48 protein-coding genes (1 of these 48 running past the window's edge) are annotated in these 57071 nt (G+C 68.8%); 13 read left to right on the top strand and 35 right to left on the bottom strand.

The genetic code is table 11. The features are described from left to right. Positions 1–911, top strand: the 3' portion of a protein-coding gene (locus DID99_RS27135; RefSeq protein ID WP_124488965.1) for an MFS transporter. 325 nt of this gene lie to the left of the window's left edge; 911 of the gene's 1236 nt are visible here — the last part of the coding sequence; its start codon lies beyond the left edge, outside the window; the stop codon is at positions 909–911. Positions 912–1295: 384 nt separating this feature from the next. On the opposite strand, the gene DID99_RS27125 is transcribed toward DID99_RS27135, so the two are convergent. After that, the gene (locus tag DID99_RS27125) at positions 1296–2105 is read right to left on the bottom strand and encodes a 5'-methylthioadenosine/adenosylhomocysteine nucleosidase (protein ID WP_124523048.1); all 810 of its coding nucleotides are present in this window, start codon (positions 2103–2105) and stop codon (positions 1296–1298) included. Beyond that, on the bottom strand, positions 2102–4465 hold the full coding sequence (locus DID99_RS27120; RefSeq protein ID WP_124523046.1) for a UvrD-helicase domain-containing protein: 2364 nt from the start codon (positions 4463–4465) through the stop codon (positions 2102–2104). Before DID99_RS27120 ends, DID99_RS27125 begins: the two co-directional genes overlap by 4 nt. Positions 4466–4679: 214 nt before the next feature. On the opposite strand from DID99_RS27120, the gene DID99_RS27115 reads away from it, so the two are divergent. Together DID99_RS27115 and galU are read left to right on the top strand one after the other, a co-directional pair. Beyond that, positions 4680–7547 carry a valine--tRNA ligase gene (locus DID99_RS27115; RefSeq protein WP_124667853.1) on the top strand — a complete coding sequence of 956 codons (2868 nt, stop codon included), beginning with the start codon at positions 4680–4682 and terminating at the stop codon, positions 7545–7547. Between the two features lie 87 nt (positions 7548–7634). Beyond that, entirely contained in the window at positions 7635–8519 is an 885-nt protein-coding gene (galU, locus tag DID99_RS27110; protein WP_044846083.1) for a UTP--glucose-1-phosphate uridylyltransferase GalU, read from the top strand. 59 nt (positions 8520–8578) lie between these two features. On the opposite strand, the gene DID99_RS27105 is transcribed toward galU, so the two are convergent. From DID99_RS27105 to DID99_RS27075, 7 genes are all read right to left on the bottom strand, one after another. Then, complete coding sequence (locus DID99_RS27105; protein WP_044846084.1) at positions 8579–9193, bottom strand: DUF4136 domain-containing protein; 615 nt, start codon at positions 9191–9193, stop codon at positions 8579–8581. A gap of 37 nt (positions 9194–9230) precedes the next feature. Beyond that, positions 9231–11618 carry a CHASE2 domain-containing protein gene (locus DID99_RS27100; RefSeq protein WP_124667852.1) on the bottom strand — a complete coding sequence of 796 codons (2388 nt, stop codon included), beginning with the start codon at positions 11616–11618 and terminating at the stop codon, positions 9231–9233. A gap of 10 nt (positions 11619–11628) precedes the next feature. After that, positions 11629–12990, bottom strand: coding sequence for a FecR domain-containing protein (locus DID99_RS27095; RefSeq protein ID WP_124667851.1), 1362 nt, complete (start codon positions 12988–12990; stop codon positions 11629–11631). After that, positions 12987–13691 carry a response regulator transcription factor gene (locus tag DID99_RS27090; RefSeq protein WP_006402120.1) on the bottom strand — a complete coding sequence of 235 codons (705 nt, stop codon included), beginning with the start codon at positions 13689–13691 and terminating at the stop codon, positions 12987–12989. Before DID99_RS27090 ends, DID99_RS27095 begins: the two co-directional genes overlap by 4 nt. A gap of 229 nt (positions 13692–13920) precedes the next feature. Continuing rightward, on the bottom strand, positions 13921–14346 hold the full coding sequence (locus tag DID99_RS27085) for a peptidase (protein WP_124667850.1): 426 nt from the start codon (positions 14344–14346) through the stop codon (positions 13921–13923). Positions 14347–14626: 280 nt separating this feature from the next. Then, positions 14627–14854 (bottom strand): sulfurtransferase TusA family protein, encoded by a 228-nt coding sequence (locus tag DID99_RS27080; protein WP_006753156.1) that lies wholly within the window; start codon positions 14852–14854, stop codon positions 14627–14629. Positions 14855–15016: 162 nt separating this feature from the next. Further along, positions 15017–15952: a LysR family transcriptional regulator gene (locus DID99_RS27075; protein WP_124667849.1), complete on the bottom strand. Its 936-nt coding sequence runs from the start codon at positions 15950–15952 to the stop codon at positions 15017–15019. Positions 15953–16068: 116 nt separating this feature from the next. Between DID99_RS27075 and DID99_RS27070 the strand changes: the two genes are divergently transcribed. Continuing rightward, entirely contained in the window at positions 16069–17589 is a 1521-nt protein-coding gene (locus DID99_RS27070) for a CoA-acylating methylmalonate-semialdehyde dehydrogenase (protein WP_124571867.1), read from the top strand. 62 nt (positions 17590–17651) lie between these two features. Here DID99_RS27070 and DID99_RS27065 read toward each other — a convergent pair whose 3' ends face one another. From DID99_RS27065 to DID99_RS27030, 8 genes are all read right to left on the bottom strand, one after another. Next, positions 17652–18536: a MurR/RpiR family transcriptional regulator gene (locus DID99_RS27065; protein ID WP_124488956.1), complete on the bottom strand. Its 885-nt coding sequence runs from the start codon at positions 18534–18536 to the stop codon at positions 17652–17654. Positions 18537–18843: 307 nt separating this feature from the next. Continuing rightward, positions 18844–20016, bottom strand: coding sequence for a Gfo/Idh/MocA family protein (locus DID99_RS27060; RefSeq protein ID WP_124571868.1), 1173 nt, complete (start codon positions 20014–20016; stop codon positions 18844–18846). 66 nt (positions 20017–20082) lie between these two features. After that, entirely contained in the window at positions 20083–21009 is a 927-nt protein-coding gene (locus tag DID99_RS27055; RefSeq protein WP_124488954.1) for a TIM barrel protein, read from the bottom strand. 85 nt (positions 21010–21094) lie between these two features. Further along, positions 21095–22108: a Gfo/Idh/MocA family protein gene (locus DID99_RS27050; RefSeq protein WP_124571870.1), complete on the bottom strand. Its 1014-nt coding sequence runs from the start codon at positions 22106–22108 to the stop codon at positions 21095–21097. 74 nt (positions 22109–22182) lie between these two features. Then, positions 22183–23097, bottom strand: a complete 915-nt coding sequence (locus DID99_RS27045) for a sugar phosphate isomerase/epimerase family protein (RefSeq protein ID WP_124667848.1) — start codon at positions 23095–23097, stop codon at positions 22183–22185. Between the two features lie 37 nt (positions 23098–23134). Beyond that, positions 23135–24160, bottom strand: a complete 1026-nt coding sequence (locus DID99_RS27040) for an ABC transporter permease (protein WP_014722872.1) — start codon at positions 24158–24160, stop codon at positions 23135–23137. 27 nt (positions 24161–24187) lie between these two features. Beyond that, entirely contained in the window at positions 24188–25762 is a 1575-nt protein-coding gene (locus tag DID99_RS27035; RefSeq protein ID WP_044846094.1) for a sugar ABC transporter ATP-binding protein, read from the bottom strand. Positions 25763–25830: 68 nt separating this feature from the next. Continuing rightward, on the bottom strand, positions 25831–26757 hold the full coding sequence (locus DID99_RS27030) for a sugar ABC transporter substrate-binding protein (protein ID WP_044846095.1): 927 nt from the start codon (positions 26755–26757) through the stop codon (positions 25831–25833). Between the two features lie 317 nt (positions 26758–27074). On the opposite strand from DID99_RS27030, the gene iolC reads away from it, so the two are divergent. The 5 genes from iolC (at position 27075) to DID99_RS27005 (ending at position 33383) form a co-directional block, all read left to right on the top strand. Next, positions 27075–29033: a bifunctional 5-dehydro-2-deoxygluconokinase/5-dehydro-2-deoxyphosphogluconate aldolase gene (iolC, locus tag DID99_RS27025; protein ID WP_124571872.1), complete on the top strand. Its 1959-nt coding sequence runs from the start codon at positions 27075–27077 to the stop codon at positions 29031–29033. Positions 29034–29079: 46 nt separating this feature from the next. Beyond that, a complete protein-coding gene (iolD, locus tag DID99_RS27020) occupies positions 29080–30963 on the top strand; it encodes a 3D-(3,5/4)-trihydroxycyclohexane-1,2-dione acylhydrolase (decyclizing) (protein ID WP_124488951.1) in 1884 nt (627 codons plus the stop codon). A 61-nt stretch (positions 30964–31024) separates the two neighbouring features. Beyond that, complete coding sequence (iolE, locus tag DID99_RS27015; RefSeq protein ID WP_124667847.1) at positions 31025–31954, top strand: myo-inosose-2 dehydratase; 930 nt, start codon at positions 31025–31027, stop codon at positions 31952–31954. A 31-nt stretch (positions 31955–31985) separates the two neighbouring features. Then, entirely contained in the window at positions 31986–32804 is an 819-nt protein-coding gene (gene iolB / locus DID99_RS27010; RefSeq protein ID WP_124571873.1) for a 5-deoxy-glucuronate isomerase, read from the top strand. A gap of 84 nt (positions 32805–32888) precedes the next feature. Continuing rightward, entirely contained in the window at positions 32889–33383 is a 495-nt protein-coding gene (locus DID99_RS27005) for a heme-degrading domain-containing protein (RefSeq protein WP_124488948.1), read from the top strand. A 23-nt stretch (positions 33384–33406) separates the two neighbouring features. Here DID99_RS27005 and DID99_RS27000 read toward each other — a convergent pair whose 3' ends face one another. The 8 genes from DID99_RS27000 to DID99_RS26965 form a co-directional block, all read right to left on the bottom strand. Next, positions 33407–34153 carry a glucose 1-dehydrogenase gene (locus tag DID99_RS27000; protein ID WP_124488947.1) on the bottom strand — a complete coding sequence of 249 codons (747 nt, stop codon included), beginning with the start codon at positions 34151–34153 and terminating at the stop codon, positions 33407–33409. A 172-nt stretch (positions 34154–34325) separates the two neighbouring features. Continuing rightward, complete coding sequence (locus tag DID99_RS26995; protein WP_124667846.1) at positions 34326–35030, bottom strand: ABC transporter ATP-binding protein; 705 nt, start codon at positions 35028–35030, stop codon at positions 34326–34328. Then, positions 35027–35776, bottom strand: coding sequence for an ABC transporter ATP-binding protein (locus DID99_RS26990; protein ID WP_124667845.1), 750 nt, complete (start codon positions 35774–35776; stop codon positions 35027–35029). Before DID99_RS26990 ends, DID99_RS26995 begins: the two co-directional genes overlap by 4 nt. Beyond that, positions 35773–36999: a branched-chain amino acid ABC transporter permease gene (locus tag DID99_RS26985; protein WP_124667844.1), complete on the bottom strand. Its 1227-nt coding sequence runs from the start codon at positions 36997–36999 to the stop codon at positions 35773–35775. The genes DID99_RS26990 and DID99_RS26985 overlap by 4 nt, the downstream gene beginning before the upstream one ends. Continuing rightward, positions 36992–37927 carry a branched-chain amino acid ABC transporter permease gene (locus DID99_RS26980; protein WP_044846105.1) on the bottom strand — a complete coding sequence of 312 codons (936 nt, stop codon included), beginning with the start codon at positions 37925–37927 and terminating at the stop codon, positions 36992–36994. The genes DID99_RS26985 and DID99_RS26980 overlap by 8 nt, the downstream gene beginning before the upstream one ends. Positions 37928–37940: 13 nt before the next feature. Then, positions 37941–38378 carry a thioesterase family protein gene (locus DID99_RS26975; RefSeq protein WP_124488943.1) on the bottom strand — a complete coding sequence of 146 codons (438 nt, stop codon included), beginning with the start codon at positions 38376–38378 and terminating at the stop codon, positions 37941–37943. 149 nt (positions 38379–38527) lie between these two features. Continuing rightward, positions 38528–39064 carry an NUDIX domain-containing protein gene (locus DID99_RS26970; RefSeq protein ID WP_124488942.1) on the bottom strand — a complete coding sequence of 179 codons (537 nt, stop codon included), beginning with the start codon at positions 39062–39064 and terminating at the stop codon, positions 38528–38530. 122 nt (positions 39065–39186) lie between these two features. Then, positions 39187–40464, bottom strand: a complete 1278-nt coding sequence (locus DID99_RS26965) for a YbfB/YjiJ family MFS transporter (protein WP_124667843.1) — start codon at positions 40462–40464, stop codon at positions 39187–39189. A gap of 124 nt (positions 40465–40588) precedes the next feature. Here DID99_RS26965 and DID99_RS26960 point away from each other — a divergent pair, with 124 nt between their 5' ends. Continuing rightward, entirely contained in the window at positions 40589–41509 is a 921-nt protein-coding gene (locus DID99_RS26960; RefSeq protein WP_124667842.1) for a LysR family transcriptional regulator, read from the top strand. Between the two features lie 259 nt (positions 41510–41768). Here the strand turns inward: DID99_RS26960 and alaS are convergent, their stop codons facing one another. Beyond that, positions 41769–44393, bottom strand: a complete 2625-nt coding sequence (alaS, locus tag DID99_RS26955) for an alanine--tRNA ligase (RefSeq protein ID WP_044846110.1) — start codon at positions 44391–44393, stop codon at positions 41769–41771. Positions 44394–44633: 240 nt separating this feature from the next. On the opposite strand from alaS, the gene DID99_RS26950 reads away from it, so the two are divergent. Beyond that, a complete protein-coding gene (locus DID99_RS26950; RefSeq protein ID WP_124667841.1) occupies positions 44634–45854 on the top strand; it encodes a CaiB/BaiF CoA-transferase family protein in 1221 nt (406 codons plus the stop codon). Between the two features lie 120 nt (positions 45855–45974). On the opposite strand, the gene DID99_RS26945 is transcribed toward DID99_RS26950, so the two are convergent. Beyond that, positions 45975–46523: an alpha/beta hydrolase gene (locus DID99_RS26945; RefSeq protein ID WP_124667840.1), complete on the bottom strand. Its 549-nt coding sequence runs from the start codon at positions 46521–46523 to the stop codon at positions 45975–45977. Positions 46524–46686: 163 nt separating this feature from the next. Continuing rightward, entirely contained in the window at positions 46687–46896 is a 210-nt protein-coding gene (locus tag DID99_RS26940) for an ornithine acetyltransferase (RefSeq protein WP_006497729.1), read from the bottom strand. A 252-nt stretch (positions 46897–47148) separates the two neighbouring features. Between DID99_RS26940 and DID99_RS26935 the strand changes: the two genes are divergently transcribed. Then, positions 47149–48858: a glutamine--tRNA ligase/YqeY domain fusion protein gene (locus DID99_RS26935; protein WP_044846114.1), complete on the top strand. Its 1710-nt coding sequence runs from the start codon at positions 47149–47151 to the stop codon at positions 48856–48858. 118 nt (positions 48859–48976) lie between these two features. Here the strand turns inward: DID99_RS26935 and DID99_RS26930 are convergent, their stop codons facing one another. The 3 genes from DID99_RS26930 to DID99_RS26920 all read right to left on the bottom strand — a co-directional run bounded on the left by DID99_RS26930 (position 48977) and on the right by DID99_RS26920 (position 51322). Then, entirely contained in the window at positions 48977–49447 is a 471-nt protein-coding gene (locus DID99_RS26930; RefSeq protein ID WP_124667839.1) for an NUDIX hydrolase, read from the bottom strand. 11 nt (positions 49448–49458) lie between these two features. After that, positions 49459–49845 carry a hypothetical protein gene (locus DID99_RS26925; protein WP_044846115.1) on the bottom strand — a complete coding sequence of 129 codons (387 nt, stop codon included), beginning with the start codon at positions 49843–49845 and terminating at the stop codon, positions 49459–49461. 127 nt (positions 49846–49972) lie between these two features. Then, complete coding sequence (locus DID99_RS26920; protein ID WP_124667838.1) at positions 49973–51322, bottom strand: cytochrome-c peroxidase; 1350 nt, start codon at positions 51320–51322, stop codon at positions 49973–49975. Between the two features lie 221 nt (positions 51323–51543). On the opposite strand from DID99_RS26920, the gene DID99_RS26915 reads away from it, so the two are divergent. After that, positions 51544–53130 (top strand): acid phosphatase, encoded by a 1587-nt coding sequence (locus DID99_RS26915; RefSeq protein WP_185500317.1) that lies wholly within the window; start codon positions 51544–51546, stop codon positions 53128–53130. Positions 53131–53270: 140 nt separating this feature from the next. On the opposite strand, the gene DID99_RS26910 is transcribed toward DID99_RS26915, so the two are convergent. Genes DID99_RS26910 through DID99_RS26895 form a run of 4 tightly spaced genes read right to left on the bottom strand, consistent with a single transcriptional unit; the run spans position 53271 to position 56927 of the window. Next, positions 53271–54818, bottom strand: a complete 1548-nt coding sequence (locus tag DID99_RS26910) for an alginate export family protein (RefSeq protein WP_124571882.1) — start codon at positions 54816–54818, stop codon at positions 53271–53273. Continuing rightward, complete coding sequence (locus DID99_RS26905) at positions 54815–55513, bottom strand: YoaK family protein (RefSeq protein WP_044846118.1); 699 nt, start codon at positions 55511–55513, stop codon at positions 54815–54817. Before DID99_RS26905 ends, DID99_RS26910 begins: the two co-directional genes overlap by 4 nt. Next, entirely contained in the window at positions 55510–56427 is a 918-nt protein-coding gene (locus DID99_RS26900) for a glyoxalase (protein WP_124571883.1), read from the bottom strand. Before DID99_RS26900 ends, DID99_RS26905 begins: the two co-directional genes overlap by 4 nt. 53 nt (positions 56428–56480) lie before the next feature. Beyond that, complete coding sequence (locus tag DID99_RS26895) at positions 56481–56927, bottom strand: DoxX family protein (RefSeq protein WP_124667837.1); 447 nt, start codon at positions 56925–56927, stop codon at positions 56481–56483. Positions 56928–57071: the final 144 nt, after the last annotated feature.

Below are 57071 nucleotides of genomic sequence, written 5' to 3'. Positions count from 1 at the left end.
TGTCGGCCGCGCCGAACTTCGCGACGCTGCTGGCGGCTGCGGCGCTGGTCGGCTGCGGCTCGTCGGTGTTCCATCCGGAATCGTCGCGCGTCGCGCGGATGGCGTCGGGCGGCCAGCACGGGCTCGCGCAGTCGCTGTTCCAGGTCGGCGGCAACGCCGGTTCGGCACTCGGGCCGCTGCTCGCCGCGCTCGTGATCATCCCGCACGGCCAGCACAGCATCGCGTGGTTCTCGGCGGCCGCGCTCGTCGCGATGGTCGTGCTCACGCAGATCGGCCACTGGTACAAGAAGCATCCGTCGATGAAGAAGAAGGCGGCGCCGGCCGGCCATCCGACGCTGTCGCCGGGCCGCGTGCTCGCCGCGATCGGCGTGCTGGTGCTGCTGGTGTTCTCGAAGTACTTCTATCTCGCGAGCATCAACAGCTATTTCACGTTCTACCTGATCGACAAGTTCCACCTGTCGGTGCAGGCCGCGCAGATCCACCTGTTCGTGTTCCTCGCGGCGGTCGCGGCCGGCACGCTGATCGGCGGGCCGGTCGGCGACCGGATCGGCCGCAAGTACGTGATCTGGGTGTCGATCCTCGGCGTCGCGCCGTTCACGCTGCTGCTGCCGTACGCGAACCTGTTCTGGACGAGCGTGCTGAGCGTGATCATCGGCGTCGTGCTGGCGTCGGCGTTCGCCGCGATCCTCGTCTATGCGACGGAGCTGATGCCCGGCAAGGTCGGGATGGTCGCGGGCCTGTTCTTCGGCTTCGCGTTCGGCCTGGGCGGCGTGGGCGCCGCCGTGCTCGGCCAGCTCGCCGACGCGACGAGCATCACGTTCGTCTACAAGGTGTGCTCGTTCCTGCCGCTGATCGGCGTGCTGACGGTGTTCCTGCCGAACCTCGAAAGCAGCCGGCGCAAGAAGGCGTGACGAAACGGCCGCGGCTTGGGTGCCGCGGCCGTTGGCTCAACAACCTTGCGAAACGTTTCGTCGAGCGGTTATCAGTGCCGGGGTTCTCGTGTGCCGCGACCGAACATTCGCGCACCCAGCCAGACCAGCGCGATCGCGATCACGAAGCTGACGCCGAACTTCATCCCGGTGCCCGGAATCGTGCCGCCGCTCTGCGACTTCAGGAACCTGCGAAGCGCATTGAATTGGGTCGACAGGCATTCGGGCCCTCTCATTTTCGTTATTTTTTGATACGACTGCGTGCAGCACGCTGTCGTCCCCGCTGCTACGACACCCCGGCAGCCGCGAAAGCTCAAGCCATCACGGCCTCGTCGTCATCGCAGTGCCCGTGCCCGACGTACTTGGCTATACGATGGCTGCACCATTCTCCGTCGCATGCAACGTCAGGAACCGCTTGAGGATGCCGGACGAATAGCTGCTCGCGATCGCCGACAGGAAGTGCGAGAACGACTGCGTCGCGTGATCGTCGGCCGTATCGGAGATCGTGCGCACGATGGCGAACGGCACGTCGTGTTCGGCGCATACCTGCGCGATCGCCGCGCCTTCCATCTCGACCGCGAGCGCGTCCGGCAGCGCGTCGCGCAGCGCGACGACTTCCCGCTCGCTCGACACGAAGCGGTCGCCGCTGATGATCAGCCCGCCATGCAGCGTCCCGCCGGCGAGCCCGAAACGCGCGGCGAACTGCGCGCCCTCCTCGGCGACGAACAGCGTGCACGCGGCCTTCAGGCGGGCCGTCAGCGCCGCGTCGGTCGTGAACCGCGTGATGCCGAGCAGCGGCACCTCGTAGCGCGGAAACAGCGGCGACGCATCGAGATCGTGCTGCAGCAGCGTATCGGCGACGACGACGTCGCCGATACGCACCGTGCGCGACACGCCGCCGGCGACACCGGTGAACACGACGCCGGACACGCCGAACACATGGATCAGCGCACTGACGGTGGCGGAAGCCGCAACCTTGCCGACCCGCGCGAGCGTAACGACGCAGGCCGCGCCGTGCACGGTGCCGACGTGGTAATCGCGGCGGCCGAGCGTGATCGTCTTCATCACGCCGTCGGCGCGCATCGCAGCGATCAGGTCGCCGAGTTCCTCGGGCAGCGCGGCCAGAATGCCGAGCGGGCGCGTCGATACCGTTTCAACCATGTCGATGCTCATCATTCCACCGCCTGCAGTTTCGCGACCGCCAGCGCGAGCCACTTCTCGCCGTGCCGCTTGAACTTCACCTGCGCCTTCGCATCGGCGCCGTTGCCTTCGAGCGCGGTGACCGTGCCCTCGCCGAACTTGGTATGGAAGACCTGCTGGCCGACGCGGAACCCGGTGTCGGCCGCGCGCTGCTTGTTCGCGAAGGCCGGCAGCGGCGCGGTGACCGCCGCGTCGACCACCTGCTCGCGGCTGCCGCCGCCCGGCCGCGCGAACCAGTCGCGCCCCCAGCCGGCATTGTCCGAGCGGCCGCCCCAGCGCGAGCCGGCCTCGACCTTCGGCGTGAGCCACTTCAGCACGTGCTCCGGCAGTTCGTCGAAGAAGCGCGAGCGCACGTTGTAGCGCGTCTGGCCGTGCAGCATCCGGCTCTGCGCGAACGACAGGTAGAGCCGCTCCTTCGCGCGCGTGATCGCGACGTACATCAGCCGGCGCTCTTCCTCGAGGCCGTCCGATTCGAGCACGCTGTTCTCGTGCGGGAACAACCCTTCCTCGAGGCCGGTGATGAACACCGCCGAGAATTCGAGGCCCTTCGCCGCGTGCACCGTCATCAGTTGCACCGCGTCCTGGCCGGCCTGCGCCTGGTTGTCGCCGGCTTCGAGCGATGCGTGCGACAGGAAGCCCGCGAGCGGCGTCATCGTGTCGGGATTCTGCGCGGGGTCGCCGAGCGGCGCCGGGTCGAGCACGTCGACCGACGGATCGCCTGCGTCCACGCCGAGCTCCGGCGCCGCGATCGCGCCCGCGCGCAGCGGAATCGAGCGGGCCGGTGCGTCGAGCCCGTAGCCTTCCTCGCTGACGAACGCGGTGGCCGCGTTCACGAGTTCCTGCAGGTTCTCGAGGCGGTCCTGGCCTTCGCGCTCGCCCTGGTAGAAATCGGCGAGGCCGCTCGCGCGCACGACGTATTCGACCGTCTCAGGCAGGCTCATCTGCTGCGTCTCGGCGCGCATCTTCGCGATCAGCGTTGCGAACGCGCCGAGGCTCGTGCCGGCCTTGCCGGTCACGTACGGAATCGCGGCGGCCATCGAGCAGTCGTACAGGCGCGCGGCGTCCGCGAGCTGCTCGATCGAGCGCGCGCCGATCCCGCGCGTCGGGAAATTCACGACGCGCACGAACGCGGTGTCGTCGTTCGGATTGTCGATCAGCCGCAGGTACGCGAGCGCGTGCTTCACTTCCTGGCGCTCGAAGAAGCGCAGGCCGCCGTACACGCGATACGGAATGCCCGACGTCATCAGCGTGTGCTCGATCGCGCGCGACTGCGCGTTGCTGCGATACAGGACGGCCACCTCGCTGCGCGACATCCCGGTGTTGATCAGCGAGCGGATCTCCTCGACGATCCAGCCGGCTTCCTGCGCATCGGTGCTCGCCTCGTACACGCGCACGGGCTCGCCATGGCCGGCGTCGGTGCGCAGGTTCTTGCCGAGGCGATGCGCGTTGTTCGAGATCAGCTGGTTCGCCGCATCGAGGATGTTGCCGTGCGACCGGTAGTTCTGCTCGAGCTTGATCAGGTTGCGCACGCGGAATTCGTCTTCGAAGTCGCGCATGTTGCCGACGTTCGCGCCGCGGAACGCGTAGATCGACTGGTCGTCGTCGCCGACCGCGAAGATCGCGTTCTCGCCGCCCGCGAGCATCTTGAGCCACGCGTACTGCAGCTTGTTGGTGTCCTGGAACTCGTCGACGAGGATGTGCCTGAAACGCGCCTGGTAGTGCGCGCGCAGCGGCGCGTTGTACGCGAGCAGCTCGTAGCAGCGCAGCAGCAGCTCGGGGAAATCGACGACGCCCTCGCGCTGGCACTGCTGGTCGTACGCCTGGTACAGCTCGACGAACTTGCGGTTGAAGTTGTCGGACGCGTCGACCTTGTCGGGCCGCAGCCCCTGCTCCTTCGCGTTGTTGATGAAGTACTGGACGTTCTTCGGCGGGTATTTCTCGTCGTCGACGTTCGCCGCCTTCATCAGCCGCTTGATCGCCGACAGCTGGTCAGCCGTGTCGAGGATCTGGAAGGTCTGCGGCAGGCCGGCGTCGCGCCAGTGCGTGCGCAGCATCCGGTTGCACAGCCCGTGGAACGTGCCGATCCACATCCCGCGCGTGTCGATCGGCATCATCGCCGACAGCCGCGCCATCATCTCGCGCGCGGCCTTGTTCGTGAAGGTGACGGCGAGCACGGTGGCCGGCGATGCGTAGCCCTGCTGGATCAGCCACGCGATACGCGTGATCAGCACGCGGGTCTTGCCGCTGCCCGCCCCCGCGAGGATCAGCGCCGGTTCGTTCGGCAGCGTGACGGCGGCGTATTGTTCAGGGTTCAGATTGGCGAGCAGATCGGGCATGGAGCGGCAGCGGACGTGCGAGAAAAATGCGGACCCGCCATTATAAGTCGGCCGCGCGGTGCCGTTTCCGATCCGTTGTGCCGCGGGCCGTCGCCCGCGCTGCACGCCCCTTGCGACCCGCCCGCGCGGGCAAGCGATGGCTGGCCGATGTGCATCCATTTATAATTGTCAGATTCGGCATCCAATTCACGCATTTTTCGGCAGATTTCCAACCATGAGCGACAGCACGCTTGCGAAGAGTTTCGAGCCCCACACCATCGAGTCCCAATGGGGGCCGGAGTGGGAAAAACGCGGCTATGCCGCCCCGGCATTCGACCCGGCGCGCCCCGATTTCGCGATCCAGCTGCCGCCGCCGAACGTCACCGGCACGCTGCACATGGGCCACGCGTTCAACCAGACGATCATGGACGGCCTCGCCCGCTACCACCGGATGCTCGGCGAGAACACGCTGTGGGTGCCCGGCACCGACCACGCGGGGATCGCGACCCAGATCGTCGTCGAGCGCCAGCTCGACGCGCAGGGCGTATCGCGCCATGACCTCGGCCGCGAAAAGTTCGTCGAGCGTGTGTGGGAGTGGAAGCAGCAGTCCGGCTCGACGATCACGGGCCAGGTGCGCCGCCTCGGCGCGTCGACCGACTGGTCGCGCGAATATTTCACGATGGACGACAAGATGTCGGCCGCCGTGCGCGACGTGTTCGTCACGCTCTACGAACAGGGCCTGATCTACCGCGGCAAGCGCCTCGTGAACTGGGATCCGGTGCTGCTCACCGCGGTGTCGGATCTCGAAGTCGCGAGCGAGGAGGAAAACGGCCACCTGTGGCACATCCGCTACCCGCTCGTCGACGGTTCGGGCTCGCTGACCGTCGCGACCACGCGTCCGGAAACGATGCTCGGCGACGTCGCGCTGATGGTCCACCCGGAAGACGAGCGCTACGCGCACCTGATCGGCAAGCTCGTCACGCTGCCGCTGACGGGCCGCGAGATCCCGGTGATCGCCGACGACTACGTCGATCGCGAGTTCGGCACGGGCGTCGTGAAGGTCACGCCCGCGCACGACTTCAACGACTACCAGGTCGGCCTGCGCCACAACCTCGCGCCGATCGAGATCCTGACGCTCGACGCGAAGATCAACGACAACGGCCCCGCGCAGTATCGCGGCCTCGACCGCTTCGACGCGCGCAAGGCGATCGTCGCCGACCTCGATGCGGAGGGCTTCCTCGACTCCGTGAAGCCGCACAAGCTGATGGTGCCGCGCGGCGACCGCACGGGGGTCGTTATCGAGCCGATGCTGACCGACCAGTGGTTCGTCGCGATGACGAAGCCGGCGCCGGAAGGCACGTTCAACCCGGGCAAGTCGATCACCGAAACGTCGCTCGACGTCGTGCGCAGCGGCCAGATCAAGTTCGTGCCGGAAAACTGGACGACCACCTACTACCAGTGGCTCGAGAACATCCAGGACTGGTGCATCTCGCGCCAGCTGTGGTGGGGCCACCAGATTCCCGCCTGGTACGGCGAGAACGGCGAGGTGTTCGTCGCGCGCAACGAGGAAGAGGCGCGCGCGCAGGCCACCGCGAAGGGCTACACCGGTGCGCTGAAGCGCGACGAGGACGTGCTCGACACGTGGTTCTCGTCGGCGCTCGTGCCGTTCTCGTCGCTCGGCTGGCCGAACGAAACGCCTGAACTGCAGCACTTCCTGCCGTCGTCGGTGCTCGTCACCGGCTTCGACATCATCTTCTTCTGGGTCGCCCGGATGGTGATGATGACGACGCACTTCACCGGCAAGGTGCCGTTCCACACCGTCTACGTGCACGGTCTCGTGCGCGACGCGGAAGGCCAGAAGATGTCGAAGAGCAAGGGCAACACGCTCGACCCGATCGACATCGTCGACGGCATCGACCTCGAGACGCTGGTCGCGAAGCGCACGACCGGCCTGATGAACCCGAAGCAGGCCGCGACCATCGAGAAGAAGACGCGCAAGGAATTCCCGGACGGCATCGCCGCGTTCGGCACCGACGCACTGCGCTTCACGATGGCGTCGATGGCGACGCTCGGCCGCAACGTGAACTTCGACCTCGCGCGCTGCGAAGGCTATCGCAACTTCTGCAACAAGCTGTGGAACGCGACGCGCTTCGTGCTGATGAACTGCGAAGGCCACGACTGCGGCGCCGACAAGCCGGAAGTGTGCGGCGCGGGCGACTGCGGCCCCGGCGGCTACCTCGACTTCTCGGCGGCCGACCGCTGGATCGTGTCGCTCCTGCAGCGCACCGAGGCCGACATCGCGAAGGGCTTCGCCGATTACCGCTTCGACAACATCGCGACCAGCATCTACAAGTTCGTGTGGGACGAGTACTGCGACTGGTACCTCGAACTCGCGAAGGTGCAGATCCAGAACGGCACGCCGGAACAGCAGCGCGCGACGCGCCGCACGCTGCTGCGCGTGCTGGAAACGGTGCTGCGCCTCGCGCACCCGATCATCCCGTTCATCACCGAAGCGCTCTGGCAGAAGGTCGCGCCGCTCGCCGGCCGTTATCCGCAAGGCCAGGCCGAGGGCGAAGCGTCGCTGATGACGCAGGCGTATCCGGTCGCGAACCTGCAGAAGATCGACGAGGTGTCCGAACAATGGGCGGCCGACCTGAAGGCGATCGTCGACGCGTGCCGCAACCTGCGCGGCGAGATGAACCTGTCGCCGGCGACCAAGGTGCCGCTGCTCGCGGCCGGCGATGCCGAGCGCCTGCGCTCGTTCGCGCCGTACGTGCAAGCCCTCGCGCGCCTGTCGGAAGTGCAGATCCTGGCCGACGAAGCGACCCTCGACAAGGAAGCGCACGGCGCGCCGATCGCGATCGTGGGCCCGAACAAGCTGGTGCTGAAGGTGGAAATCGACGTCGCGGCCGAACGCGAGCGCCTGTCGAAGGAAATCGCGCGCCTGACGGGCGAGATCGCGAAGTGCAATGCGAAGCTCGGCAACGAGGCGTTCGTCGCGAAAGCCCCGCCGGCCGTGGTCGAGCAGGAGCAGAAGCGCGTCGCCGAATTCCAGAGCACGCTGGAAAAACTGCGCGCTCAGCTCGATCGGTTGCCTGCGTAACAAACGGTAAGGTCGTTTGCGTTCACTATAATCGGAACGTGAACATAGGCTGTCTGACAAGTCGATTACAGGAATAAAGGTTCGATCATGTTGAAAGTCACCAAGGCGGTATTCCCCGTTGCCGGTCTCGGCACGCGGTTCCTCCCGGCAACGAAGGCGAGCCCGAAGGAAATGCTGCCCGTCGTCGACAAGCCGCTGATCCAGTACGCAGTCGAGGAAGCGATCGCCGCGGGCATCACCGAGATGATCTTCGTGACCGGGCGCAGCAAGCGCGCGATCGAGGATCACTTCGACAAGTCGTACGAGGTCGAGGCCGAACTCGAGGCGCGCGGCAAGGAGAAGCTGCTCGAGCTCGTGCGCAGCATCAAGCCGAGCCATGTCGACTGCTTCTACGTGCGCCAGCCGGAAGCGCTCGGCCTCGGCCATGCGGTGCTGTGCGCGGAGAAGCTCGTCGCCGACAATCCGTTCGCCGTGATCCTCGCCGACGACCTGCTCGACGGCAACCCGCCCGTGATGAAGCAGATGGTCGACGTGTTCGACCACTATCACAGCTCGGTGATCGGCGTGGAAGAGATCCCGCCGTCGGAGACGAAGTCGTACGGCATCGTCGACGGCAAGGAGTGGGAAGAGTCGATCGTCAAGATGTCGGCGATCGTCGAGAAACCGGAGCCGGAAGTCGCGCCGTCGAACCTCGGCGTGGTCGGCCGCTACATCCTGAAGCCGCGGATCTTCGAACACCTGCGTGCGCTGAAGCCGGGCGCGGGCGGCGAGCTGCAGCTCACCGACGCGATCCAGGCGCTGCTCGCCGACGAACAGGTGCTGGCCTACAAGTACCAGGGCACGCGCTATGACTGCGGCAGCAAGCTCGGCTACCTGAAGGCGACGGTCGAGTTCGCGCTGCGCCACCCGGAAGTCGGCACCGACTTCGACGCGTACCTGCGCGCGCGCGGCAACGGGCAACCGGCTGCCTGAACGCGGCACGGGCCGGCCTCGCCTCCCCGGCGGGCCGCCCTCGCCTCACGGCCGGCGCGTCAGCGCGTGACGGCCGGCTTCACCGAGACGACGCCCGGCATTGCGCCCGCGTCGTCTTTTTTCGTCTTCACGAGCCAGCCGTCACCCTGCTCGAACGGCAGCTTCGCGAGCGCGCTCTTCACGAGTGTCGGCGCGGCCTGCTGCGTGAGCGCATCGCGATCGCGCAGCGACGCCGACACGCGATAGACGTCGACGCCCGTCTTCGCATCGACGAAACGCAGCGTCAGCACGTGGCGGTACACCTTGCCCGCGAACGGCAGCGCGAACGGCGCCGGTCCGTCGACGGTCACGCACGCGCTGCTTGCCGCGCCGCACTGGTCGGCCGTCGCCGCGACCGACGCCGGCTGCGTCGCATACGCGATCGACAGCCGGTAGCGCGCGGCCTGGCCAGGCTGCGCGTCGAAGCCGCGCTGCGCGAGCTCGTCGTGCACGAGCGTCTCGATCTGCCGGTATTCGGCATCGTCGGCCTGAGCGGCCGTGCGAACGAAATCGTAGCCGTGCGCACCGGATGCGAACGCATTCGGCTGCCCGAGCGCGCTCACGCCGGTCGTGACGCCGGCGCAACCCGTCAACAGCGACGCCGCCAGCGCGGCCGCTGCCCATTCCTTTCTCATGACTTCCCCCAAATGCCTGCCGTCGTGCCCGGCCCTGTCAGGCGGACGGCTCGTCGATCGCGGGCAGCGACACCGTCACCGCGGTGCCGACACCCACTTCGCTGTCGACCGTCACGCTGCCGCCGTGGCGCGTGACGACCGTCTTCACGAATGCCATGCCGAGCCCGGAGCCCGAGATTTCGGGCCGCTCGCCGGCATGGAACCGCTTGAAACGCTCGAACAGATGCTGCAGATCTTCCGGCGCGATGCCGTACCCCTGATCGCGAATCGTACAGAAGATCCGCTTCGATTCATGCTCGACCGACAGCGTACACGCGATCACCGTGTCGGACGGACTGTATTTGACTGCGTTGTTCAGCAGGTTGACGAACGCGCGCGTGATCAGCGAGCGGTCGGCGCGCGTCCAGCACATGTCGGCCCCGACGTCGGTCTCGATGCGGATGCGCTTTGCCTGCGCCTGCGGCCAGACTTCGTCGCTCGCGTCGATCAGCACGTCGACCAGGCTCGTCGGTTCGAGCTGGTACGCCTGCGACTCCGCGCGCGCCAGCTGCACGAACTCGTCGGCGAGCGACAGCGCACGGTGCGCATAGCGCTCGATCCGCGCGAGCAGCCCGCGCATCGCGTCGGTTTCGACGCGATCGCGCTCGATCTCGACGAGCGCGAGGATCGACGACTGCGGCGAGCGCATGTCATGCGACAGCAGGTGCAGCGCCTCCTCGCGCTGCCGCTCGGCCGCGTGCAGCTCGGTCACGTCGACCAGACCGGCGATCCAGCCCGTCACGCGGCCCTGCGCGTTCGTACACGGGGCGTAGCGTAACAGATGGTCGAGCCCGTCGCGATCGCGCACCTCGATGCCGCGCGCCATCGCGTCGTCTTCGGCCCCGAGCGTCGGGTCGAGCGCGTCCGGCCAGTGTGCGCGGATCGTGACGTCGTGTTCGGCGTTGCCGTCGACGGTCTTCATGAAGGTCAGCTCGCCGAGCGCGGCGCGCAGCGGCCGCCCTTCCGGCACCGGCAGCGCGAGCCGCGAACCGTAGCGCTTCGCCGCATGGTTCGCGATCAGCACGGTGCCGGCCAGGTCGGTGACGAAGATCGGCTCCGGCATGCTGTCGAGGCTGTCCCACACGAAGCGCTTCATGTCCTGCACGCGCTGCGCGGCCTGCGCCATCAGCGCCATCTGCCGTTCGAGCACGTCGCCGCCGACGCTGCGCGTGCGCGGCGCCTCGGGCAGCAGGTGCGGCTCATCGGCGAGCCGCTGCAGCTCGCGGCGCAGGTACGACATCGTCATTTCCAGGCGCCGCCAGTTCCAGATCGGGTAGACGGCGACCAGCCCGAAGATGGCCGGCGCGGGCGACAGCCACACGCGCGCCTCGAACAGCAGGACCAGGCTCGCGACGACGGCCAGCGCGGCCAGGCTCAGCGTCAGCAGCAGCGCGCGCCACGGCGACAGCATCAGGAAGCCGCCCAGCAGCACGGCGAGCGGCAGCACCGAGGCGGCGAAGAGTCCGGCACGCGATGCAGGCAGGATCGCGCTGCCGGTCGTCAGCATGTCGAGCACGTTCGCGTGGATATACACGCCGGCGAGCGGACCGAAGTCGCCCGACACCGGCGTCGCGAAGCGGTCGTAGAGGCCCGACGCCGTCACGCCGACGACGACGATCTTGCCGCGCAGTGCGTCGGGTTTCACGCGCCCTTCGAGCACGTCGTCGAACGACAGCGTCGGATACGCGGGCGTGTTGCGGCTGAACGGGATCAGGTAACGGCCGTCGCCGGTCGCGTCGCGCGACAGGTCGTGCGCTTGCGCGCCGGGCGTGCCGCCGACCGGATGCAGCCGGCCGGCCTGGATCGCACGATAGACGGGCACCATCAGCTGCGGCCAGCGCACGCGGCCGTCGCTTTCGAACAGCGCGACGCTACGCACGATGCCGTCGGGATCGACTTCGAGATTGATGTGGCCAAGTCCCATCGTGCGTGCCGACAGCTCCGCCACCGGCGGATCGACGGTGCGCGTACCGTCCGCCTGTTCGGGGCTCAGCAAGACGGGCAGGAAAGTCGGCACACGGGCCATGGCGTCGGCGAACGCGCGATCCTCCGGCGACTGCTCGGTAAACAGCACGTCGTAGACGACCGCGGCCGGCTGCGCGCGCGCCAGCGTGTCGAGCAGCCGCGCATGCACGCTGCGCGGCCACGGCCACCGGCCGAGTGCGGACACGCTCTGGTTGTCGATGTCGACGACGACGACGTCGGGCGACAGCGGCAGGCTGCGCAGCATCAGCAGCCGGTCGTAGATCAGCCCGTCGACGCTCGACGACAGCCGGCCGAGCGCGCACGCGAGAATCACCGCGATCCCGAGGCAGCCGATCGCGATCCACTCGATCAGGAAGCGGCGGCCGAGGCGCCGCCGCGGGGAAACGGAGTCGGTTTTCATGCGCCGCGGGTCAGCGCGACAACGTGAACGCGCTGACCGGACTCGTCTTCTGATAGAACTTGCCGCCCTCGAACTCCTCGACCGTCACCGCCCAGTAGTAGTCGCCGGGCGGAAGGTGGGAGACCGTGATCCGGCGCGCCTTCAGGCCCATCTGGTCGACGACCGGCGCGCTCAGGTCCTTCGAGTGCGACAGCACGAACCGATAACGCGCGTCCTTGGCCGCGTCGTTCGGCGCCCAGCGGAACTCGTAGCCGTCCGGGCCGGGCGACGCGCTCGCATCGAGCCCCATCAGGCGCCGCTCGAACGCGTAAATGTGCGGCATGCCTTCGAGGCCGTTGTCGTCGATCGCGGAAATCCGGACGAAGTACGTGCCGTTCGGCACCTCGCGGAACACCGCACGCGACGAGACCGTGCGCGTTTCGCTGAACAGTTCGAGCATGCCCGCGTCGCGCGCGAGTTGCAGGTGATAGGCATGCGCATGCTCGAGCGGCGCGACGTCGAACGTGAGGTCGGGCTCGTCCTGCACCTTGTCCGGATGCGTGAGCGCGGGCGCCGGCAGCAGCTGCACGGGTGCGCCGACCGCGCCGGACGACGTCGTGACGCTGCCGAAGTTCGCATGCACGAGCGTCGGGTCGGTCGGCTGCTGCTTGCCCGCGACGCCGACGGTGCCGTCGAGCACCTCGACACGCGTCGCCGCGTTGCCGGCGGCGTCGTAGTTCACGCGGAACCGCGTGCCGCGCACGCCGGCCACGACCGACGGCGAGCGGATCTGGAAGCGGTCGTCGCGCTTCTTCAGATGCGTGACCTCGCTGTCGACCGAGCCGCGCGTGAGCTCGAACTCGCGATCGAGCGTGCCGGTCAGCACGGTGCGGCGCAAGGTCTTCAGGTCGAGCTGGCTGTCGGGCGGCAGGCTCATGTGCGTGCCGTCGGCCAGTTCGAGCGTCACGAAGCCGTTCGCGCCCGTGCGCACGCGGTCGCCCTCGGTCAGCGTCGCATCGTTCGCGAGCGGCGCGTACGCGCCGCCGGACGCGCGCTCGGCCGTGCCCTGCACCGCGACGACGCGCGCGGTCAGCTTTTCCTTGCGCAGCCGCGCGACCGGCAGCTTCAGCGCGATGTCGGGCTGCAGGTGTTTCGGCGCTGGCACGCCGTTGATCCGTTGCAGCAGCTGCCAGTCGTCCGGGCCCTGCAGGTAGCGCGCGGCGACGTCGTACAGCGTGTCGCCGGCATGCGTGCGGTAGACGACCATCTTGCCCGCGGCAGCGCTCGGCTGCGCGACGGCCTGCTGCGCCGCGAACGCAAACGCGACCGCGCACGCCGCATGCAGTGCCGCCGTGCGCAGGCTCGCCGTGCGCTGCGTGATGCGCCGGGTCACTCCGGCTCTCCCTGGCCGACCCGCTCGAGCCGGTAGCCGTAGCCGTAGATCGGCGCGAGGCGATAGCCGTTTTCCGGCCGCAGGCCGAGCTTCGTGCGCAGCATCGAGATGTGCGTGTCCATCGTGCGCGACGGGATGTCGGTCGCCTGCTTCCACACGAGATCGAGAATGTGCGCGCGCGACAGCGGCCGGTCGAGGTGCTGGAACAGCAGCAGCGCGAGCTCGAATTCCTTCTGCGTGAGGCTCACGGCCTTGTCGCCGACATACGCCTGCTTCAGGTTCACGTCGAAGCGGAACTGGTCGAACTCGCGAACGGTCGCCTCCGCGTTGACCGGATACGCGCGGCGCAGCAGCGAGCCGATGCGCGCGCGCAGGATCGGGCCCGACACGGGCTTGACCACGTAATCGTCCGCGCCGGCGTTGAGGATCTGCGTGATCCCCGCCTCGTCGTCGCGGCTCGTCATGAAGATGATCGGCAGGCTGTGCTCGGTCTGGTTCGCACGCACCCACTTGAGCACTTCCTCGCCGGACATGTCGGGCACGTTCCAGTCGAGCACGAGCAGATCGAACGTCTCGCGCTGCAGACGCTTCTTCAGGGCCTTGCCTTCCTTGAACGCATAGCACGTGTGGCCGGCGGCCGTCAGCGTTTGACTGACGAAATCCGTCTGGGCCGGATCATCATCCAGTACAGCAATTCTCATAGCACCCCGCAAATCGAAATCGATTCGTCCAGTTCAGCTCCCCGCACTCATCCCGCCGCGCAACATGCGCGCGGCGTCCGACACCGGCCGGCGAGCCGTCGTTTGCCGAGCGCGCAACCTGCGCGATACGGCGCCCCGGCAACCCATCTCAAAAACAGGGCACGGACGAACCGGCGATTTCATCATAGTAGTATGAAATTCGCCAAGAAATTGCGCGGACTACGGTCCTTTATTCGAATAATCCTTCCCGTCGCGCAACTGGCGGCGCCTCCGGTTGCCCCGGCATGGGCTGGCCCAGCATGGGCTGCCCCAGCATCCGCTCCAGCTGGCTGCGCACGCGCTCCCACGCCGGCGCCGCATAGTCGGGCTGGCTCGCCGCCCACGCCTGCGCGAGATCGAACACGCGCCCGATCGTCGCGCCGCAATACGTGAAGCCCGCGCCGTCGTCCCGCGCGGCGCCGCGCAGCCGTTCGTCGAGCGATTCGGCCAGCCACGGCATCTCGGCCGCCGCCGAATCGGCATACGCCTCGAGCGCGGCACGCGCGTGGCGATCCCGTTGCGGGTCGAGCTCGATCCGGCTCAACCCCGCCGCACGTGCGGGCGCGATGCATTCCGCTGCGGACGGACTTCGAATGGTCCCTGGTCTGAAGGACATGTCCTCTCCCCGTTTGTACGACGGCAGCGTCAGGCATGGCCCCCGTGCCCGCCTCGTATGACGTACCGTGGCCGGTGCATTCATCCGAGACGGACGACCGGCCGGGTCAGTATACGCAGCCGGTCGTGCGGCGAGGTTTAAGAATTGTCAGAGGCGTCAGACGAGCGCTTTCCCATGGAACAGGCGCCTGGGCGAGGGTCTGTGCTGGCGCTCGTGTCGCGCCGTTGGCGCGGCGGACGGTGCGCGAGCGGGCGCCGCAAGGGGCGCGTGATGCGGGCCGTCAGCGGCGGCGCATCAGGAACACGAAGGTCTTGTCCTGCGTCGTCACTTCGACGATCTCGTTGCCCGTCTGCTTCGCGAACGCGGCGAAATCGCGCTGCGAACCCGGATCGGTCGCGAGCACCTTGAGGATCTGCCCGCTCTCCATATCGGCGAGCGCTTTCTTGGCGCGCAGGATCGGCAACGGGCAATTGAGCCCGCGCGCGTCCACTTCCTTGTGAATCTGCATCGGCTGTCGACCTTCGAATGACGCGCCACACGGGCGCGGGAGGAAGCGGCGATTTTACCGCAGCGCGGCCGCCCCTGCCCGCGCGGCCCGGGCCCGGCCGCGCGACGCGGCGCGCCCGCGCTCGGCACGCGCTCGTCATGCCAAGCGCCCGCCGAGCGCCCGTCAGGCGCCCGAGAACCCGCCCGCGAGCCGCTCGCGCAGGTGCCGCACGAGCGCGCGCACCGCGCTCGGCACGACCGGGCTGTACGGCCGCAGCGCGAAGATGTGGTCGCCGAACGCGCCCGACGGCCGCCAGCCGTCCAGCAGCGCGACGAGCCGGCCGGCGTCGAGATCGCGCTGCGCGCTGAAATCCGGCAGCAGCGCGATGCCGAGCCCGCCGAGCGCGGCCTCGCGCATCGCCTCGCTGTTGTTGGCCGCGAAGCTGCCGCGCACCGGCACGCTCACGCGCTGGCGCCGCCGGCCGTCCGGCTCGAAGCTCCAGGCGGCCGGTTCGTTGTCGCGCAGGTAGCACAGGCAGCTGTGGTCGACGAGTTCGCTCGGGTGGCGCGGCGCACCGCGCGCGTCGAGGTAGTCGCGGCTCGCGACCAGCAGCGAACGCGTGTCGCACAGCTTCCACGCGACGTGGGTTTGCGGCGCGGTCGTCGTATGGCGGATCGCGAGGTCGAAGCCCTCCTGCGTCAGCGAATGCAGCCGGTCGGACAGGTCGAGTTCGATGTGCACGCCCGGGTGCTGCCGCAGGAAATCGGGCAGGTGCGGCACGACCTGCTGGCGCCCGAGCGCGACCGGCGCCGTCACCCGCAGCGGCCCGCGCGGCTCGCCGGCGAGGTCCTTCACGCGCGCGAAGTGCTGGCCGATCGATTCGAACGCGTCGCGCGTGCTGTCGACCAGCGTCTGCCCGGCGTCGGTGAGCCTCACGCTGCGCGTCGTGCGCCGCACGAGCGGCACGCCGGCCGCCTTCTCGAGATCGGCGATGCGCTGGCTCATCGCGGCCTTGCTGATGCCGAGCCGCTGCGCGGCGGCCGTGAAACTGCCGGCCGCGGCGAGGACCGTCAGCGAGTGGATATGCGGCCAGAGCGCCTGGACATTTTGCTGATTCATCCGCCAATTATTCAGAATTCTGAACAGTGAATCAAGTTGCGCGGCCTTCTCCCGCCCCGCCGCTTTGCCTAGACTAGGTTCCGTCCACTCCCCATTCCCATGCCCAGGAGACACGCATGACCACGGTTCCCGCCTATACGTCCGACGCCGACGTCGGCCACTACATCGACGGCGCACCCGTCGCCGGCCGCAGCGGCCGCTTCCAGGACGTCTTCAATCCGGCGCTCGGCCGCGCGGTGCGCCGCGTCGCGCTCGCCGGCGACGACGAAGTGCAGCGCGCCGTCGCGTCCGCCCGTGCGGCGTTCCCGGCCTGGGCCGACACGCCGCCGATCCGCCGCGCCCGCGTGCTGCACCGCTTCCTGCAGTTGATGAACGAACACCGCGACACGCTGGCCGCCATCATCACGGCCGAGCACGGCAAGGTGTTCTCGGATGCGCAGGGCGAAGTCGCGCGCGGCATCGACATCATCGAATTCGCATGCGGCGTGCCGCAACTGCTGAAGGGCGACTTCACCGACCAGGTCAGCACCGGCATCGACAACTGGACGATGCGCCAGCCGCTCGGCGTCGTCGCGGGTATCACGCCGTTCAACTTCCCGTGCATGGTGCCGTGCTGGATGTTCCCGGTCGCGCTCGCGACGGGCAACACGTTCGTGCTGAAGCCGAGCGAACGCGACCCGTCGGCGGCGCTGTTCATCGCCGACCTGCTCACGCAGGCGGGCCTGCCCGCCGGCGTGTTCAACGTCGTGCAAGGCGACAAGGGCGCGGTCGACGCGCTCCTCGACCACCCGGACGTGCAGGCCGTCAGCTTCGTCGGCTCGACGCCGATCGCGGCCTACGTGCAGCAGCGCGCGGTGCAGTCGGGCAAGCGCGTGCAGGCGCTCGGCGGCGCGAAGAACCATCTCGTCGTGATGCCGGACGCGAACATCGAGCAGGCGGTCGACGCGTTGATCGGCGCCGCGTACGGCTCGGCCGGCGAGCGCTGCATGGCGATCAGCATCGCGGTGCTGGTCGGCGACGTGGCCGACAAGATCGTGCCGTTGGTGGCCGAGCGCGCGCGCAAGCTGGTGATCGGCGACGGGATGTCGCCGGAAGTCGAGATGGGACCGATCGTCACCGGCGACGCGCTCAAGCGCATCGAAGGCTATATCGGGCAAGGCGTCAGCGAAGGCGCGCAACTGGTGGTCGACGGCCGCGGGCTGCGCGTGCCGGGCCGCGAGGAAGGCTTCTTCACCGGCGGCACGCTGTTCGATCACGTGAGCCCCGACATGCGCATCTACAAGGAAGAGATCTTCGGGCCGGTGCTCGGCTGCGTGCGCGTGAAGGACTTCGGCGCAGCGGTCGACCTGATCAACGCACACGAATTCGGCAACGGCGTCGCATGCTTCACGAGCGACGGCGGCATCGCGCGCGAATTCGCGCGGCGCGTCCAGGTCGGCATGGTCGGCATCAACGTGCCGATCCCGGTGCCGATGGCCTGGCACGGCTTCGGCGGCTGGAAGAAGAGCCTGTTCGGCGACATGCACGCGTACGGCGAGGAAGGCGTGCGCTTCTACACGCGCCAGAAGTCGGTGATGCAGCGCTGGGCGTCGAGCATCGGCAAGGGCGCCGAATTCGCGATGCCGACCGCGAAGTAAGCGGGGTCGACGCGCCGCCCGGCGATGGAATGCGCGGGCGGCCGGCGAATCGAAGGCCGGCGTCAGCCGGCCTGCGTGCCGTGTACGCCGTCGGCGGTCGGCAGGTACGACAGCTCGAGCCGGTACGCGAGCGCAACGAACAGGCTCTGCGCGAGGCCCATCGTCGCGGTCAGCGCACGGAACCCGAACGTCTCGCTGTCCTGCACCATCAGCGTCACCTCGGCCTCGCGCGCGAGCGGGCTCATCCGGCTGTCGGTGATCGCGATCAGGCGCGCGCCGCGCTGCACGGCCTGCTGCGCGACCTGCACCGTCTCTTCCGCGTACGGCATGAACGAGATCACGATCATCACGTCGCCCTCGCGCACCGAGCGGATCTGGCCGAGATGCATGCTGCCGAGCGCGCTGAACAGGCCGATGCGCTTGTCGGTGTGCTGCAGCGCATAGTCGAGATACACGGCGATCGGAAACGCGCGGCGCGAGCCGGCGATCCAGATCGCCTGCGTGTCGGCGAGCAGGTCGACGGCCCGTGCGAGTGCGTGCGGGTCGAGCGTCTGCCGCAGCTGCTGCATGCCAGCAATGCTGCCCTTGATGAATTCGTCGGCGATCTGCTCGGGCTGCAGGCTCGACTCGCCCGATTCGATCACGTCGCGCAGCCGCAGGTTGTACGCGCGGCCCGGCGCGATCTGCTGGGCCAGCCCCTCGCGGAACAGCCGCTGCATCTCGGAGAAGCCCGAAAAGCCGAAATGCTTCGCGAACCGGACGACGGCCGACGGCTGCACGCCGCACGCCTCCGCGAGCGACTGGATGCCTTCCAGGCCCAGCTGGTCCCGATGCGTTTCCACGTGACGCGCAATCACCTTCAGGCGATTGCTGAGGCCGTCGTACTCCTGCGTCAGATGCTGCAGGAACGCCTCGACGGTGGCGGGTGGTTTCTCGGATGAACTCATCGGATAGCGCGAAGTTGACGGCCCCGATCCGCGCGCCGCCTGCGCGTGCGCCCGGGACTCACCTATGGACATGCATGAAGGGCGAATTTAATCACGTTTGCGGCACGGCCCGCGCCGCACGCTCGCTCCCACGCGCTCGATCATCACCTGCACACGCTCCACGGCCGGAATGGAAACGATTTTCCAACGCCGTCGCCGAGCCGTAAAGATTAGGGCGTCTACCGACGCCGATGCGAACGGCGACGCCGAGGGTCGCCGGCAACCGCCCTGGGCCGCCGGCCGACGCCGCGCATCGGTCGCCGCTTGCTTACCGATAGTCGACCCATACGCCGCCCGCATCGGCGGACCGCACGCAGTTCTCGACCCACCGCACGCCTTCGACGCCCGCATGGACATCCGGAAAGCGGATGTTCTTCAACGCCTGCGCGTCGCCGCGATCGGCCGCATCCATCGCGAGCGCGAAGCGCGCGTACAGATTCGACCACGCTTCGAACAGCCCTTCCGGATGCCCGGCGCCGATGCGGTCCTCGCGCAATGCGTGCGGATGCAGATAGCCCATTCCGCGATCGAGCACCTGCGCGGGCTGCCCCTGGATCTCGTAGCGCAACTGGTTCGGATGTTCGTCCCACCATTCGACGCTCGCCTTCGAGCCGATCACGCGCACCTTCTGCCCGTGCATCGAGCCCGCGTTCACCGCGCTCGACCACACGTAGCCGATCGCGCCCGTGTCGTATTCCATGATCGTAAACGCGTTGTCCTCGAGCGGCGCGCGACTCTTCACGAAGCTCTGCCGCGAGCACATCAGCCGTTTGATCCGCAGTTCCGGCGCCATCACTTCGGAGATGTACAGCGGATGCGTGCCGATGTCGCCGAGCACGTAGCTCGGCCCCGCGAACTTCGGGTCGACGCGCCAGCGCGCGGCGGCGCTCGCCGCTTCGACGCCCTCGCTGTGAAAGCCGTGCGCGAACTGCATCTGCACGATGCGGATCTCGCCGAGATCGCCGCGCGCGATCATTTCGCGCGCCTGCTCGATCATCTGGTGTCCGGAATAGCCGTACGCGACGCCGACGATGCGGTTCTTCTCGACCGACAGCCGCTGCAGCGCCTCGGCCTCCTCGGTCGTGAAGCACAGCGGCTTTTCGCAGACGACGTGCAGCCCCGCGTTCAGCGCCGCGCGACAAATTTCGAAGTGCGTGTTGTTCGGCGTCGCGATCGACACCGCGCGGATGCCGTCGGCACGCTTCGCCTCGGAGTCGAACATCGTCCGGTAGTCGGGATAGCAGCGCCCGGCGTCGACACCGAGCTTCACGCCGAATTGCCGCCCGCGTTCGGCATCGATGTCGAATGCGCCGGCAACGAGCTGGAAGCTGCCGTCTCGCAATGCGGCCGACCGGTGGCTGTAGCCGATCTGGCTGCCGAGCCCGCCGCCGACCATGCCCCAGGGAATCGAATGTCCGAGCAGAATCTGTCCGTCGATCATGATTGTCGTGTTCCTGTCCGTGTTCAGGTGTTCAAAGTGTGTGCAGAGGGTCGGGCCGACGGCCGATTACGCGAACCCGGCCGATGCGAGAAACTCGCGGCTCGCCGCGACGTCGCGCAGGCTCGTGCCGGCATTGCGCGGATCGCGCTCCTGTTCGATCGTGATGTATCCCGCATAGCCGATATCGTCGAGCGCGCGACGGATCGCGCGGTAGTCGAGCACGCCGGTGCCGATCGGGCACATCACGCCACGCGCGCACGCCGCGAAGAAGGCGATGTGTTCGCCCATCACCGCGTCGTACACGGCCGCGTCGATATCCTTGAAATGCACGTAGTCGAGCCGCGCCGCGTGACGGCGCAGCCACGTCTCGGGATCCATCCCCGAGTAGTAAAGGTGGCCGGTGTCGAGACAGAGGCCCGCCGTATCGGCCGCGACGTCGGCGACGATCCGGTCGATCTCGTCCGCGAACTCGATGTAGCCGCCCGCATGCGGATGGATCACCGCGCGCACGCCGAATTCGTCGCGCGCGATCGTCGCGATTTCGCGAATGTGGTCGACCATGCGCGCCCAGCGTTCGGCGGACAGGCGCGGCGCGCGATCGGCGTGGCCGGCCGCGTAGTCGCGTTCGTCGTGCCCCCAGTCCATCACGACCAGATACGGCGCCGCATGGCGCTGGCCCGGCTGCGTCGGCAGCTTCGGCAAGCGCGTGATCAGCGCGCAGATCTCGCGCGTCTGGCGCAGCAGGTTCGGGAGATTCTCCGGCGACACCAGGTCGTCGAAGATCGTGCCGGCGGTGATGCTCAAACGCTGCCGCTCGAGCTCGGCGCTCACCACGTCGAGCTCGAGCGGGATGTAGCCGTACGGGCCGAGCTCGATGCCCGAATAGCCCGCCTGTGCGGCCTCGGCGAGCACCTGCCGCCACGGCGGCAGGTGCGGGTTCTTCACGTCGTCGACGCCCCAGCAGCAGGGCGCGCAGCCAATCTTCATCGTCATGTCGGTCAGTCCCGCAGGAAAGCGGCGCGCGGCCGCGAGCATGGCCGCGTGGACACGCGGCCCGGTGTCGGCGTGTTCAGCCGGTTCAGCCGCCATAGAACGCCGGGCGTTCGGCCATCGCGATCGGCTCGACCGCCCCGCTCTGCTGCGCGCGCACGCACGCATCGGCCGCGACCGCCGCCGCATAGCCGTCCCACGCGGACGGCCCGGTCAGCGCACCCTGCCGCACGCCGTCGATGAACGCCTGCAGCTCGACGTCGTACGACGCGATGAAGCGCTCCTTCCAGTCGGTCATGATCTCGACCGACTGCCGCGCCGCGTGCTTGAGCCCGACCGCGGGCGGATCGGGCAGCTTCGCGATGCCGTTCTCGCCGACCACCTCGCACTGGATGTCGTAGCCGTATTGGCAGTTCACGAAGATCTCGACGTCGATGCGCACGCCGCTCGCGGTTTCGAGCAGCACGATCTGCGGATCGGCGAGATGCGCGGACGCATGGCGCGTCTTCTTCGGATAGACGACCTGCGCGCTCGCATAGTCCTCGCCGAGCAGCCAGCGCAGCACGTCGAGCTCGTGGATCAGCGTGTCGGTGATCGCCATGTCGGTCGTATAGCGCTCGCCGACCGACTGGTTGCGGTGCGCGCAATGCAGCATCAGCGGCGCGCCGATCTCGCCGCCGTCGATCACGCGCTTGAGCGCGCGATAGCCTTCGTCGTACGGACGCATGAAGCCGACCTGCACGAGCCGGCGGCCGTGCGCGACCTCGGCTTCGACGATCCGCATGCAGCCGTCGGCCGTGACGGCCAAAGGCTTCTCGCAGAACACCGGCTTGCCGTGCGCGATCGCGTCGAGCACGAACGCCTCGTGCGTCGGCCCCCACGACGTGACGAGCACGGCCTCTACGTCGGCTGCCGCGACCACTTCGTGGCCGTCGCCGTAGATTTCCGCGTCGAGCCCGTACTTCGTCACCGCGTCGCGCGCCTGCTGCGGATCGATGTCGTTGACGGCCACCACGCGCGCGCCGGACAGCGTTCGCGTGAGCCTGCGGATATGGTCCTGGCCGATCGCGCCGCAGCCGATCACGCCGATTTGCAAGGTCATCCGGATATCTCCAGTCTCTGGTTCAACGACGGCGCGGCCCGTGCCGCGCCGGTCGGCAATGGTTCCAAAACGGGTCAGCGCGCGGCCGCCCGTTCGAAATGGCGTTCGACGTAGCGCTGGATCGTGTCGCGCATATAGCGCGACGACGCTTCCGCGCGGTCCTCCCACGCGAACACGCACGACGACATCACGCCGTCGAAGCCGGCGCTGCAGAGTGCGCGGAAAAACACGTCCCAGTCGATCTCGCCCTGCCCGATGTCGAGATGCTGGTGCACGCGGATCTGGTTCGAGCCCGGCGGGTTCACGATGTAGCGCAGCTGGCTGCTCTTGCGGTGATCGAACGTGTCGGCCACGCGCACGTGCGCGAGGATCGGCGCGGCGGCCGCGATCATCGCGGCCATGTCGTCGCCGTAATAGAACGTGTGCGGCGCGATGTACGACAGCTTCAGCGACGGCGAGCCGATGTTCGTGACGATGTCGATCGCCGGCTGCAGCTGCTCGATCCAGTCTTCCGGATGCGGCTCGACCGACAGCACGATGCGTTCGCGCTCGAGGATCGGCAGCAGCTCGTCCATCGAACGGAACCACGCGGCTTCGCACAGCTCCTTCGGGTTCGCGCCCGGCCGTTCGCCGACCGAGCGCTCCGGCGACGCGCCGCGCCCGAATTCGGACACCATCAGCGGGCATTCCATCTCGAGCGCGACCTCGATCGCCTTCTTCCAGCAGCGCACCGCCCACTGCCGCTCGTCATCGAACGGGCTGGCCCAGCGGTACATCGGCTGCAGCGACGCAAGGCCCACGCCGCTTGCGCGCAACGCTTGCCGGAACGCGGCCATGCGCTCGCGCGTCGCGCGCGGCATCACCCACCAGTCGAGAAAGTCGCTGCGCGGCGACAGCTCGATCTGGTCGTAGCCGAGCTCGGCCACCGCGTGCGGCAGCCGGTCGAGCGGAAGGTGGCGAATCATGTAGGGATCCAAAGCGATCTTCATTTTCTTCCCGATCGGTTGTGTGTTCGATCTCGGCCGGTCAGCGGCGCGACTTCTTGTTGCGATACTGGTCGGCGATCACGGCCGCGACGATGATCGCGCCCTTGACCATCTCCTGGTAGTACGCGTCGATCCGGATGAACGTGAAGCCCGACGTCATCACGCCGAGGATCAGCACGCCGATCACGGTGCCCGTCACGCGCCCGAGGCCGCCCGACAGCGACGTGCCGCCGATCACGACGGCCGCGATCGCGTCGAGCTCGTACATCACGCCCATGCCCGACTGGCCGGAGATCGCGCGCGCGGCCGTCACGGTGCCGGCGATCCCGCTCAGCAGGCCCGCGATCGCGTAGACGAACACCAGATGGCGCGTCACGTTGATGCCCGACACCACGGCCGCGTGGCGATTCGCGCCGATCGCATACGTGTACTTGCCGAAGCGCGTGTAGCGCAGCACGACGTGGAAGATCGCGGCCACCACGACGAAGATGATCACCGGATTCGCGCCCGCGCCGATCGCCGCGAACTGGTCGGTCAGCATCGATACCGGCATCCCGTTGGTGAACCACTTCGCGAAGCCGCGCGCGGCCACCATCGTGCCGAGCGTCGCGATGAACGGCGGGATGCCCGTCAGCGCGATCAGCGAGCCGTTCAGCAGGCCGACCAGCAGCCCGACGCACACGCCGGCCAGCACCGGCCAGATGATCGGCAGGTCGGTCAGGTGCGGGAACACCGCGCGCGGAAAATCGGACACCTGCGCGAGGCTGGCCGACACGACCGCCGCCGCCGCGACGACGGACCCCGACGACAGGTCGATCCCGCTCGTGATGATCACGAGGTTCACGCCGACCGCGATGATGCCGATCACGGCCATCTGCAGCACGATGATCTCGAGCCGCTCCGCGTTGAACAGGAAGCTCTGCCCGACGACGAGCCAGCCGATCACCTCGAAGAACAGGCTGATGCCCACCAGCACCAGGAAGATGCTCAGTTCGGGCGGCCACTTCGCGTGCCGCGTCTTGATCGTCATGGACTGCGCGTCCGCGACCGGATTCAGGTTGCCCATTTCAGTTGTCTCCATGCTTGTTGCGGCTCAGCGCGAGGCCAGGTCCATGATGCGGACCTGGTCGGCGTCCTTGCGTTCGACGATGCCGGTCATCCGGCCTTCGTGCATCACCATCACGCGATCGCTCATGCCGAGCACCTCCGGCATCTCCGACGAGATCATCAGCACCGCGACGCCCTTGCCGGCGAGCGCGCTGACGAGCCGGTGGATCTCGGCCTTCGCGCCGACGTCGATCCCGCGGGTCGGCTCGTCGAGGATCAGGATGCGCGGTTGCGTGAGCAACCATCTGCCGATCAGCACCTTCTGCTGGTTGCCGCCCGACAGGTTCTGGATTTCCTCGTGCAGCCCGGGCGTCTTCACGCGCAGCATCCGGCTCATTTCCTCGCAGTCGCGTTTCAACTGCGCCTGCCGCACGAAATTGAACTTCACGTAGCGGTTGCTGAGCACCGCCGCTTCCATGTTCGCGAGCAGGTCGAGATTCAGGAAGCAGCCGGTGTCCTTGCGGTCCTCGGTGAGGAACGCCATCCCGTGCTTCATCGCCTGCGCGGGCGTGGCGATGCGCACCGGCTTGCCGTCGATCAGGATCTCGCCAGAGGTGGCCGGCACGACGCCGAACAGCGCCTCCGCGACATTCGAGCGCCCCGAGCCGACGAGGCCCGCGACGCCGAGGATCTCGCCCGCGCGCAGCTCGAAGCTGACGTCGCGGAACACCCCGTCGACGCCGAGGTTCTTCACGGCCAGCACGACGTCGCCGATCGGCACCTCCTCCTTCGGGAACATCTGCGTGATCTCGCGGCCGACCATCATCCGGATGATGTCGTCGCGCGTGACGTCGCTCGACGCGTGCGTGCCGATGTACTTGCCGTCGCGGAACACCGAGAACTCGTCGGCGATCTCGAACAGCTCGTTCATCTTGTGCGTGATGTAGACGATGCCCTTGCCCTGCTCGCGCAGCTGGCGAATGATGCGGAACAGGTGCGTGACCTCCTTGTCGGTCAGCGCGGAAGTCGGCTCGTCCATGATCAGCACGTCGGAGTCGAACGACACGGCCTTCGCGATCTCGACCATCTGGCGGCTCGCGACCGTCAGCGTGCGCACGTCGGCTTCCGGGTCGATGTCGATCGACAGCCGCTCGAACAGCGCGGCGGTGCGGCGGCGCAGCTCGGCGTGATCGATCAGGCCGAAGCGGTTCTTCGGTTCGCGGCGGATCCAGATGTTCTCCGCGACCGTCATGTACGGCATCAGGTTGAGTTCCTGGTGGATCATCGCGATCCCGCGATCGAGCGCGTCGAGCGGGCCGTTCAGCACGACGGGCTCGCCGTTGATCAGGATCTCGCCCTGGTCGGGCGTGTAGACGCCGGCGATGATCTTCATCAGCGTCGACTTGCCGGCGCCGTTCTCGCCCATCAGCGCATGCACGGTGCCGCGCCGCACGCGGAACTGCACGCCGTCGAGCGCGACGACGCCGGGAAACGACTTGCCGACGCCGCGCACCTCGAGCACGCAGTCGGCGGCGGGCACACCGGACGAACCCGGTGCGGCGGACGAGGCGGCCGGCGCGCTTTCGCTCGCCATCGAGCGCGCCATCCTGGCTGTAAACATGGACGTTCCTCGAAAGTCACACGCGAACCCGGACACGCCGGGCCCGCGCAGTTCAGCGGACAAACCGGTCAGTGCTTCGCGTACTGGTTCATGTTCTCCGGCGTGACGAGTTCGAACGGCACGTTCACGAAGCGCTCGACGGGCTGCTTCTTCGCCAGCTTGAGCGCGGCCGCGACAGCCTGCGCGCCCTGCCCGGCCGCGTTCTGGTACACCGACACCTTCAGCTCGCCGCTCTTCATCGCCGCGAGCCCGTCCGGCGTCGCGTCGATGCCCGCGACGACCGTCTTCGGCGTCAGCTTGCGCGCGGCCTTCAGCGCGTTGATCGCGCCGATCGCCATTTCGTCGTTGTTCGACACGATCGCGTCGAACTTCGTCCCGGAGCTCAGCCAGTTCATCGTGATGTCCTGGCCCTGCGTGCGACTCCACTTGCCTTCGCGCTTGTCGACGATCTTCATGCCGGCACAGTCCTTGGTCGCGATCACGTCCTCGATGTCCTTGGTGCGCGCGCGCGCCGACTCGTTGGACAGCTCGCCCATCAGCACCAGGATGTCGCCCTTGCCGCCGAGCAGCTTGCACACCTGGCGCGCCTGCAGCGTGCCCGACTGTTTCTCGTCGGAGGCGACCACGGCGACGCCGGCCGGCAGCTTGTCGAAATCGACCGGCTTGCGGTTCACGTAGACGAGCGGGATCTTCGCGGCGGTCACCATCTTGGTGATCTTCGGCGTCGCGTCGGTGTCGACCGCATTCACGATGATCGCGTCGACCTTCTGCGCGATCATGTTCTGGACCTGGCTCAACTGCTTGCCGACGTCGTTGCCGCCGTCCTCGATCTGCACGGTCGCGCCGTCCTTCTTCGCCGCATCGCCGATGCTGTTGCGCAGGATCGTCAGGAACGTGTCGTCGAACGATGCCATCGTCACGCCGATCTTCTCGGCATGCGCGAGCGGCATGGCCAGGATTGCGGCGGCCGCGGCGGCCATCAGCTTGGTCTTCATGATCACTCTGTCTCCTCATCTCCGGGGGCGGAAAAACGGCGCGTTGCGCGCCGCCGGGCCGAGTCCGATCGGATCCGATTCGGACTGAAGCATCCGGATGAAACTGTAGATCACTTCTTCGAAAATTTGGAAATTTATTTCTACGTGATTTCACCTAGGGAACTGGATTTCCAAAAAGTCTAGACTCCGTTCCGTAGCCCGATTCCTTGCGGCAGGCGTTCCCGTGTCGTGCCGCGCACGTGACGGACCACCGTCGCAGGATCGGTCCCTCAATCCGCCGGCAGGGTCGAACGCCGGCCGCGAGCGTGATACGTGATATGAGCCCGTTGAACTTTCCGACTGACCGCCCCATCGATCTCGCCTGCCTCGGCCGCGTCGCCGTGGACCTTTACGCGCAACAGTACGGCAGCCGCCTGGAGGATGCGCGCAGCTTCCAGATGTATCTCGGCGGCTCGTCGGGCAACGTCGCGTTCGGCGTCGCCCGGCTCGGGCTGAAGACCGCGATGATCTCGCGCGTCGGCGACGAGCAGATGGGCCGCTTCGTGCGCGAGACGCTCGAGCGCGAAGGCTGCGACACGAGCCAGCTGCAGACCGATCCGGAACGCCTGACCGCGCTCGTGCTGCTCGGGCTGAAGGATCGCGACACGTTCCCGCTGCTGTTCGTGCGCGAGAACTGCGCGGACATGGCCGTGCGCGCCGACGAGATCCGCGAGGATTTCATCGCCGGCTGCCGCGCGCTCGCGATCACCGGCACCCATCTTTCGACGCCGGGCACCCGCGAGGCGTCGCTGACCGCGCTCGGCTACGCGCGCCGCCACGGCGTCGTGCGGATCCTCGACATCGACTACCGGCCGGTGCTGTGGGGGCTGACCGCGCGCGGCGCGGGCGAGAACCGCTACGTGCCCGACGCGCAGGTCACGCGGCAACTGCAGCAGGTGCTCGGCGAGTTCGACCTGCTGGTCGGCACCGAGGAGGAATTCCTGATCGCGGGCGGCGTGCCGCACGACCTGATCGCGTCGCTTCAGGCCGTGCGCCGCGCGAGCGGCGCGGTGCTGGTGGTCAAGCGCGGCGCGCTCGGCTGCTGCGTGATCGAGGGCGACATCCCCGCGCGCATCGACGATGCGCCGACCTTCCACGGCGAACGCGTCGAAGTCCTGAACGTGCTGGGCGCGGGCGACGCGTTCCTGTCGGGCCTGCTGTCCGGGCTGCTGCGCGGGCACGGCTGGGCGCAAGCGACGCGCATCGCGAACGCGTGCGGCGCGATCGTCGTGTCGCGCCACGCGTGCTCGGCCGCGATGCCGACGCCGGCCGAGCTCGCGCACTGGTTCGGCGGCAGCCGCAATCCGCAGGTGGACGCCGATCGCGCGCTCGCGCACCTGCATCGCGTGACGGTGCCGCGCCGCGCATGGGACGACCTGTGCGTGATGGCGTTCGACCATCGCAGCCAGTTCTACGAGCTCGCGGTGCAGGCCGGCGCGGACGAAGCACGGATCAAGACGCTCAAGCGCCTGCTCGTGCGCGCGGCCGAACAGGTCGAGCGCGATCGCCGGATCGAAGGCCACGTCGGCGTGCTGATCGACGGCGGCGCATATGGCCGCGACGCGCTCGCGTCGGCCACCGGCCGCGGCTGGTGGGTCGGCCGCCCGGTCGAGCTGCCCGGCTCGCGGCCGCTGTGCTTCGACGACACGCGCTCGGTCGGCTCGTCGCTCACGCACTGGCCGACCGAACAGGTCGTGAAGTGCCTCGTCCACTACCACCCCGACGACGACGTCGACCTGCGCGTCGCGCAGGAGCAGCGCGTGCTGGAGCTGTGGGAAGCCACGCGCGCGAGCGGCAACGAGCTGCTGCTGGAAATCATTCCGCCGCGCGCGGTCACGCCGCCCGGCACCGAGGACGACGCGGTGCTGCGCACGGTCGCGCGCTTCTACAACCTCGGCGTGATGCCGGAGTGGTGGAAGCTCGCGCCGATGAGCGCCGACGGCTGGGCGCGGCTCGAGACGCTGGTGGCCGAGCGCGACCCGCACTGCCGCGGCGCGGTGATCCTCGGGCTGAACCAGCCGTTGCAATATCTGGTCGACAGCTTCCGCTCGGCGACCAACCCGATCGTCAAGGGCTTCATGGTCGGCCGCACGCTGTGGGCCGACGCGTCGCTGCACTGGCTCGCCGGCCGGATCGACGACCAGGCGCTGATCGACGAAGTGGCCGGCAATTTCGCGCAGCTGGTCGACGCGTGGCTCGGCCGCCGTACCGCCGCGCGCGCCGCCGCAGCCGCCTGATGCAGATATCCGTGATGACCACCCGATTCCTCCTGATCGACAGACGATGACCACCACCGTGAGACTGACCGTCAGCCAGGCGCTCGTGCGCTACCTGGCCGCCCTGCGCGCCGAAGTCGTCCAGCCGGACGGCCGCACCGAGATCCTGCCGTATTGCGGCGGCGTGTTCGCGATCTTCGGCCACGGCAACGTGGCCGGGCTCGGCGAAGCGCTGCATGCCGAAAAAGAACGGCTGCCGACGTTCCGCGCGCACAACGAGCAAGGAATGGCGAATGCGGCCGTCGCGTTCGCGAAAGCGAACTTCCGCCAGCGAATGATGGCCGCGACGTCGAGCATCGGCCCCGGCGCGACCAACATGCTGACCTCCGCGGCGCTCGCGCACGTCGGCCGGCTGCCGCTGTTGCTGCTGCCCGGCGACGTGTTCGTGTCGCGGCTGCCCGACCCGGTGCTGCAGCAGGTCGAAGACTTCGAACAGGGCGACGTCAGCGCGAACGACTGCTTCCGGCCGGTGACGCGCTACTTCGACCGGATCACGTCGCCCGAGCAGCTGCTGGTCGCACTGCCGCGCGCGATCCAGGTGATGACCGACCCCGCGCAATGCGGCCCCGTATGCCTCGCGCTGCCGCAGGACGTGCAGACCTTCGCTTACGACTGGCCGGAGGATTTCTTCGCGCCGCCGGTGATCCGGATGCGCCGCCCGCCTGCCGACACGCTCGAACTCGCGGATGCGCTCGACGTGTTGAAAGCGGCGAAGAAACCGCTGATCGTCGCCGGCGGCGGGGTGCTGTACAGCCAGGCGTGGGACGCGCTGCGCACGTTCGCCGACACGCACGGCGTGCCGGTCGCCGAATCGCAGGCCGGCAAGGGCAGCCTCGCGTGGGACCACCCGCTGAACCTCGGCTCGATCGGCGTGACGGGCTCGCCCGCCGCGAACCGCGCGGCCGCGCAGGCCGACGTGGTGTTCGCGGTCGGCACGCGCCTGCAGGATTTCACGACCGGCTCGCACGCGCTGTTCGGCAATGCGACGCTGCTGAGCCTGAACGTGCAGCCGTTCGACGCGGGCAAGAAGCGCGGCCGGCAATTGATCGCCGATGCGCGCACGGGCCTCGGCCAGCTGTCGGCCGCGCTCGCGGGCTGGCGCGCGGATGCGGCCTGGACGGCCGCGAACCAGGATCAGGCCGCCGCGTGGAACGCGCGCGTGACCGAGCTGACCACGCGCGTGCCGAAGGACACGCTGCCGTACGACGCGGAAGTGATCGGCGCGGTGCGCGACTCGGCGGCCGACGCGGGGCGCGACAGCGCGCGCGACGATCTCGTCGTGTGCGCGGCCGGCACGCTGCCGGCCGAACTGCACAAGCTGTGGCGCAGCGGCGTGCCGGGCAACTACCACATGGACTACGCGTACTCGTGCATGGGCTACGAGGTCGCGGGCGGCCTCGGCGCGAAGCTCGCGCGGCCCGAGCGCGAAGTGATCGTGATCGTCGGCGACGGCTCGTACATGATGCTCAACGCCGAACTCGCGACGTCCGTGATGCTCGGCCGCAAGCTCATCGTCGTGATCCTCGACAACCGCGGCTACGGCTGCATCGAGCGGCTGCAGATCAATTGCGGCGGCGCGAGCTTCAACAACATGCTCGACGACTGCGTGCCGGAAGGCGGCGAACGCTCGACGATCGACTTCGCGATGCATGCACGCTCGATGGGCGCCGAAGCCGTGCACGTGCGCGACGTCGGCGAACTGCGCAGCGAAATGAAGCGTGCGCGCGCGGCGAAGACGAGCCAGGTCATCGTGATCGACACGACGCACGAGCGCACGACCGCGGACGGCGGCGCGTGGTGGGAAGTCGCGGTGCCGCAGGTATCCGCGCGCGCCGGTGTCGAACGCGCGCACCGGACGTATCTCGACGAGAAAACCCGGCAGCGGCGTTGATCCGTTTCCCCATTCAATCCGCCGCTCCGCGAAAACAACATTCGAACCAAGGAAGCACGTCATGAGCTGGAACGTTCGCATCGGTATCAATCCCCTGTCGTGGATGAACGACGACCTGCCGTCGCTCGGCGGCGAGACGCCGCTCGAGACGGCACTGAAGGAAGGCGCCGAAATCGGCTACGCGGGCTTCGAGCTCGGCAACAAGTTTCCGAAGACGGGCCCCGAGCTGAAGGCGAAGCTCGCCGAGTTCGGGCTCGTGTGCGTGTCGGGCTGGTATTCGGGCGTTCTGGCGGAAGTCGCGCCGGGCATGAGCGACGCCGATGCCGTCGAGGCCGAAATCGAGCGCTGCCGCGCGCACATGACGAAGCTGCAGTTCAACGACGTGAAGGTCGTGGTGTACGGCGAATGCGCGGGCACGATCCAGGGCAGCATCGACACGCCGGTCGCCAAGCGCCCGCGTTTCGTCGACGATGAAACCTGGCGGCGCTATGCGGCGCGCCTCGACGCATTCGGCGCGCACCTGCTCGAGACCTACGGGATCAAGCTCGCCTACCATCACCACATGGGCGCGTACGTCGAATCGCCGGACGACGTCGACCGGCTGATGGCGCTGACCGATCCCGCGAAGGTGTTCCTGCTGTTCGACACGGGCCACGCGTATTTCGGCGGCGCGGCCGATCCGGTCGCGCTGCTGAGGAAGCACGTGGCGCGCGTCGTGCACGTGCACTGCAAGGACGTGCGGCCGCAGGTCGTCACGCAGGCGCGCAACGGCGGCTGGAGCTTCCTGAACGGCGTGATCAACGGCACCTTCACGGTGCCGGGCGACGGCGCGCTCGATTACGAAGCGACGCTGCGCACGCTGAAGGACGCCGGCTACGAAGGCTGGCTCGTGGTCGAGGCCGAGCAGGACCCGGCCGTCGCGCCGAGCTATCAGTATGCGAAGAAGGGCTACGAATCGCTGCGCGCGATCGTCGACCGGTTGAGTGCGTAAGCCCCGTCATCTCATCGAGGAACCTCACGCCATGACGATTTCTCCCCTGCTGGTCAAGGCATCCGCCGACCGCGAAATCTGCAACGTGACGCCGGAGTCGGCCGGCTGGAAACACGTCGGCTTTCGGGCGCTGCGCCTGAAGGCCGGCGACACCGAAACGCTCGACACGGGCACGCGCGAACTGTGCGTCGTCGTGCTCACGGGCACGCTGCGCGCGCAAGTCGACGGCGAGACCTACGACGCACTCGGCAAGCGCGACAGCGTGTTCGAGGAAGTGTCGCCGGACGCGCTGTACGTGCCGGGCGGCAAGACCGTCACGCTGGTGGCGACGCGCGACACGGAAGTCGCGCTGTGCACCGCGCCTTACGCGAGCGGCGACAAGCGCGTGCAGCGCCTCGACGGCGAACGGATGCGGCGTGCGGTGCGCGGGCAAGGCACCAACACGCGCTACGTATGCGACATCCTGATGGGCGACAACCCGGCCGCGGACCGGCTGCTGGTCGTCGAAGTGATCACGCCCGCGAGCCACTCGAGCAGCTATCCGCCGCACAAGCACGATCGCGACGCGGCGCCCGACGAAACGTCGCTCGAGGAAACCTATTACCACCGGATCGATCCGCCGCAGGGTTTCGCGTTCCAGCGCGTGTACACGGACGACCGCAGCCTCGACGAGGCATGCGCGGTCGAGAACCACGACGTCGTGATGGTGCCGCGCGGCTATCACCCGGTGGTCGCGCCGCACGGCTACAACCTGTACTACCTGAACGTGATGGCCGGGCCGAGCCGCGCGTGGGCGTTCAAGAACGACCCCACGCACGAGTGGATGCTCGACGCGGCGCCCGGGCGCTGATGCATTGACGCGCTGAACGATCGACGGCCGGCGCGCGACGCAGGACGCGCGCACGGGCCGAACTTGCGACGACACGGAGCTGCCATGCCGATCCCCTTCCCGCGCTGCGCGCCCATGCCCTTCGGCGACACGGCCTCAACGCCGATGCTGGCGCACTTCGATGCCGACGTCGCGCGCCGGCTCGGCGACATCGCGGTCAATCTCGCGTCGCGCCGCGGGCTGCCGATCGCGGTCGGCATCGTCGGCGAAGCCGCACCGTTGTTCTATTGCGCGCTCGACGGCAGCCGCGCCCGCGACAGCGACGCGATCCGCCGCCGGCAGAACACGGTGTTACGCTTCGGCGTCAGTTCGCTCGAGGTCGGCGCGCGCTTTCGCCGCGCCGGCTGGTCGTTGCAGTCGCAGGGATTGTCGGATGCCGACTATGCGCTCGACGGCGGCGGCGTGCCGCTGCGGCTGGCCGACGGCGGCATCGTCGGCGCGATGGCGATCGCCGGGCTCGACGACGAACGCGATCATGCGCTCGTCGTCGAGAGCCTGCGCTGGCATGTCGGCGCGAACGCGCTCGCGATGATCGCGTAGCGGGCGCGCGCCGGCTCGCGCGATCAGTGCAGCCCGCCGCTCGCGACGAGGCGCTCGCCGGTCAGCCAGCGCGCATCGTCCGATGCGAGGAACACCGCGACCGACGCGATGTCGTCTGGCTCGCCGAGGCGGCCGAGCGGCGTCTGGCTTTGCACCTGCCGGTCGAGATCCGAACCGATGATGCCCGCGCTGTGCGTGCCTTCGGTCACGATCATGCCCGGGTTGATCGCGTTCACGCGAATCTTGCGCGGGCCGAGTTCGAGCGCGAGCACGCCGGTGATCGCGTCGACGGCGCCCTTGGTGCCGCTGTACACGGCGCTCGCGGGCGGCGTGATGCTCGTCACCACGGAGCTGATGTTGATGATGCTCGCGCCTTCGCCCAGATGCTTGACGGCGGCCTGCGTCGTCAGCAGCACGCCGAACACGTTCGTGTCGAACTGCCGGCGGTAGTGCTCTTCGGTGATCGCCTCGATCGGCGCGAATTCGTACACGCCGGAATTGTTGACCAGCACGTCGAGACGGCCGTACGTCTCGATCGCCGTATCGACGATGCGCTGCGCGTCCGCTGCCTTCGACACGTCGCCGCCGACCGCGACCGCGCGGCCGCCCGCTTCGACGATCGCGCTCACGACCGCGTCGGCGCCGGCCTTGCTGCTCGCGTAGTTGACGACGACCGACGCGCCTTCGGCGCCCAGCGCCTTCGCGATTGCGGCGCCGATCCCCTTGGAAGCGCCCGTGACGATCGCGACCTTGCCTGCCAGCTTGCTCATGATTTCATTCCTCAGTCGGAAGACTTCGATGGATGGGTACCGGTCGCGCCTGTCGCGGCGCACCGGCCTTGCTGGCAATCTTCGCGGTTCCGGCGGCCGCGATAAAGCGGCTCGACACGAATTGACTGGCGGGGTTTGCCGAACAATCGGCGGACGGACGGTCGACGGACGGTCAGCCGGCGCTCAGCCACGCGCTGACGACGTCGCCGCCGAGCCCGTCGAGCGCGCCGTCGTAGACGATCCGCCCGCGCCCCATTACCGCGACGCGCTGCGCGAGCCGCGGCGCGAGCTGCAGCCGCTGCTCGATCAGCAGGATCGCGACGCCGTCGTCCTGCATCGCGGCAAGGCAGGCGCCGACTGCGTCGACCGCGAGCGGCGCGAGCCCTTCGGCCGGTTCGTCGACGATCAGCACGCGCGGGCGGCCGGCGAGCGCGCGCACCAGCGCGAGCACCTGCTGCTCGCCGCCCGAGAGCCGCCCGGCCTTCACGTCGGCCCGCGCGGCCAGCAGCGCAAAGCGCGCGAGCAGCCGGTCGAGCGCGGCACGTTCGGCCGCGCCGCTCAGGCCGCGCAGCCCGAGCCGCAAGTTGTCGCGCACGCTCAGCAGCGGAAACACGTCGCGGCTTTCGGCGACGTACGCGACGCCGCGCCGCGCGATCTCGAACGTGCGCGCGCCCGCGCATTCGGCGCCGGCGATGCGCACCGAGCCCGCGGTGCGCACGAGCCCCATCACGGCCTTCGCGAGCGTCGAGCGGCCCGCGCCGTTGCGACCGAGCAGCGCGAGCGTCTCGCCCGGCGCGAGCGCGAGATCGACGCCGTCGAGCACGGGCTGGCTTCCGTACCATGCACGCAGGCCGCGGATGTCGAGCAGCGCGCTCATGCATCCTCGCCGAGATAGGCGGCACGCACGGCCGGGTCCGCGCGGATCGCGTCGGGCGCACCGGTCGCGACCACCGTGCCGCGCACGAGCACCGTGATGCGCTCGGCGAAGCCGAACACCGCATCCATGTCGTGCTCGATCATCAGCACCGTGCGGCCCTGCGTCGTCGCGCGGATCAGCGCGATCATCCGCGCCGCCTGGTCGCGGTTCATGCCGGCGGTCGGCTCGTCGAGCAGCAGCGTGCGCGCGCCGCTCGCGAGCGCGATGCCCAGATCGAGCGCGCGCTGTTCCGCATAGCCGAGTGCGCCGGCCGGCGCGTCGCGCCGCGCATCGAGGCCGATGTCGTGCAGCACGCGCGCGGCCGCGCGATCGACCGATGCCGATTCGCGCAGCCGGTTCCACCAGCGCCGCCGCTCGGCCGGCGCATGCAGCGCCGCGCAGCGCAGGTTGTCGAACACGCTCAGCCGCGCGAACGCGCTCGTCTGCTGGAAACTGCGGCCGATGCCGAGCCGGCTCGCGACGACCGGCCCGCGCCCGCGCAACTCGACACCGTGCAGCACGACGCGCCCGCGCGTCGGCCGCGTCGCGCCGGCGATCACGCCGAACAGCGTCGACTTGCCCGCGCCGTTCGGCCCGATCAGCGCATGACGCTCGCCGGCCGCGATGCTCAATTCGATGCCGTCGAGCACGGTCTGCGCGCCGAAACGCTGCACGATCCCGTGGAGCGCGATCGCGTTGCCGTTCATAGCCCGTCCTCCCGCGTGCCGTGCCGGTGGTTCAGCAACCGCGCGCGCCAGCCCCACAGCAGCGTGCCGATGCCGGCCGCCGAGGCCGCGACGGCCCAGCCCGCCGGCGAATCGGCGTCGATGCCCCACGCGCCGAACGCGATGCCGGTGCCGTCGTCCTGCGCGAAACGCCACGCATAGCCGAGCTCGGCCGCACAGACGATCGCGACGCCCCAGAACACGCACGCGCCGATGCCGCACAGCAGGCGCCACCGCTCGGCCGCCGGCGCGCCGCGCCGCAACGCATGCGCGAACGCTTGCGCGATGCCCGCGATCCCGCGCGGCGCGGCGACGACGACCGCGACGAACAGCACGCCGAGATACAGCGCCCATGCGCGCGACACGCCCGCGACGACGACGCTCAACGCGGTCAGCACCACCGCGCCGGCCGCCGGCCCGAAGAACGTGCCGGTGCCGCCGATCACCGCGGCGATCAGCACGGTCGCCGAACGCGCCATCGACACGCTGTCGGGCGTCGCGATCTCGACGTCGATCAGCGTCAGCGTGCCCGCGATGCCCGCGAAGAACGACGCGCAGGTGACCATCGCGAGCCGCACGCGGCGCGGCTCGGTGCCGAGCGCGGCGACGCGCGCGGGGTTGTCGCGCACCGCGTTCGCGAGCCGGGCGAGCGGCGTGCGCGTCAGCGCGTGCATCGCCAGCGCCGACACGATGCACCATGCGGCGATCACCGCGTAGGCCTGCGTTTGCGCACCGAAATGCCAGCCGCCCCAGGGCGCGCCGCTCGCGCGGTCGATCGGCACGCCGCCGACGCCGCCGAACCACACAGGCACGCTCCACGCGGCCGCCGCGACGCATTCGCCGAGGCCGAGCGTGATCATCGCGAACACGGTGCCCGCGCGGCGTGTCGCGAGCAGGCCGGCGAGGAACCCGAAGCCCGCGCCGGCCGCGCCGCCGACGAGCGGCAACAGCGGCAGCGGCGCGCCGACATGATTGAACCAGTGCGCGGCGGCGAACGCGCCGAGCCCCGCGACGGCGGCATGGCCGAACGACAGCAGCCCGGTCGTGCCGAGCTGCAGGTTGTACGACAGCGCGAGCACGACGAGCGCGGCCGTCTGCGCGAGATAGCCGAGCACCGCGCCATGCGGCCACAGCCACGCGGGCACGGCCACGCACGCGGCGAACAGCACCCAGCGCAGCGCGCCGGCCCGCGCGCGGCTAGCCATCGACACGCTCGCCGAACAGCCCGCGCGGCCGGGCGACCAGCACCGCGACGAGCAGCAGGTACGGGACCAGCGGAGCGAGCTGCGCGATCGACACGGCCGCGACGCCGTCGGGCAGCGCGAGGCCCGCCCATCGCGCGAGGTCGCGCAGGGACGTGTCGCTGGACGCCGCGAAGGTCTGCGCGAAGCCGACCGCGAGCGACGCGGCGAACGCGCCGCCGAGCGAGCCGAGCCCGCCGATCACGACGATCGCGAACACCACCGACCCGACGGTCTCGGCCAGCGCCGGCTCGATCACCGCGAGCGGCGCGCCGATCACGCCGGCCAGCGCCGCGAGCGCGGTGCCCGCGCCGAACAGCCCCGTCATCACGCGCGGCACGTCGTAGCCGAGCGCCTCGACGGCCGCGCGGTGCGTGAGCGCGGCGCGCACGACGAGGCCGAGGCGCGACGCGCGCAGCAGCGCGCCGAGCGCGGCCAGCATCGCCGCGGACATCGCCATCATGAAGAGCCGGTAGCGCGGCAGCGCGAGGCCGAACACGGTCACGGGCGCGCCGTCGAACAGCGGCGGCACCGGGGCCGGCAGCGGTGCGAGGCCCCACAGCAGTTTCGCGCCCTCGCCGATCAGGTACGCGAGCCCGAAGGTCAGCAGCAGTTCGCTCGTGTGCCCGTGCGCCTGCACGCGGCGCAGCAGGGCGCGCTCGCAGCCGGCGCCGAGCAGCCCGACCGCGAGCGGCGCGAGCCCGAGCGCGGGCCAGAACCCCGCGCGGGCTGCGATGCTGTAGCCGACGTACGCGCCGAGCATGTAGAAGCTCGCATGCGCGAAGTTGAGCACGCCCTGCACGCTGAAGATCAGCGTGAGGCCGGCCGACAGCATGAACAGCAGCAACCCGTAGCTGAGGCCGTTGAACGCCTGGAGCGCGAACGCGTGCACCGCCGCGGGCCCGTCAGCCAGCGAGCGGTTCGAGCGCCGCGCGCAGCGTGTCCGGCAGCGGCACCGGTCGGCGCGTGCCGCGATCGACGTACACGTGCACGAAATGCCCCTGCGCGGCCGGCGCGGCTTCGCCCGCCGCGAACAGCCCGATCTCGTAACGCACGCTCGACGTGCCGAGCTTCGCGACGCGCAGCCCCGCGTCGACGGACTGCGGAAAGACGAGCGGCGCGAAGTAGTTGCACTGCGTCTCGACCACGAGCCCGATCGTCTGCCCGTGCTCGACGTCGAGCACGCCCGCGCGGATCAGGTATTCGTTCACGACGGTGTCGAAGTAGCTGTAGTAGACGACGTTGTTCACGTGCCCGTAGACGTCGTTGTCCATCCAGCGGGTCGTGATCGGCAGGAAGTGGCGGTAGGCGTCGCGCGGACGCGGCTGCGGCTTGTCGGACATGGCGATGGCGATGGCGGTGGGCGGTCAGGACGAGGAAGATGAAGCGCACGTCGCGCGGCGGTCGTGCGGAACGGCCCGCCGGCGAATGGCGAGGTGCCGCGCCGCGATCGTGCCCGGCGCGACTGACGACATGGCGGCGGCGCGGCCCGTCACTGCCCCGCTCGGTCGACGAATTCGAAATCGAGGCCGCGCGCGCGCATCCAGTCGGCGAGCGCGTAGCCGGTGCCGGCGCGCCACGGGCGCAGCAGCGGCGGATCGACGAGCCGGTATTCGAGCAGTTCCGGCGACAGCGCGACGGTGCCCGACGCGCGCACGTGGTACGCGATGATCAGTTCGTTCTTGCGGATGAATTCATAGACGCCGACCAGCGAGACCTGCTCGGCCTTCAGCGCGGTTTCCTCGAACACCTCGCGCGCGATGCCGTCCTCGGGCGTCTCGCCGTTCTCGAGGAAGCCGGTGATCAGCGCGAACATCCCTTCCGGCCAGGCCGCGTTGCGCGCGAGCAGGATCTTGCCGTCGAGCTCGACGATCGCAGCCACCACCGGCAGCGGATTGTTCCAGTGCACGTAGCCGCACGTGTCGTCCGGGCAAGCCTGGCGAACGCGGCCGCCTTCGTGGTCGGGATCGGCGCGCTCGGTCAGCGGACGCGCGCAGCGCGGGCAAAAACGGTAGTCGGCGGTGGTCATCGATGGGGATCTGGCGAGCGCCCGGCGGCGGCCTGCCGGCCGCGTCGCGCGCCCGCTCGGCGCGGGAAAGGCCTCATTCTAGCGAGTTTGCCCGCGCCGCAGACGATCCGGCCCCGATGAGGTCAGGGTTGCATGCGGGGTTGCGCACGCACGCGTGCGGCGGTTGCCGCGAAGCCGGCGGCACCGGCGAGCAACGCGCCTGCCGCGACCCACAGCGCCGGCGAGAACGACCCGAAGCGCGCGGTCAGCGGCGCGGCGACGAGCGGACCGAGAATCTGCCCGACCCCGTACGACGCGGTCGCATAGCCCATCAGCCCGGCCGCTCGCTCGCCATGCAGCCGCCGCGCCTCGCGCATCGCGAACAGCGTGATCGCGGTGAACGGCAGGCCGAGCAGCGCGCTGCCGGCCGAGAAGCCGGCCGCGTTCGGCCAGACGATCCCCGCCGCGATCCCGAGCGCCTGCGTCGCGCAGCCGGCGGCGAGCAGCAGCCGGTTGTCCCAGTGGCCGGGCAATCGCGACGCGGCGATCGCGCCGACGATCAGCGCCGCGCCGAACATCGGCCAGAACAGGTCGGGCCACGGCGAGCCGGCCGGCAGCGCGGCACGCGCGATCACCGGCAGGAACGTCGCGGTGATGATGTAGCCGAAGCCCGGCATCCCGTACAGCACGACGAGCCGCGCGGCGTCGGCGCGATGGCGCCGTGCGTCATGCGGTGCCGCGGCCGGCGCGGCCGGTCGCTCGCGCATGGCCGGCGCCGCGGCGCCCCGCGCGGCGGTTGTCGAGACGGCCGGCCCCGGCGCGCTGCCGAACGTGCGCCAGATCGCGACCGACAGCAGCGCCGACAACGCCGCGAAGCCGAGCCAGCCGGGCGCCGCGCGATGGCCGGCGAGTGCGCTGCCGATCAGCCCGGTCAGCACGATCCCGACGCCCGGCCCCGCGTAGATCACCCCGCTCCACTCGGGCGCATGCAGTTCGGTGAGCCGCCGCAGCCCCCATTGCGACACGAACACGAACGTCCATGCGCTGACGACGCCCGCGACGAAGCGCACCACGAGCCACACGGAGAGCAGATGGCCGACGCCCATCGCGGCAGTCAACAGCACGGTGGCGGCCAGCCCGAAGCGCACCATCCGCGCGGGCGCGACCCGCACGGCCGCGCAACTGACCGCGCCGACGAAATAACCCGCGTAGTTCGCCGACGCGAGCCAGCTGCCGGCCTTCAGGCCGATCGAGCCGTCGGCGAGCATCAGCGGCAGCAGCGGCGTGAACGCGAAGCGGCCGACGCCGAGCGCGACCGCCAGCCCGATCATGCAGGCGAGCGCGGCCGCGCGGGCGCGGCGGTCGGCGTCATCGGGCAGGTGTACGCCGGCGACGGCGCTCGGGGCATCGGAACGGGACATGGCGGCATGGGCCGCGCGCGGCGCGCGCCGGCCGGAACGGAAATCGGAACGCTTGTATCGTAGCTTGACCGAACGTTCTCGATAAATGAATAATCAAGAATCCACATATCTCCAGGAGAGAATCATGGACCTGGCGGCGCTGGCGATTTTCCGGGCTGTCGTGCGCGAGAACGGTGTGACGCGCGCGGCGGCGAAGCTCAATCGCGTGCAATCGAACGTGACGACGCGCATCAAGCAGCTCGAGGAGGAACTCGGCGCGGCGCTGTTCGTGCGCGACGGCCGCCGGCTCGTGCTGACGCCGGCCGGGCACACGCTGCTGCCGTACGCGGAGCGGCTGCTCGCGCTTGCCGACGAGGCGCGCGATGCGGTGCGCGAGGACACGCCGCGCGGGCGGCTGCGGCTCGGCACGATGGAAAGCACGGCCGCGAGCCGGCTGCCGACCGTGCTCGCGCGTTATCACCATGCGTGGCCCGACGTGTCGCTGGAGCTCGTGACCGGCACGACCGGCTGGCTGATCGACAAGGTGCGTGATTTCGAGATCGACGCGGCGCTGTTTGCGCGGCCGCCCGAGCCGGACACGCTGCCCGACACGTTCGAGACGGTGCCGATCTTCCGCGAGGATCTCGTGCTGCTGACGCCGCGCGGCCATCCGCCCGTGCGCACGCCGCGCGACGTGATCCTGCCGACGCTGGTCGCGTTCGAGCGCGGCTGCACGTACCGGAAATATGTCGAGCAATGGTATGCGGCGCACGGGATGAAGCCCTCGCGTGTGCTCGAACTCGGTTCGTATCATGCGATCGTCGCGTGCGTCGCGGCCGGCGCGGGCATCGCGGTCGCGCCGCGCTCGGTGCTCGAGCTGCAGCCCGAGACCGGCAACGTCGCCGCTCACACGATCCGCGAACTCGAAGGGATCGACACGCTGCTCGCGTGGCGGCATGGTTACGCATCGGCGGCGCTCGCCGCGTTGCGCGATGCGCTGGGCGAGGCTGCGCGGGAGCCGGGTGATGCGACCAAGGCGGCGGTGGCCGCATCGGTGTCGGCCTGAGTCGGGATCGCCGGCGGCCGCTGGTGCGCGCGCTCGATCTTCATTCCGACACGGGCGATGCGGCCAGGGCGGTGGTGGCCGCGTCGGCGTCTGCCCGAGCCGGGAACGCAGGCGAGCGCCAGCGAGCGCGCTAATTCTTCATACCGACAAAAACAAAACGACCCGACCGGCACACGTGCCGATCGGGTCGTTTTTTTGATGCGAAGCGATGTGACGCGACGCGGTCAGCCCGACCACACCGCATCACCAGCCATGCCGATCAAAGACGCTCTTCGACCCAGCCCTTGACGCCTGCCAGCGCGCCGGGCAGGTTCGCCGGTTCCGTGCCGCCTGCCTGCGCCATGTCCGGACGGCCGCCGCCCTTGCCGCCGACCTGCTGCGCGACGAAGTTCACGAGCTCGCCAGCCTTGACCTTCTTGCTCGCGTCCGGCGTGACGCCCGCGATCAGGCTGACCTTGCCGCCTTCGACGGCCGCCAGCACGATCGCCGCGCTCTTCAGCTTGTCCTTCAGCTTGTCGACCGTCTCGCGCAGCGTCTTCGCGTCCGCGCCGTCGAGCGTCGCGGCCAGCACGAACACGCCGCCGACTTCGATCGCCTGCTGCGCGAGCTCGTCGCCCTGGCTCGACGCGAGCTTCGACTTCAGCGCGCCCAGTTCCTTCTCGAGCGACTTCACCTGGTCCTGCACCTGCGCGATGCGTTGCGTGAGTTCCGACGGCTGCGCCTTCAGCGCGGCGGCCGCTTCGTTCACGCGCGCATCGAGCTCCTGCACGTAGCGCACCGCGTTGTCGCCGGTGATCGCCTCGACCCGGCGGATGCCGGCCGCGACGCCGCCTTCGACGACGATCTTGAAGAAGCCGATGTCGCCGGTGCGGTGCACGTGCGTGCCGCCGCACAGTTCGCGCGAGAAGCCGAGATCGAGCACGCGCACTTCGTCGCCGTACTTCTCGCCGAACAGCGCCATCGCGCCGCCCTTCACCGCTTCGTCGTACGGCATCACGCGCACGATGCCCGGCGCGTTCGCGAGGATTTCGTTGTTGACGATCTGCTCGACGCGACGGATTTCGTCGTCGGTCAGCGGCGCGTTGTGCGCGAAGTCGAAGCGGGTTTTCTCCGCGTCGACGAGCGAGCCCTTCTGCTGCACGTGTGCGCCGAGCACTTCACGCAGCGCCTTGTGCATCAGGTGGGTCGCCGAGTGGTTGCGCTGCGTGCGTGCGCGACGATGCGCGTCGATTTCCGCGCGCAGCACGTCGCCGACCTTCAGCGTGCCCTGTTCGAGCGTGCCGTGGTGGCCGATCACGTCGGCCTGCACCTTCAGCGTGTCGGCCACGGCGAAGCGCGTCGCTGCATTCGCGAGCACGCCCTGGTCGCCAACCTGGCCGCCCGACTCCGCGTAGAACGGCGTGTGGTCGAGCACGACGACCGCATCCTGGCCGTGCTTCACTTCGTTGACGGCCGAACCGTCGACGTACAGCGCGACGACCTTCGCGTCGTCGAACGCGATCTCTTCATAACCGTGGAACGTGGTCTTCGCGCCCGAGTATTCGAGGCCCTGCGTGGCCTTGAACTTGCCGGCCGCGCGCGCCTGCTCGCGCTGACGCGCCATCGCGTCGTCGAACGCCGGCTCGTCGACCGTCATCCCGCGCTCGCGGCACACGTCGGCCGTGAGGTCGAGCGGGAAGCCGTACGTGTCGTGCAGCTTGAACGCAAGTTCGCCGTCGAGCACCTTGCCGCCCTTCGCGTCGACATCCGCCAGCGCCGCTTCGAGGATCGACATCCCGTGCTCGATCGTCTCGAAGAAACGCTCTTCTTCCTGGCGCAGCACGTCGGTCACGCGCTGCTCGGCTTCCTTCAGTTCCGGATAGGCTGCGCCCATCTCGGCGACGAGGTCGGCCACCAGCTTGTGGAAGAACGAGCCCTTGCGGCCGAGTTTGTAGCCGTGGCGGATCGCGCGGCGCACGATGCGGCGCAGCACGTAGCCGCGGCCTTCGTTGCCGGGGATCACGCCGTCGACGATCAGGAACGAGCACGCGCGGATGTGATCGGCGATCACCTTCAGCGAGTTGTTCGTGAGGTCGCTGATCTCGGTCACGCGCGCGGCGGCCTTGATCAGGTTCTGGAACAGGTCGATCTCGTAGTTGCTGTGCACGTGCTGCAGCACCGCGGCGAGGCGCTCGAGGCCCATGCCGGTGTCGACCGACTGCTTCGGCAGGCGCGTCATGTTGCCCTGCGCGTCGCGGTTGAACTGCATGAACACGAGGTTCCAGATCTCGATGTAGCGGTCGCCGTCTTCTTCAGGCGATCCCGGCGGGCCGCCCCACACGTCCGGGCCGTGGTCGTAGAAGATTTCGGTACACGGGCCGCACGGGCCGGTGTCGCCCATCGTCCAGAAGTTGTCCGACGCGTAGCGCGCGCCCTTGTTGTCGCCGATGCGGATGATCCGCTCGGTCGGCACGCCGACTTCCTTCGCCCAGATGTCGTACGCTTCGTCGTCTTCCTGGTAGACGGTGACCCACAGCTTTTCCTTCGGCAACTGGTAGACCGTGGTCAGCAGTTCCCACGCGAAGCGGATCGCGTCGTGCTTGAAGTAGTCGCCGAACGAGAAGTTGCCGAGCATCTCGAAGAACGTGTGGTGGCGCGCCGTGTAGCCGACGTTCTCGAGGTCGTTGTGCTTGCCGCCCGCGCGCACGCTGCGCTGCGCGGTCGTGGCGCGCGTGTACGGACGCGGATCCGTGCCGAGGAACACGTCCTTGAACTGGACCATGCCCGAGTTCGTGAACATCAGCGTGGGGTCGTTACCGGGCACGAGGCTCGACGAGCGGACGATCGTGTGGCCCTTCGATTCGAAGAATTTGAGGAATTTCTCGCGGATTTCGGCAGCTTTCATGGCGTGCGGGGAATGTCTGGCTGAGACGGCTTCAAACGCCGGCCGTCCTCGCGGACGCACGGCGGGCAGATATCGTAAACGAGCGATTATACGATACAGATCGGCGGCTCCCACGCCAGCGGCCCGCCGCGCCGGACGAGCGGCCTGGGCCACCGGCGCGGCCGATTCGCCTTAAGATGCTCGGCATGCCAATCCGCCTTGCCTCGGGCCGGGCGAGCCATGAAAGGAGACGATTCGACGATGGGTGCCCTGAGCCATATCCGCGTGCTGGACCTCACCCGCGTGCTCGCGGGCCCGTGGTGCGCGCAGACGCTTGCCGATTTCGGCGCGGACGTGATCAAGGTCGAGCGCCCCGGCGCCGGCGACGACACGCGCCACTGGGGGCCGCCGTACCTGAAGGACGCGACCGGCGCCGATACGGCCGAGGCCGCGTACTACCTCGCGGCGAACCGCAACAAGCGCTCGGTGACGGTCGACATCGCGACGCCGGAAGGCCAGCAGATCGTGCGCGAGCTCGCCGCGCAGAGCGACGTCGTGCTCGAGAACTACAAGGTCGGCCAGCTGAAGAAATACGGGCTCGATTACGAATCGCTGCGCGCGGTGAAGCCCGATCTCGTCTACTGCTCGGTCACCGGGTTCGGCCAGACGGGCCCGTACGCGCACCGCGCGGGCTACGACTTCATCGTCCAGGGGATCGGCGGCTTCATGAGCATCACCGGCGAGCGCGACAGCGAGCCGGGCGGCGGGCCGCAAAAAGCCGGCGTGGCGATCGCCGATCTCGCGACGGGCCTCTATTCGACGATCGCGGTGCTCGCCGCGCTCGCGCACCGCGATCGCACGGGCGAAGGCCAGTACATCGACATGGCGCTGCTCGACGTGCAGGTCGCGCTGCTCGCGAACATGAACACCAACTTCCTCGCGAGCGGCAAGCCGCCGGTGCGCTGGGGCAACGCGCACCCGAACATCGTGCCTTACCAGACGTTCCAGACGAGCGACGGCTGGATCATCGTCGCGGTCGGCAACGACGGGCAGTTCCGCAAGTTCGTCGAGGCCGGCGGGCGGCCCGAGCTGGCCGACGACGAACGGTTCGCGACGAATCCGTCACGCGTGCGCCACCGCGACACGCTGGTGCCGATCCTCGCGGAGATGGTGAAGGCGCGCGGCAAGGCCGACTGGATCGCCGTGCTCGAAGCGGCCGGCGTGCCGTGCGGGCCGATCAACGAACTCGACGAGGTGTTCGACAACGAACAGGTGGTCGCGCGCGGAATGCAGGTGTCGCTGCCGCACCCGTGCGGCGCGGACGTGAAGCTCGTGCGCAATCCGATCCGGATGAGCGCGACGCCGCCCGATGCGCGCACCGCCCCGCCGCTGCTGGGCGCGCAGACGGAAGACGTGCTGCGCGTCATGCTCGGCTACGACGATGTGCGGATCGCCGCGTTGAAGGCGAAGCAGGCGATTTGAGCGGGCGGGCGCGCGCAGGCGTGCCGTTGCGCGCTCGCGCACCTGCTGCCAGCGCGGGGCGACCGCAGGCGCGGCCCGGGCGCCAGCCGGACGGCCGGCGTCGAATCGATCGACCCGACGCTAGCGCGCCAGCGCATCGAGCCAGCCGCGCCCCTGCGGCCAGTCGCCGAGCCCGCTGTCCGCGTTGATGTGGCCGCGCGGGCCGAGGTCATGAAACGCGCTGCCCCACGCGTGCGCGCAGTTGCGCGCGAACGCGAGCGAGCCGTACGGATCGTCGCTGCTCGCAACCACGCAGGTCGGAAACGGCAGCCGCTCGTGCGGCACCGGCCCGAAACCGTGCGCGTCGGCCGGAAACGCCGGCCCGGCCGGATCGGGCAAAGCGACGAGCAGCGCGCCGCGCACTTTCTCGAGCGCGGCCGGCCGCGCGTAACGGGTCGCCCACCACGCGGTGGTCAGCGTGCCGAGGCTGTGCGCGGCGATCGTCACGGGGCCCGGCGCGGCTTCGACCGCACGATCGAGCGCGAGACACCAGCCGTTGCGGAACGCACGGTCCCAGTCGGGCATCGCGATGCGAACGAAACGCGCGTCGGCGCGCTCCCAGCGGCTTTGCCAGTGGAACGGGCCGGAGTTGCCGTAGCCCGGCAGCACGAAAACGAGAGAATCGCTCATGGAAGGTTCGTCGACGCATGAAGTCGTTTTATGTAACGTCGACGAAGTGTCGCACACCCGCTCCTCCCTGATGCTGCCTGTCGAATCGCGGAATGGATGTGCGGTGTATGAATCGGTCGCGCTGCGCACGCGACCGGCCGGCGCTCACGCGCGCCGGCTTCGGTCAGCGCACGCCGGCGCCGACGAGGCCGCCTGCCGCGGCGCCGGCGACCGTGCCGACCGGGCCGCCCGTGATCAGGTAGCCGAGCGCGCCGCCCGCTGCCGCGCCGATCCCGGCGTTACGCTGCGTGTGCGTCATCGCGCATGCGCCGAGCTGCGACAGGGCCGCGACGATTACCGCGGTACGAACGAGAAAAGTGGTCTTCTTCATCATGATTGTTGGCTTCCTCCCGCCCCGCAAAAACTGCGAATGGCGGCATTGATTCGGTGAAGCCATCATAGGAAAAGCCGAATGCGGGGGGCAATCCGATTTACGTCGTGTTACAGCCGACACACTATCGAGATATTGCGATCGGCAGCGCGAACCGCCCTGTCGACGCCGCAACCCGCGCGGGACGGACCCCGGTCAGGTAGAATTACGGGATTAAACCGGCGCGACGCGCCGACACAACCTGACGCCAACCGCATGAGCACCGAACGCAACGACGCCCCCGCGGCTTCCAATTTCATCCGCAACATCATCGACGACGACAACCGCACCGGCAAATGGAGCGGCCGCGTCGAGACGCGCTTTCCGCCCGAGCCGAACGGCTATCTGCACATCGGCCATGCCAAGAGCATCTGCCTGAACTTCAGCGTCGCGCGCGACTACGGCGGCGTGTGCCACCTGCGCTTCGACGACACGAACCCGGAAAAGGAAAGCGTCGAATACGTCGACTCGATCGTCGACGCCGTGCGCTGGCTCGGCTTCGACTGGCGCAAGGACGCGGTCGATCACCAGTATTTCGCGAGCGACTACTACGACAAGCTGTACGAATTCGCCGAGCTGCTGATCCAGCGCGGCAAGGCGTACGTCGATAGCCAGAGCGCCGAGGAAATGCGCGCGAACCGCGGCTCGCTGACCGAAGGCGGCAAGCCGTCGCCGTTCCGCGACCGCTCGCCCGAGGAAAACCTCGACCTGTTCCGCCGGATGAAGGCCGGCGAGTTCAAGGAAGGCGAGCACGTGCTGCGCGCGAAGATCGACATGGCGTCGCCGAACATGAACATGCGCGACCCGGTGATCTACCGGATCCGCTACGCGCATCACTACCGTACCGGCGACGCATGGTGCGTGTATCCGATGTACGACTACACGCACTGCATCTCGGATGCGCTCGAAGGCATCACGCATTCGCTGTGCACGCTCGAATTCGAGGATCACCGCCCGCTGTACGACTGGGTGCTGAACGAACTCGCGGAAGCCGGCGTGTTCACGCGCCCGCTGCCGCAACAGATCGAATTCTCGCGCCTGAACCTCACGTACGCGATCACCAGCAAGCGCAAGCTGCTGCAGCTCGTCACCGAAGGTCACGTCGAAGGCTGGGACGACCCGCGCATGCCGACGATCGTCGGCATCCGCCGCCGCGGCTTCACGCCGGAGAGCATCCACCTGTTCTGCGAGCGGATCGGCGTGACGAAGGTCGATTCGTGGATCGACATGAGCGTGTTCGAAGGCGCGCTGCGCGACGACCTCGACGACAAGGCGCCGCGCTCGGTCGCCGTGCTCGATCCGCTGAAGCTCGTGATCGACAACTATCCGGAAGGCCAGGAAGAAGCGTGCACGGCGCCCGTGCACCCGCACCACCCCGACCGCGGCGTGCGCACCTTCCCGATCTCGCGCGAGCTGTGGATCGAGCGCGAGGACTTCGTCGAGAACCCGCCGAAGGGCTATTTCCGCCTGTTCCCGGGCAACAAGGTGCGCCTGCGCTACGGCTACGTGATCGAATGCACGGGCTTCGACAAGGACGCCGACGGCAACGTGACGGCCGTGCACTGCAACTACTTCCCGGACAGCAAGTCGGGCACCGAAGGCGCGAACAACTACAAGGTCAAGGGCAACATCCACTGGGTCAGCGCGAAGCACGCGCAGGCGGCCGAAGTGCGGATCTACGACCGGCTGTTCAAGGCGCCGCACCCGGACGCGGGCGGCGCGAACTTCCTCGAGGCGCTGAACCCGGACTCGAAGAAGGTCACGCAGGCCTACGTCGAGCCGGGCGCCGGCGACGTCGCGCCGGAAACGCGCCTGCAGTTCGAGCGTCACGGCTATTTCGTCGCCGACCGCGTCGATTCGAAGCCAGGCAAGCCCGTGTTCAACCGGATCGTCGGGCTGCGCGACAGCTGGGGCAAGCCGGCCTGACGGCCTGCGCCGCGGGCGGCGCGGCGGCCTCGCACCGCCCGCCGCAGGATGAAAAAAAACGGCCTTCGGGCCGTTTTTTATTGCGTGCGCGCAAGCGCGGCTGCGCCGGCCGCCGCGCTTACGCGCTCGCCAACCGCCGGCGCAGATCCGCGAGCGACAGCGTCGTGCGAAACAGCCGCGCGAGGCTGCGGCTTGCATACGCGTCGACGTCGCCGGGCGCGGTCCAGCGATACGCGTCCATCTCGGGAATCAGCGAGCCGTCGCGACGGCTCGGGAACAGCGACGTGCACGTGCAGCGCGCGGGATCGATCTCGTCGTCCGCGACCTGCACCGCGAACAGGTGCAAGTCCTTGTCGTGACGGTAGGCGAAGCGGCCGAGATCGAGCAGCCGCGCCGGCGCGAACTCGATGCCGGTTTCCTCGCGCAGCTCCCGCAGCGCCGCGTCGACCGGCGATTCGCCGGGCTCGCCCTGCCCCTTCGGGATGTCCCAGTGCGTGGTGTCCGTCGCGTGCGCGAGGAATACGCGGCCGGCCCCGTCGAGAATCACGACGCCGCACGACACCGTGCGCGACGCACCGCTGCGCTTCATTGCACGCGCGCTCAGCGCTTCTGCAGCTGCCACTTGCCCGTGGCGGTCTTGCAATAGACGGGCTTGAGCGTCAGCGTCTGGCCCTTCGCGGAAATGTCGGTGGCGATCTCGCGGCAGGTCTTGCCGTCGTTCTCGGACGTCGACGGCGTGAGCTTCGCATCGATCTGCGTGCCGCGGCCGCTGCTCTGCCAGGTCGTGGTCTCGCCGTCCTTGCCTTCGTCGCGCACCTGCGCCACGGCCTTGGCCAGCGACGCACGGTCAGTCTTGCTGAAGTAGGCGAGCGGCGTGTCGTTCAGGAAGCCCAGGTTGCTCTGTGCGTAGGCGGGCAGCATCGCGGCTGCGCACGCGGCGCCGGCCAGCACGCGCGTGACGACGGAAAGGGATGCACGCATCGACATGTGTTGTTCTCCTTGGATGTTCGATCGAACGGCATGGCGCGCGGCCGGCACTCCGGCGGCCGGCGAACCGGCACGCGCCACGCCCGTCAGCCAGCGAGCATAGCATGCGTGCCGCCAGGAACGTCGTCTAGCGGGCCGCCGACGCGGCTGCCCGTTGATATCCGTCGGTCAGCGTGTTCAGGAACGCGATCACGTCCTTGATCTCGGCCGCGTTCAGCGCGGGCGCGTCGCCGCGCTTGCGGTCGAACGGCGGCTCGCGGTTGATGTTCGGCCAGTAGCGCTTCGGCAGGTCGTCGTAGACCTGCACCTTGCCGTGCACGACCGGATAGAACTTCTCCGGATGGATGTCACGCTCGGCGTAGAAGCGCATCACGTCCTCGAGCGAGTGGTACACGCCGTTGTGGAAGAACGTCTTGCGCAGCGCGACGTTGCGCAGCGACGGCGTGCGGAACAAGCCGCAGAATTCGTCGCGGCCCTTCAGGTCGGTGCGCTCGGGGCCGCACGCGCCGAGGTCGTAAAAGCGCGGATCGCGATTGACCGGCAGCGCGCGGTTGCGCGGCACCGCGATCGCGATCAGGCCGAAATCGCTGAACTGCGGCGGGCCGCCTTCGAGCGTGCGCTGGCTCACGTGGCAGCTCGCGCAGTTGCCCTTCTTCTCGTCGTTGAACAGCTGCAGCCCGCGCAGCTCCGCGGGCGTCAGCTGCGCGTGGCCGGCCAGATAGGCGTCGTACTTGCTCGTGTACGGATCGAACAGCGCCGGCTGCTGCTGGAATGCGTCGAGCGCGCGCAGCACCGCACCGAACGTCGCCTGGTCGTCGCCGAGAACCTGATCGCCGAACGCCTTGCGGAACGCGTCGGCATACGGCGCGGCGCGAACCGCCTTCGCAACCCGCGCCGGCGAACTGCTCATCTCGAAGGGCGAGGTGAGCGGAATGCGCGCCTGCGCATCGCGCGTATCGACGCGGCCATCCCAGGTCAGCCCGCCGGTCGGGCCCGCATCGATGCTTTCGTCGCCTTCGTCCGGCGAATCGTGGAAGTGCTCGCTGAACGGCGGAATGCCGCGCAGGTACTTCAGCGACGGCACCGCACGAAAGCCCGTGCTGTGCATGTCGTCGCCGCCGAGTTGCACCGACAGCGCGTTCGGCGGCCCGAACGCATGCTCGGCGCTATGGCACGACGCGCACGCGAGCTTGCCGGACCCCGACAGCGACGGATCGAAGAACAACTGCTTGCCGAGCGCCGTCATCTGCTTCACGCCCTCGAATACCTGTGCGCGCGTCTGCGGCTGGCTGGCCGGCGCGACCGCCGGAGCGGCCGGTGCGGCCTGTGCCGCCGGCACGATGGCGGCGGCCGATGCATCGGCACCGGGGCGCGCATCGCAACCGGCGAGCGCCGCGAGCCCGCCGACCAGCGCCAGCGCCGCCGCGGCAGGGATCAGCGATCGCGCGGACGCGAAGGATTTCAGAAGGCTGTGCATCGTCGTTCTTCTTGTAGCGGTGGGCAATCGGCCGGAGCTTATGTCAGTTCCGTGACCGCCGCATGACGTTCGACCGACAGTCATTTGAAAGCGCCCCTACACCCGGCTGTCAAATCGGTTCCAGATAATGCGCGCAGCCGGCAGGTGTCCGAAGGTTCCCGCGCCGGCCCGACACCACCGCGATTCCCACACGCGACACACGACGAAAGAGAGAACATCGCATGAAGAAGCACGCCTGGATTCGTTACACGCCGATCGCCCTCGCGGCCGCGCTCAGCCTGACCGCCTGCGGCGGCGACGATGTCACGCAGCAAGGCCTGTCGGCCGTCAAGAACGTCGTCGTGATCTACGCGGAAAACCGCAGCTTCGACAACCTGTACGGCAACTTCCCGGGCGCGAACGGCCTGCAGAACGCGACGGCGGCGAACTCGGTGCAGAAGGATCGCGACGGCTCGACGATGGCGACGCTGCCGAAGATCTGGGGCGGCCTGACCGCGACCGGCATCACGCCGGCGGTCACCGAGGCGATGACGGCGAACCTGCCGAACGCGCCGTTCGCGATCGACGATCCGAAGGGCTTCAACCAGTCGATGAGCATCGCGACGCGCGACATCGTGCACCGCTTCTACCAGGACCAGATGCAGATCAACGGCGGCAAGAACGACATGTACGCCGCATGGACCGATGCGGGCGGCCTGACGATGGGCCACTACACGCCGGATCCGTCGAAGCTGCCGCTGTGGAAGATCGCGCAGCAGTACGTGCTCGCCGACAACTTCTTCATGGGCGCGTTCGGCGGCTCGTTCCTGAACCACCAGTACCTGATCTGCGCGTGCGCGCCGTTCTACGCGAACGCGAACACGAGCCCCGCGGCCGGCAAGATCGCCGTGTTGAACGCGGACGGCAAGTCGCTGAAGGTTGCGACGAACTCGCCCGCGTCCGCGCTCAGCGGCCCGCCGAAGTTCGTCAACGACGGCGCGATCACGCCCGACTTCTTCGCGGTCAACACGATGCAGCCGCCGTATCAGCCGAGCGGCAACAAGGCAGCCACGGGCGGCGATCCGCTGCTCGCCGATCCGGCCAATCCGTCGACGATGCCGCCGCAGACGGCGACCAACATCGGCGACCTGATGACCAACGCGGGCGTGTCGTGGGCATGGTACGGCGGCGCGTGGGGCCAGGCGCTGCAGGCAAGCCAGAACGGCACGTCGAACGTGATCTACGGCGCCGACCTGTCGACGCCGAACTTCCAGCCGCACCACCAGCCGTTCAACTACTTCGCGAACCAGGCACCGGGCACCGCGAACCGCGCGCAGCACCTGCTCGACGGCGGCGCGAACGGCGCCGAGTTCATCAAGGCGATCGACGCGGGCACGCTGCCGCAGGTCACGTTCTACAAGCCGCAAGGCAACCTGAACGAGCACCCTGGCTACACGGACGTCACCTCCGGCGACCAGCACATCGCCGACGTGATCGCGCACCTGCAGGCAAGCCCGCAGTGGAAGAACATGGTCGTCGTCGTCACGTACGACGAGAACGGCGGCTTCTGGGATCATGCCGCGCCGCCGACCGCCGATCGCTGGGGTCCGGGCACGCGTATTCCGGCGCTGATCGTGTCGCCGTACGCGAAGAAGGGTTTCGTGGACCACACGCAGTACGACACGGGTTCGATCCTGCGTCTCATCACGCGCCGCTTCTCGCTGCCGCGCCTGCCGGGCCTGCAGCAGCGCGACGACGCGCTGAAGGCGAACGGCGCGCAGCCGATGGGCGACCTGACGAACGCGCTCACGCTGTCGCCGAACCTGTAACGGCATCACCGCGAACGGGCCGGCCGCGCGGCCGGCCCGGACGAACGATGGGCAACCCGCGGCGACCTGCACCCCAAAAACCGGATGCGAATCCAGCCTTTGGGGTGTTTTTCATGCGCGCGCGTTGCCGCGCGGCTGCGTCACCAGCCGTACTTCAGCTCGACGCCGACGTAGTCCGCGTTGTGTCCGCCCGCCTGCCGGATCGCGTCGCCGACCTGGAAGTGCACGGCCTCGACCGCGCCGATCAGGTTCGCGGCGATCGTCCAGTCCGCACGCAGCTGCACGTACATCCCCGTCCAGCGGCCGCCCTTGCCTGCCGTGCCGGGCACCGGAATGTTCGGCTGCTGATAGACGGCGTCGCCGGTCGTCTCGCGCCACTGGAAACCCAGCGCGCCGAGCAGCGACAGGTTCGCCGACGGCTTCAGCGTCACGGACGGCTTCACGTGGATCAGGTTCGCATAGCTCGTGTAGCCGGCCAGCGTGAAGTAATAGCCGTTCGGAAACAGCGGATTGAAGGTGCCGACGCGGCCGTCGTGCGGATGCCGGTCGCCCGAGGCCGCATCGATCTGCAACGCGACGCGCGGCGACCACGGCGCATCGAGCTTGTAGCCCGCGATCGAGCCGACGGCCCACGCACCGATCGTGTCGTTGCCGACCGTCCCGGTCTGCAGCATCGTCTCGAGATCCCAGTCGAAGCGGCCCTGCGTGCCCGTGTAGCGAACGTCCCACACATCGCGATGCTCGGCGCCGCTCGCATCGAGGAAACGCGCGTTGCGGCGGTTGTAGCGCGACCAGTAGCCGGACAGGTCGCCCGGCCCGACCGACTGCCGCTCGAAGCGCACGCCGCTGAACGTGAGACCGCGATTGGACACGTCGTCGAAATCGGACGCGTTGCGGTTCTGCACCGGTTGCGTCGCGTAGCCGATGAAGCGCCATTTCCCGTATTCGTAATCGGCCCAGACCGCATCGAACGCCTGCCGCACGTTCGGGCCGTCGCGCGTGGCGATGAAGCGCTGCAGGTCGAACGCCATCTCCTGCCGGCCGACGCGGAACTTGAACGTGCCGCCGCCGAGCGCGCCCGTGTAGGTCGCGAACGCCTGTTCGAGATCGAGCGGGTTCTTGTCGACGGGCGACACCGTGTTCTTGCCGAACGCGCGCGCATCCTGCAACTGCGCGAAGAACTGCCAGTGCTGGCCGAGATGCGCATCGGCATGCACTTCGACGCGCTGGATCAGGTACGTGTCCGATTGCGCGGAGCCGATCCCGAACAGCGGCGCGTCGTTGGTCTCCAGCCGCTCGCGCAGGTTCACGCCGAGCGATAGATAGGAGGCCGGATCGTTGCCGAGCGGAATGTATTTCAGCCCGTCGAGCGGCGCGCGCGGCACGCACGGATTCGCGAGCACCGACCAGTCCTCCTGCCAGCGGTTGAACAGCACCGTCGGGCGCTTGGCCGTGCAGGCCGATGCGGCGGTGGCCGTCTGGGTCGCTGCCGGCGTCGAGGTCGAAACCGACGACGCAGCCGAAGGCTGCGCCGGTCCTTGCGTCGGTGTCGAAGTCGAAGTCGTTTCAGCCGCCGTTTCCGCGACCGCCGCGTCGGCGCCCGCGCACAGCAGCGCCGCGACGACCGACAGGCGCGCGGCCCGTTCGAAGCCGCGGGCGTCGCGTCTGCGCTGCCCCCGCGCGATCATGCGCGCTCCTGCGCGGCGGGCGCGGCCGCTTGCGCCGCACACAGTGCAAGCGTCGCGAGCGCGCCGACCGGCGCGAGCAGCGCCAGGAATCCGACGTAGCGGAACCCGAGCGCACCGCACGCCGCGCCGAGCGCGAACGCGACGATCGCCGGCAGCATCTTGCCGAAGCGCGCCCGCGCCGCCGCGCGCGCGGCGTCGGCCGTGCCGGCCGACAGCAGGTCGACGACGTCGAGGATCGCCTGCGTCACGTTGCCCGTCATCACCGTGTTCGGCACGCCGCCCGCGCGCGAAATCACGCGCGGATGCGCGTTCTGCACGCCCATCGCGAACGTGCCGACGATGCCGGCAACGAGCGCCGGCAAGCTGTCGGGCTGCGTGACGGGCGTCGCCCACACGCCGGCCGCGCAGAAGCCGAGCAGCAGCACGGCCTGCACCGCGTGCAGCGCGCGCGTGCCCTGCCAGGCGGGCCGCCCGGACATCGACCGCGCGATCAGGCTCGCCGCGATCACGCCGCACACGAACGCGGGAAACACGCTGAGCTTCAGCACGACACCCTGGCCGAAGCCCGCGATGCCCGCGCCGATCAGCACGAAGTTGCCCGTCACGTGTGCGGTGAACAGCCCGAACAGCGCGACGAAGCTCAGCGTGTCGACGAAGCCGGCCACCGCGGCAAGGATCGTGTCTTCGTGCTTCATCGCGCTGCGCTCGCGTGGATTTCGGCGACGTAGCCGCCCGGGAACTGCACGAGTGCCGCGTCGCGGCCGTCTGCGGTGTACGGCGGCACGAGCACGCTCACACCCGCCGCCTTGGCCTTCTCCAGCGTGGCGGCCAGGTCCGACACGTCGTAGCCCGTCATCTCGCGCCCGTACGGGTAAGGCAGGTGGCCGTCCGTCACGAGCACGGTCATCTTGCCGAAGCCCGATTCGATGCGAATCCGGCGATACGTGTCGTTCGGCCGGCCGATCTCGATGCCCGGCGCCTTCAGGTTATCGGACACCACCTTGCCTTTCGAGAACTTGACGAAATCGTGCACGAACTTGCGTACGCTTTGCGGCGACACGTAGACCCGGTTCTCGGGGATGGTCTGCAACGCGTCGTAGTTCGGCGCCTGGGTGTGCCAGTAGAGCTGCATGTTCACGCCGCCCGTCCACGTAATGACCGCATCGCGGCCGATCGGATCGGGGAACGTGTCGACGATCACGTCGGCGCCGTGCTCGCGCGCCGACTTCACCGCGACGTCCATGTCGGTGACGAGATAGCCGGTGCGCTCCGCGCAGAACGGATACGGGACCGGCGTCTTGAAGCCGAACACCGAGATCGTGCCGACCGGCGTCAGCACGAGTTGCGACATCGTCTGGCTCGGCGTCGGCGTGACCTGGAACACGCCCTGCTTCGACTTCTTGCCGCCGAACGTCGCGACGAAACTGTCGGTGAAGCGGTCGAAGTCTTCCGGCGCGACGCACACGTGCGTGGTGTCGTACTGCGGACCGACGGCCACCGTCGGCGCGACTGCGGGCGGCACCGGCGGTTTCGCGAACACGCCACCGGGCGCGGCGACGAGGCCGGTGGCAAGCGCAAGCGCCAGCAACACGGAACGAAGGGTTCTCATAACGGATATCCTTGTTGTTTCATCAAATGGTGCAACGGCCCGGGAAACCCCGGTCACGCGCGGCCGTCGCCGGCCGGTTGCCGCGCATCGTCGAGCACGGTCGCGAGCACAAGTGCCGCGATCAGCCCAAGATGCTCGAAAAAGCTGTTGAGCGCCATGAAATGTTCGGCGCCCGAGCGGTTCCAGAAATCGTTCGCCACGACCATCGCGACGAGCGTCAGCATGCCGAGGCTCCCGGCGCCAAGCCACGTGAAGCGGCGAAACACCACGCACAGCGAGCCGGCGATCTCGACCACGATCGCCAGCGCCGCCCACAACGCGGCCGGATGCAGGCCGAAATGCGCCTGCTCCGCGACCGCGCCGTCGAAGTCGAGCGCCTTCGCGACGCCACCGAGCAGATAGGCGGACACCAGCGCGAGACGCGCGAGCGGCAGGACCCACGGCTGCGACAGCAGCGCGCGGATCCACGCGGGGCTGCCGTAGATGGTACGCGTCGTCATGTCAGACCGCCCAGCACGAACAGCCGAACGCGCCCCAGAAGCCCTTCGCGTCCGACGTCGGCAATGCGCTGCCCCACGCACTCGCGTGCGCATGCTGGTGCACGTTGCATGCATTCGCGCAGCCACACATCGCGGCGGCCGCCG

It is taken from the genome of Burkholderia sp. Bp8986 (assembly GCF_003854225.1).
GTDB lineage: Bacteria > Pseudomonadota > Gammaproteobacteria > Burkholderiales > Burkholderiaceae > Burkholderia.
This window is presented reverse-complemented; position numbering and strand designations above follow the sequence as displayed.

Excerpts from the sequence above, each read along its gene's own strand:
- DID99_RS27125 (WP_124523048.1), bottom strand. The coding sequence starts at position 2,105 with ATGATGAGCATCGACATGGTTGAAACGGTATCGACGCGCCCGCTCGGC.
- DID99_RS27120 (WP_124523046.1), bottom strand. The coding sequence starts at position 4,465 with ATGCCCGATCTGCTCGCCAATCTGAACCCTGAACAATACGCCGCCGTC.
- DID99_RS27115 (WP_124667853.1), top strand. The coding sequence starts at position 4,680 with ATGAGCGACAGCACGCTTGCGAAGAGTTTCGAGCCCCACACCATCGAG.
- galU (WP_044846083.1), top strand. The coding sequence starts at position 7,635 with ATGTTGAAAGTCACCAAGGCGGTATTCCCCGTTGCCGGTCTCGGCACG.
- DID99_RS27105 (WP_044846084.1), bottom strand. The coding sequence starts at position 9,193 with ATGAGAAAGGAATGGGCAGCGGCCGCGCTGGCGGCGTCGCTGTTGACG.
- DID99_RS27100 (WP_124667852.1), bottom strand. The coding sequence starts at position 11,618 with ATGAAAACCGACTCCGTTTCCCCGCGGCGGCGCCTCGGCCGCCGCTTC.
- DID99_RS27090 (WP_006402120.1), bottom strand. The coding sequence starts at position 13,691 with ATGAGAATTGCTGTACTGGATGATGATCCGGCCCAGACGGATTTCGTC.
- DID99_RS27085 (WP_124667850.1), bottom strand. The coding sequence starts at position 14,346 with ATGTCCTTCAGACCAGGGACCATTCGAAGTCCGTCCGCAGCGGAATGC.
- DID99_RS27080 (WP_006753156.1), bottom strand. The coding sequence starts at position 14,854 with ATGCAGATTCACAAGGAAGTGGACGCGCGCGGGCTCAATTGCCCGTTG.
- DID99_RS27075 (WP_124667849.1), bottom strand. The coding sequence starts at position 15,952 with ATGAATCAGCAAAATGTCCAGGCGCTCTGGCCGCATATCCACTCGCTG.
- DID99_RS27070 (WP_124571867.1), top strand. The coding sequence starts at position 16,069 with ATGACCACGGTTCCCGCCTATACGTCCGACGCCGACGTCGGCCACTAC.
- DID99_RS27065 (WP_124488956.1), bottom strand. The coding sequence starts at position 18,536 with ATGAGTTCATCCGAGAAACCACCCGCCACCGTCGAGGCGTTCCTGCAG.
- DID99_RS27060 (WP_124571868.1), bottom strand. The coding sequence starts at position 20,016 with ATGATCGACGGACAGATTCTGCTCGGACATTCGATTCCCTGGGGCATG.
- DID99_RS27055 (WP_124488954.1), bottom strand. The coding sequence starts at position 21,009 with ATGACGATGAAGATTGGCTGCGCGCCCTGCTGCTGGGGCGTCGACGAC.
- DID99_RS27050 (WP_124571870.1), bottom strand. The coding sequence starts at position 22,108 with ATGACCTTGCAAATCGGCGTGATCGGCTGCGGCGCGATCGGCCAGGAC.
- DID99_RS27045 (WP_124667848.1), bottom strand. The coding sequence starts at position 23,097 with ATGAAGATCGCTTTGGATCCCTACATGATTCGCCACCTTCCGCTCGAC.
- DID99_RS27040 (WP_014722872.1), bottom strand. The coding sequence starts at position 24,160 with ATGGGCAACCTGAATCCGGTCGCGGACGCGCAGTCCATGACGATCAAG.
- DID99_RS27035 (WP_044846094.1), bottom strand. The coding sequence starts at position 25,762 with ATGTTTACAGCCAGGATGGCGCGCTCGATGGCGAGCGAAAGCGCGCCG.
- DID99_RS27030 (WP_044846095.1), bottom strand. The coding sequence starts at position 26,757 with ATGAAGACCAAGCTGATGGCCGCCGCGGCCGCCGCAATCCTGGCCATG.
- iolC (WP_124571872.1), top strand. The coding sequence starts at position 27,075 with ATGAGCCCGTTGAACTTTCCGACTGACCGCCCCATCGATCTCGCCTGC.
- iolD (WP_124488951.1), top strand. The coding sequence starts at position 29,080 with ATGACCACCACCGTGAGACTGACCGTCAGCCAGGCGCTCGTGCGCTAC.
- iolE (WP_124667847.1), top strand. The coding sequence starts at position 31,025 with ATGAGCTGGAACGTTCGCATCGGTATCAATCCCCTGTCGTGGATGAAC.
- iolB (WP_124571873.1), top strand. The coding sequence starts at position 31,986 with ATGACGATTTCTCCCCTGCTGGTCAAGGCATCCGCCGACCGCGAAATC.
- DID99_RS27005 (WP_124488948.1), top strand. The coding sequence starts at position 32,889 with ATGCCGATCCCCTTCCCGCGCTGCGCGCCCATGCCCTTCGGCGACACG.
- DID99_RS27000 (WP_124488947.1), bottom strand. The coding sequence starts at position 34,153 with ATGAGCAAGCTGGCAGGCAAGGTCGCGATCGTCACGGGCGCTTCCAAG.
- DID99_RS26995 (WP_124667846.1), bottom strand. The coding sequence starts at position 35,030 with ATGAGCGCGCTGCTCGACATCCGCGGCCTGCGTGCATGGTACGGAAGC.
- DID99_RS26990 (WP_124667845.1), bottom strand. The coding sequence starts at position 35,776 with ATGAACGGCAACGCGATCGCGCTCCACGGGATCGTGCAGCGTTTCGGC.
- DID99_RS26985 (WP_124667844.1), bottom strand. The coding sequence starts at position 36,999 with ATGGCTAGCCGCGCGCGGGCCGGCGCGCTGCGCTGGGTGCTGTTCGCC.
- DID99_RS26975 (WP_124488943.1), bottom strand. The coding sequence starts at position 38,378 with ATGTCCGACAAGCCGCAGCCGCGTCCGCGCGACGCCTACCGCCACTTC.
- DID99_RS26970 (WP_124488942.1), bottom strand. The coding sequence starts at position 39,064 with ATGACCACCGCCGACTACCGTTTTTGCCCGCGCTGCGCGCGTCCGCTG.
- DID99_RS26965 (WP_124667843.1), bottom strand. The coding sequence starts at position 40,464 with ATGTCCCGTTCCGATGCCCCGAGCGCCGTCGCCGGCGTACACCTGCCC.
- DID99_RS26960 (WP_124667842.1), top strand. The coding sequence starts at position 40,589 with ATGGACCTGGCGGCGCTGGCGATTTTCCGGGCTGTCGTGCGCGAGAAC.
- alaS (WP_044846110.1), bottom strand. The coding sequence starts at position 44,393 with ATGAAAGCTGCCGAAATCCGCGAGAAATTCCTCAAATTCTTCGAATCG.
- DID99_RS26950 (WP_124667841.1), top strand. The coding sequence starts at position 44,634 with ATGGGTGCCCTGAGCCATATCCGCGTGCTGGACCTCACCCGCGTGCTC.
- DID99_RS26945 (WP_124667840.1), bottom strand. The coding sequence starts at position 46,523 with ATGAGCGATTCTCTCGTTTTCGTGCTGCCGGGCTACGGCAACTCCGGC.
- DID99_RS26940 (WP_006497729.1), bottom strand. The coding sequence starts at position 46,896 with ATGATGAAGAAGACCACTTTTCTCGTTCGTACCGCGGTAATCGTCGCG.
- DID99_RS26935 (WP_044846114.1), top strand. The coding sequence starts at position 47,149 with ATGAGCACCGAACGCAACGACGCCCCCGCGGCTTCCAATTTCATCCGC.
- DID99_RS26930 (WP_124667839.1), bottom strand. The coding sequence starts at position 49,447 with ATGAAGCGCAGCGGTGCGTCGCGCACGGTGTCGTGCGGCGTCGTGATT.
- DID99_RS26925 (WP_044846115.1), bottom strand. The coding sequence starts at position 49,845 with ATGTCGATGCGTGCATCCCTTTCCGTCGTCACGCGCGTGCTGGCCGGC.
- DID99_RS26920 (WP_124667838.1), bottom strand. The coding sequence starts at position 51,322 with ATGCACAGCCTTCTGAAATCCTTCGCGTCCGCGCGATCGCTGATCCCT.
- DID99_RS26915 (WP_185500317.1), top strand. The coding sequence starts at position 51,544 with ATGAAGAAGCACGCCTGGATTCGTTACACGCCGATCGCCCTCGCGGCC.
- DID99_RS26910 (WP_124571882.1), bottom strand. The coding sequence starts at position 54,818 with ATGATCGCGCGGGGGCAGCGCAGACGCGACGCCCGCGGCTTCGAACGG.
- DID99_RS26905 (WP_044846118.1), bottom strand. The coding sequence starts at position 55,513 with ATGAAGCACGAAGACACGATCCTTGCCGCGGTGGCCGGCTTCGTCGAC.
- DID99_RS26900 (WP_124571883.1), bottom strand. The coding sequence starts at position 56,427 with ATGAGAACCCTTCGTTCCGTGTTGCTGGCGCTTGCGCTTGCCACCGGC.
- DID99_RS26895 (WP_124667837.1), bottom strand. The coding sequence starts at position 56,927 with ATGACGACGCGTACCATCTACGGCAGCCCCGCGTGGATCCGCGCGCTG.